At 53.9% G+C, this 57,671-nt stretch carries 34 protein-coding genes (2 of these 34 running past the window's edge); 13 read left to right on the forward strand and 21 right to left on the reverse strand.

Annotation, left to right across the window (positions count from 1 at the left end; all coding sequences use genetic code 11):
• The 3 genes from xseA to LOC67_RS17940 form a co-directional block, all read right to left on the reverse strand.
• On the reverse strand, positions 1–606 hold the start of the coding sequence (gene xseA, locus LOC67_RS17930) for an exodeoxyribonuclease VII large subunit (RefSeq protein ID WP_230264041.1). It extends 651 nt beyond the left edge of the window; only the first 606 of its 1,257 coding nucleotides appear in the window; the start codon lies at positions 604–606; its stop codon lies off the left edge, out of view.
• Between the two features lie 11 nt (positions 607–617).
• A complete protein-coding gene (gene dapF, locus LOC67_RS17935) occupies positions 618–1,466 on the reverse strand; it encodes a diaminopimelate epimerase (RefSeq protein WP_230264043.1) in 849 nt (282 codons plus the stop codon).
• A gap of 153 nt (positions 1,467–1,619) precedes the next feature.
• Positions 1,620–3,440 (reverse strand): ATP-binding protein, encoded by a 1,821-nt coding sequence (locus LOC67_RS17940; protein ID WP_230264044.1) that lies wholly within the window; start codon positions 3,438–3,440, stop codon positions 1,620–1,622.
• 415 nt (positions 3,441–3,855) lie between these two features.
• Between LOC67_RS17940 and LOC67_RS17945 the strand changes: the two genes are divergently transcribed.
• Positions 3,856–4,902 (forward strand): AAA family ATPase, encoded by a 1,047-nt coding sequence (locus LOC67_RS17945; protein ID WP_230264045.1) that lies wholly within the window; start codon positions 3,856–3,858, stop codon positions 4,900–4,902.
• A gap of 93 nt (positions 4,903–4,995) precedes the next feature.
• Here LOC67_RS17945 and LOC67_RS17950 read toward each other — a convergent pair whose 3' ends face one another.
• The gene (locus LOC67_RS17950) at positions 4,996–8,007 is read right to left on the reverse strand and encodes a DUF11 domain-containing protein (protein WP_230264046.1); all 3,012 of its coding nucleotides are present in this window, start codon (positions 8,005–8,007) and stop codon (positions 4,996–4,998) included.
• 424 nt (positions 8,008–8,431) lie between these two features.
• Here LOC67_RS17950 and LOC67_RS17955 point away from each other — a divergent pair, with 424 nt between their 5' ends.
• The 3 genes from LOC67_RS17955 to LOC67_RS17965 are packed head-to-tail and all read left to right on the forward strand — an operon-like array spanning position 8,432 to position 11,230.
• Positions 8,432–9,361 (forward strand): alpha/beta hydrolase, encoded by a 930-nt coding sequence (locus LOC67_RS17955; protein WP_230264047.1) that lies wholly within the window; start codon positions 8,432–8,434, stop codon positions 9,359–9,361.
• On the forward strand, positions 9,361–10,623 hold the full coding sequence (locus tag LOC67_RS17960) for a 3-dehydroquinate synthase (RefSeq protein WP_230264048.1): 1,263 nt from the start codon (positions 9,361–9,363) through the stop codon (positions 10,621–10,623). The genes LOC67_RS17955 and LOC67_RS17960 overlap by 1 nt, the downstream gene beginning before the upstream one ends.
• 43 nt (positions 10,624–10,666) lie before the next feature.
• A complete protein-coding gene (locus LOC67_RS17965; RefSeq protein WP_230264049.1) occupies positions 10,667–11,230 on the forward strand; it encodes a rhomboid family intramembrane serine protease in 564 nt (187 codons plus the stop codon).
• A 1,042-nt stretch (positions 11,231–12,272) separates the two neighbouring features.
• On the opposite strand, the gene groL is transcribed toward LOC67_RS17965, so the two are convergent.
• The gene (gene groL, locus LOC67_RS17970) at positions 12,273–13,889 is read right to left on the reverse strand and encodes a chaperonin GroEL (protein WP_230264051.1); all 1,617 of its coding nucleotides are present in this window, start codon (positions 13,887–13,889) and stop codon (positions 12,273–12,275) included.
• A 77-nt stretch (positions 13,890–13,966) separates the two neighbouring features.
• Positions 13,967–14,284: a co-chaperone GroES gene (groES, locus tag LOC67_RS17975; RefSeq protein ID WP_230264053.1), complete on the reverse strand. Its 318-nt coding sequence runs from the start codon at positions 14,282–14,284 to the stop codon at positions 13,967–13,969.
• A 731-nt stretch (positions 14,285–15,015) separates the two neighbouring features.
• Between groES and LOC67_RS17980 the strand changes: the two genes are divergently transcribed.
• Positions 15,016–15,705, forward strand: a complete 690-nt coding sequence (locus tag LOC67_RS17980) for a zinc metallopeptidase (protein WP_230264054.1) — start codon at positions 15,016–15,018, stop codon at positions 15,703–15,705.
• A 367-nt stretch (positions 15,706–16,072) separates the two neighbouring features.
• On the opposite strand, the gene LOC67_RS17985 is transcribed toward LOC67_RS17980, so the two are convergent.
• The 3 genes from LOC67_RS17985 to LOC67_RS17995 form a co-directional block, all read right to left on the reverse strand.
• A complete protein-coding gene (locus LOC67_RS17985) occupies positions 16,073–17,806 on the reverse strand; it encodes an arylsulfatase (protein ID WP_230264055.1) in 1,734 nt (577 codons plus the stop codon).
• Positions 17,807–17,918: 112 nt separating this feature from the next.
• Positions 17,919–19,409, reverse strand: coding sequence for a DUF389 domain-containing protein (locus LOC67_RS17990; RefSeq protein ID WP_230264056.1), 1,491 nt, complete (start codon positions 19,407–19,409; stop codon positions 17,919–17,921).
• Between the two features lie 191 nt (positions 19,410–19,600).
• Complete coding sequence (locus LOC67_RS17995; protein WP_230264057.1) at positions 19,601–20,755, reverse strand: hypothetical protein; 1,155 nt, start codon at positions 20,753–20,755, stop codon at positions 19,601–19,603.
• Positions 20,756–21,062: 307 nt separating this feature from the next.
• On the opposite strand from LOC67_RS17995, the gene LOC67_RS18000 reads away from it, so the two are divergent.
• Positions 21,063–24,302 carry a DUF1553 domain-containing protein gene (locus LOC67_RS18000; RefSeq protein WP_230264058.1) on the forward strand — a complete coding sequence of 1,080 codons (3,240 nt, stop codon included), beginning with the start codon at positions 21,063–21,065 and terminating at the stop codon, positions 24,300–24,302.
• Between the two features lie 71 nt (positions 24,303–24,373).
• Positions 24,374–25,855 (forward strand): DUF1501 domain-containing protein, encoded by a 1,482-nt coding sequence (locus LOC67_RS18005; RefSeq protein ID WP_230264059.1) that lies wholly within the window; start codon positions 24,374–24,376, stop codon positions 25,853–25,855.
• Between the two features lie 128 nt (positions 25,856–25,983).
• On the opposite strand, the gene uvrA is transcribed toward LOC67_RS18005, so the two are convergent.
• On the reverse strand, positions 25,984–32,379 hold the full coding sequence (gene uvrA, locus LOC67_RS18010; protein ID WP_230264061.1) for an excinuclease ABC subunit UvrA: 6,396 nt from the start codon (positions 32,377–32,379) through the stop codon (positions 25,984–25,986).
• Between the two features lie 187 nt (positions 32,380–32,566).
• Between uvrA and LOC67_RS27625 the strand changes: the two genes are divergently transcribed.
• The 4 genes from LOC67_RS27625 to LOC67_RS18030 all read left to right on the forward strand — a co-directional run bounded on the left by LOC67_RS27625 (position 32,567) and on the right by LOC67_RS18030 (position 36,555).
• Positions 32,567–33,937: a M48 family metalloprotease gene (locus LOC67_RS27625; RefSeq protein ID WP_230264063.1), complete on the forward strand. Its 1,371-nt coding sequence runs from the start codon at positions 32,567–32,569 to the stop codon at positions 33,935–33,937.
• Positions 33,938–34,282: 345 nt separating this feature from the next.
• Positions 34,283–34,735 carry a hypothetical protein gene (locus LOC67_RS18020; RefSeq protein ID WP_230264064.1) on the forward strand — a complete coding sequence of 151 codons (453 nt, stop codon included), beginning with the start codon at positions 34,283–34,285 and terminating at the stop codon, positions 34,733–34,735.
• 320 nt (positions 34,736–35,055) lie between these two features.
• The gene (locus LOC67_RS18025; RefSeq protein WP_230264065.1) at positions 35,056–35,673 is read left to right on the forward strand and encodes a protein-tyrosine-phosphatase; all 618 of its coding nucleotides are present in this window, start codon (positions 35,056–35,058) and stop codon (positions 35,671–35,673) included.
• A gap of 156 nt (positions 35,674–35,829) precedes the next feature.
• Positions 35,830–36,555 carry a hypothetical protein gene (locus LOC67_RS18030; RefSeq protein WP_230264066.1) on the forward strand — a complete coding sequence of 242 codons (726 nt, stop codon included), beginning with the start codon at positions 35,830–35,832 and terminating at the stop codon, positions 36,553–36,555.
• Positions 36,556–36,658: 103 nt separating this feature from the next.
• On the opposite strand, the gene LOC67_RS18035 is transcribed toward LOC67_RS18030, so the two are convergent.
• The 8 genes from LOC67_RS18035 to LOC67_RS18070 form a co-directional block, all read right to left on the reverse strand.
• A complete protein-coding gene (locus LOC67_RS18035) occupies positions 36,659–38,047 on the reverse strand; it encodes a multiheme c-type cytochrome (protein WP_230264067.1) in 1,389 nt (462 codons plus the stop codon).
• Between the two features lie 279 nt (positions 38,048–38,326).
• Positions 38,327–39,571 (reverse strand): DUF1559 domain-containing protein, encoded by a 1,245-nt coding sequence (locus LOC67_RS18040; protein WP_230264068.1) that lies wholly within the window; start codon positions 39,569–39,571, stop codon positions 38,327–38,329.
• A gap of 352 nt (positions 39,572–39,923) precedes the next feature.
• Complete coding sequence (locus LOC67_RS18045) at positions 39,924–41,168, reverse strand: DUF1559 domain-containing protein (protein ID WP_230264069.1); 1,245 nt, start codon at positions 41,166–41,168, stop codon at positions 39,924–39,926.
• A gap of 198 nt (positions 41,169–41,366) precedes the next feature.
• A complete protein-coding gene (locus LOC67_RS18050) occupies positions 41,367–43,292 on the reverse strand; it encodes a glycosyltransferase family 39 protein (protein ID WP_230264070.1) in 1,926 nt (641 codons plus the stop codon).
• A gap of 250 nt (positions 43,293–43,542) precedes the next feature.
• Positions 43,543–43,719, reverse strand: a complete 177-nt coding sequence (locus LOC67_RS18055) for a hypothetical protein (RefSeq protein WP_230264071.1) — start codon at positions 43,717–43,719, stop codon at positions 43,543–43,545.
• Positions 43,720–44,062: 343 nt separating this feature from the next.
• Positions 44,063–46,738: an ATP-dependent chaperone ClpB gene (gene clpB / locus LOC67_RS18060; protein WP_230264072.1), complete on the reverse strand. Its 2,676-nt coding sequence runs from the start codon at positions 46,736–46,738 to the stop codon at positions 44,063–44,065.
• Positions 46,739–46,922: 184 nt separating this feature from the next.
• Positions 46,923–48,857, reverse strand: coding sequence for a molecular chaperone DnaK (dnaK, locus tag LOC67_RS18065; RefSeq protein ID WP_230265076.1), 1,935 nt, complete (start codon positions 48,855–48,857; stop codon positions 46,923–46,925).
• Between the two features lie 560 nt (positions 48,858–49,417).
• The gene (locus LOC67_RS18070) at positions 49,418–51,067 is read right to left on the reverse strand and encodes a sulfatase (protein WP_230264073.1); all 1,650 of its coding nucleotides are present in this window, start codon (positions 51,065–51,067) and stop codon (positions 49,418–49,420) included.
• A 311-nt stretch (positions 51,068–51,378) separates the two neighbouring features.
• Between LOC67_RS18070 and asd the strand changes: the two genes are divergently transcribed.
• Entirely contained in the window at positions 51,379–52,272 is an 894-nt protein-coding gene (asd, locus tag LOC67_RS18075; RefSeq protein ID WP_230264074.1) for an archaetidylserine decarboxylase, read from the forward strand.
• A 695-nt stretch (positions 52,273–52,967) separates the two neighbouring features.
• Here asd and LOC67_RS18080 read toward each other — a convergent pair.
• Positions 52,968–53,369 (reverse strand): hypothetical protein, encoded by a 402-nt coding sequence (locus LOC67_RS18080; protein WP_230264075.1) that lies wholly within the window; start codon positions 53,367–53,369, stop codon positions 52,968–52,970.
• A 452-nt stretch (positions 53,370–53,821) separates the two neighbouring features.
• Here LOC67_RS18080 and LOC67_RS18085 point away from each other — a divergent pair, with 452 nt between their 5' ends.
• Entirely contained in the window at positions 53,822–55,009 is a 1,188-nt protein-coding gene (locus LOC67_RS18085) for an AGE family epimerase/isomerase (protein ID WP_230264076.1), read from the forward strand.
• 122 nt (positions 55,010–55,131) lie between these two features.
• Here LOC67_RS18085 and can read toward each other — a convergent pair whose 3' ends face one another.
• Positions 55,132–55,779 (reverse strand): carbonate dehydratase, encoded by a 648-nt coding sequence (gene can / locus LOC67_RS18090; RefSeq protein WP_230264077.1) that lies wholly within the window; start codon positions 55,777–55,779, stop codon positions 55,132–55,134.
• Positions 55,780–55,990: 211 nt separating this feature from the next.
• On the reverse strand, positions 55,991–57,671 hold the 3' portion of the coding sequence (locus tag LOC67_RS18095) for a redoxin domain-containing protein (protein WP_230264078.1). The gene runs 248 nt beyond the window's last position; 1,681 of the gene's 1,929 nt are visible here — the last part of the coding sequence; its start codon lies beyond the right edge, outside the window — the gene reads right to left on this strand; it ends in the stop codon at positions 55,991–55,993.

The following is a 57,671-nucleotide window of genomic DNA, read 5'->3' on the forward strand; positions in this document are numbered from 1 at the left end:
CCTGATCATTGCCGCGGCTTTCAAGCCGCGCTGGATCGTTTCCGCTGCACCGGGGCCTTGAACCTGCGCCGGGATCACAAAAATCTCGGCATCCAACATCCGACGTCGTGCCGAGACGAGGAAATCGTGGACGGCGGCGCCACTGGGGCTGGTGATCAACCCGATCCGTCGCGGGTGAGCCGGAAGTGGCTGTTTGCGTTCGAGCGAGAAAAGTCCTTCGTTGTTAAGCTTGACTTTAAGTTTCTCGAAAGCCGCTTGTAACGCACCGACACCTTGTGCCTCGACCTTGCGGACAACGATTTGGTAGGTACCACGAACGGTGTAGACCTCCAGCCCGCCGAAGCATAAAAGCGATTGGCCGTTTTCGATTTGAAAACGAAGCGTCGACGCCATGCTTCGCCACATGACCGCGCGAATTTGCGAGTCATCATCTTTCAGCGTGAAATAGATGTGACCGCTACGAGGTTTGGACACATCGGAAACTTCACCGGCGACCCACATCGGCGGGAAGGTTCCTTCGACCACCGCTTTCAAGTGGTGGTTCAGTTCGCTGACCGAGATCGCTTGGTTCGGTCCACTATCTTCAAATTCGGTGCGGTCGCTCAAAACTGTTTAGCTCAGCCGTTCCATTGACCGGAGAAGATTTCTGTCGCGGGCCCGGTCTTGATGACATGGCCAGACGTTTCGTCCCAACGCAATGTCAGGTCGCCACCGAGCAGGTGATTCAAAATCTGTCGTTCGGTTCGACCGGAAAGGACACCTGCAACACAGACGGCGGACGCCCCGGTACCGCAGGCCCAGGTTTCGCCGGATCCACGTTCCCAGGTTCGCTGTCGGACTTCGGTTGGCGAAATCACTTCGACGAATTCCACGTTGATCCGATTCGGAAAACGCGGATCGGTCTCGATTTTTGGTCCCAAGCCCAGCACCAACTCGTCAGTCGCCTCGGGAACAAAGATTACGCAGTGGGGATTTCCCATCGAGACACAGGTCACCTTAAATGTCTGACCGGCAAACTCGACTGGGACATCGATGACATGACCTTGTTCATCGCCGGAGATCGTTGTGGGAACTTTTGGCCCGACCAATTCGGGTGGTCCCATGTCGACGGTGACCTGCGATACCAGGCCATCATCGTCGGTTTCGCAGTCAAGTTTCAGAATGCCCGCACCGGTTTCGATGTTCAGCGATTTCGAGGAGTTGATTCCGTGGTCATAAATGAATTTGGCGACGCAGCGGATTGCATTGCCGCACATTTCGCTTTCACTACCGTCGGCATTGAACATCTGCATGCGAGCATCAGCGACCTCGCTTGGACGGATCAGCACCAGTCCGTCTCCGCCAACTCCGAAGTGGCGGTGAGAGATCTTTTGGGCAAGTTCGGGGAGGTTTTCCGGTACTGCCTGGGAAAAGCAGTCAATGTAAACGTAGTCGTTTCCGGCGCCATGCATCTTTGTAATGTTCATGCGCAACATGCTATGCAAAGGAACGTGGGCTTAAAAGATGCCGACGAGAAGCTGCCTGCAGATCAGGCCGCGAGATGATTGACACGCCGAGTGGTGCATTGGTTCGCTGCTGGAGCATTGATCGGCCGGTCAATGAACGCCACCTGCGACTATTTACGGCGTTTCAGCGGCGTCCTTTTCGGTGGCAGGCTGCTGCGTCGTCGGCAACGTCATTCGGAAGCAGCAGCCGGCACCGGTGGGGGAATCAACGATAGTCAAATCACCGCCGTGTTCTTTCAGGATTTTTGCGCTGACGGGTAGTCCCAGCCCCGTTCCTCGGGCACCTTTTTTAGACTCGAACAGCGAAAACACTTTTTGGCGATCGTCTTCCGCGATGCCGGGGCCGTTGTCGACGACATCGACGATCCAACCCAAGTTGGGGTCGTAGTTCGACATCACCGCGACTTTGCCTTGTAGCTCATCGTCGTCCGAGGGAGCGTCGGACTGTTTTTGTTGCTCTTTGACCGCATCGATCGCGTTGGTCACTAGATTCAAGATCGCTTGGTGCAGAGCATCAGGATCAAAGAAGGCTTCCGGCAACTCCTCGGCTAAGAACGTTTCCAGCAGGACATCGGATTCTTTGGCGCGAGTTTGCATCAGCTCGGCGACATCCTGGATCGTTTCGTTTAGGTCTGCTTCGACTTTTTGCGGCTCCCGTTCTTTTGAGAACGTCAGCATGTCGAGGACTAGATTCGAAATGCGATCTTGGTTCCGGTCGACGATCGTCCAGCCACGTTTAACGGCGTCCGTGTCCTCGTGCTTGAGACCGGATTCGATCAGAAAGCTTCCGCCACGAATGCCTTGCAAGATGTTTTTGACATGGTGTGAAAGCGTCGCGATCGCTTGTCCCATCGCGGCGAGACGTTCACTTTGTAGCAACGCGGAATAGTAAAAAGTATCTTCGATCGCCAGCGCCGCTTGATGCCCAATCGCGGTGATCAACCGCAGGTGTTCATCGGTAAAACGGTGTGTGGTCCCACGGCGGACGATCTGGCCGGGTGAAGTGTACGTGTCGATGTATAACGCACCGACAATGTCGTATCGTCCTTGCAGCGGAACACATAAGGCTTCACGAACGCCGCCTTGGACAATGGATGCGGCCGCGTCGAAACGCGCATCGTCACTGGCATCGCTTGTGCGGACGCCTTCGGCACGTTCCAAGACATAGTCTAAAATCGTGCTGCTGATGCTGATCGGGGCTTCGTGCTTCTGGCCACCATCGGTTTGACGATCGCAACGTGCCGCAGGTCGCAGCTCGCTCGTTTCTGCATCACGCAACATGATGCAGCCGCGGTCCGCATCAACCCAGTCAAAAACCAATTGCAGGATCCGATCGAGCAGCTCGTCCAAATCATCTGTACGTCCAACCGCCAGGGCGGTCAGGTACATGACTTCCAGCGAACGGTCCGTGTCGGTGAGCGTGCTGATGGAACCTTCGATCGGGTCATCCGATTTATCCGAAACGGCAGTTTCAAAGGGCGGGGAAGCTTCCGCGACAACATCGGACGCCGAGTCGCTTCGGAACGGGATCACGCCTGGACGCGAAGTCGGGCGAACAAAAGAGGACACGATTCGGCTGGCATCGGCAGCACCACCATGTCGAACAATGTCGACTCCATGTGCCGCTTCGACCGCAGTCGGTTGTCCGGTCCCGGTAAAGATCAATAACGTGCCGCCGATTTCGATTCGGTCGCCGCTTGCCAGCCTTTGCTCGCCAACGGTGTGCCCGTTGACCTGCGTGCCGTTGCTGCTGTTTAAATCGATCAGTGTGCAAACGCCGTTGGACTCGATGCGAATTTCCGCGTGGTTCCGCGAGGCCTCGCCATCAAGCAATTGCACATCGTTATGCGTGTCACGCCCGATGCGCACGACGGGCCCTGCAAGCACAAAATGCTTTCCCTGGTCACGACCTCGGACGACGTATAAAGATGCCATGCCTCAAAAGATAAACATCTGGGTAGCTTTGCTTAACCCCGCTTGCACAAATGCGAGGCAGATTGCGGCGAGGGAGAGAGGTTCGACACCAGTCTCGCTGCGTTGGGCCACAATTTACCGGAGAACATTTTAATGGGCCACAAGGTCAGGGGGGATCAGGTTGGCAGCCAGGAGTGGTTTGTATCAGCGACCACCATGATAGATCGAACGCAATCGCCCCGTTTGTCCGCTTGCCACATCGATTTGACCGCCCGCGATGAAGGTCTGCAAATAAGTCCTGCGAATGGCTTGAAAAGAGTTGTGAAGTTTCGTGGCGGCACATGCGCCAACGTTGGGCGGACAATTTACAATAGACCACCGTTGGCCAGATGCCCACGTATTTCCATCCGCTGTAAATCCGCTTTAGGAGAACCGAATGGTTCAGCCGCCACCGCTCGAACAAAACCCTTCGCAACCGGAACCCAATGACGCCGAACTGGCGTCCGAATTGGTCAAGTCTTGTAAAGCGATTCGGGACCAAGTCGCACGTGTGGTCGTCGGGCAAAACGAAGTTGTCGAGCAGTTGTTGATCGCGATTCTGTCGCGAGGCCATTGTCTACTCGAAGGCGTACCGGGTTTGGCAAAGACCCTGATGATCCGCACGCTAGCACAGTCGATGCATTTGGATTTTCATCGAATCCAGTTTACGCCTGACTTGATGCCCGGTGACATCACCGGCACGGACATCATCCAAGAAGACCCCGAAACTGGACGCCGAAAACTTCTTTTCGAGCGTGGACCGATCTTCACGCAAATGCTGTTGGCAGACGAAATCAACCGCACGCCACCAAAAACACAGGCGGCTCTGTTGGAAGCGATGCAGGAGCACGAAGTGACGGCCGGCGGAAAAACCTATTCGCTGACCGAGCCGTTCTTTGTGCTCGCGACGCAGAACCCGATCGAACAGGAAGGCACGTATCCCCTGCCCGAAGCACAGCGTGACCGCTTCCTTTTTCATGTCGTCGTGGACTATCCGACTCGGGACGAAGAAGCCGAGATCGTAGATCGAACCACGTCAACGTTTGATGCCGAAGTCAAGGCTGTGGTAACGGGAGAGCAGATCGTCGCGTTCCAGCGAACCGTTCGCCGCGTTCCCCTGCCCCCCCACGTCAAAGACTGGGTATTAGATGCCGTCCGCGCTGTCCGCCCATCTGATCCGCAGTGTGCTTCTTGGGCAAAAGACCTTGTCGAATGGGGGCCAGGCCCTCGGGCAAGCCAGCAACTTGTCTTGGCTGCCAAGTCGCGTGCGCTCATGCACGGACGCCCGCAGGTGACGATCGAAGACGTTCAAACATTAGCGTTGCCGGTTCTAAGACACCGCATCGTTCCGACATTTACGGCCGAAGCGGATGGTATTACCTGTGACGATTTGATCCGCAGGTTGATCAAAGATCTGTCGCCAAAGAAAGCTTCGGCTCTTTGAGTCAGTCAACAAAAAACGCCCGTCATTGAATCTGACGGGCGTTTCTTGAAGCTATTTAGCTAGCCGAGTAGCAGGCTTTAGCGTTTGCGAAGGCTATCGATCGGCGTAAACCATCGTGCTTTCTTCTTTGGCCACCTGAACGGCCGACTGATCGCTGGCAACGATCGCTTTGATCAGGTGACGTCCGGGGGCACCGCCTTTGACTTTGAGTTGGTAAACAACTTCGTCATTCGCTTTGAGCAACGCTCGCGGTGCGAATGTGATCACGCCGTTACCTTGGCTGGTGAAGTCACCCTGTTCGGCAATCTGCATTTGCGGCGGCAGCTGAACAGCGACGTTGACGTTGTTGTCGTCTCGCGATCCGGTGTTGGTCACGCGAATTTCGTACGTGGTGACTCCGCCGACTTCGATCGGATCCGCCGTGTCGGCGATCGAGAACGTCAGCTCGGCAAGCGAGTCGACGACGACTTGTGATTCGGCCACGGTTTGCTGTCCGAGGTCCGCACGAGCTTCGCTGCGTAGGACTCGGTTTCCTTCTTCGACCGGCAGCAATGTGACTTCGACTTTGCCCCATTCGCCAGCAGGAAGTTTTTCAAGTGACCAGAACACCGCGTGGCGTGCCGGGTCGTATTGGCCTTCGTAGTTCGTTTTGACAAACGTGAATCCACGATCCAGTTGCATGCTCAAGTCAACGTTGTCCGCGGGCGCGGTTCCAACATTGTCGATTCGCAATTCGTACGTCGCTTGGCGTTCCAAGTAACGTCGCGACGGACCCGCCAGCGACAGTTGCAAGTCTGGTGCGATGACGTTGACCGCGACCGTGTGTGTCGTCTCCAATCCGTCGTCGCCTTTGACGCGGATCGTGTTCTGAATCATGCCGGCTTTGACAGCCTTCATGCGAAGAATTTGTCGACGAACTTCACCCGGACGAAGCGCTCCGATCATGTTGTCGAGCTGCTTACCAGCTGGGTGGCTTAAACCTTCCGGTACGTCTTCTTGCAGCAGCACGCCGGTCGCTTCACCGCTACCTGGGTTGCTGACTTCGAGTTCAATTTCGAGCTGTTGTCCGATCAGTACTTCTTCAGGTGCACGTTGGATGACCTTCAGTTCCGGACGTGTGCTAACGGTGCGAACGCCTGCGGCCGCTTGGAACGCGACTCTCGCAACGCTACCGAGTTCACCTTCCTGTTGTGGAGTCAACTGAAGCGTAATCGTGCGTTCTTGTCCTGCTTCCAAATCACCGAGTTCCCAGTACAGCTCGGGCTGATATTTCGGGCTAGGTGTGGGTGTCGCATCGGTTAGGACGGTGCCCGTCGGAACTTGGTCAAACACTTGGACATTCAATGCTTTGGCATTTCCGACATTGCGGACCGTGATCACGAATGACGCTGGCTTACCAACTTTGACTTCCTGTGGGGCCCGTTTTTCAATGACGACCGACGGAGCTTGTGGTCCGTCCAGATTGCGCCCGCCAGGAGAGGCCATCGTCGCGCCGGAGACATTCTGCGCCATGTCCTGCTGACGTTTGAAGCCTGCGGGATGATAAACCGAACTGTTCGCTGGATTGGTCGACGGCAATGGCGGCAACGGTTGTGCGTTCGCATAGCCAGACGGCATTTCTGATGGCATCGAACTGCCACCAATCGTCGCCGTTTGCGGTGTGCTCATCCGCATATTGGGAGCATCGAAGCCATTCGATGCCGCATTGTTTTGCATCGGCATTCCCTGGCTTGGGGAGCCTTGCAATGAAGGGTTCTGTGGATTGATGTCACCCATGCCATAGGACATTGGTGATTGGCCCGCAGCGGCGCCGTTGTTTGGTTGCTCGGCTGAAAAGCCTTGTCCTGGGGAGCTTGGGTTCGGGTAACCTTGGGCCGGCAACGCAAAATCGGGTGTGGCTGTCGATCGTGGTGATGCCATCGCGTTGGCCGGTGGCATGTTACCAGCAGGGAGGCCTTCGGAAGGAATTTCGAATTGTCCCGCGGTTTGTGCGTATTCGACATCGCTACCATCGGTGCCGCCGACGATTTTCGGTGCCGATGCAAATCCGATCGTTGCAGACGAAGCATGGTTCTGCTGCGAATTCATCGCGGGGTTGAAGCCAGAGTCGCGATTGATACGAATTGTGCTTGCGGGGGCTTCGGCAAGGCGGATCGCTTGATTTTCGTTGCCGGGCAGGACCGGTGCCAGCATCGACGATGGTTGTGCCGAGGCCGCGTTCGCGGTATCAGCCAATCCAGGTGTTTCGATAGGTGCAAAGTCCGCTTCGTTGTGATACTCGGACCCGCCGTAGCCATTCATCGAGGCGGGGGAATCAAAGCCCTGATTTGAATCGTTTGGTATTCCGGTGTTGCTGATCGTTCCCGCGTATTTCGGGCTTCCTGCGAACGCAGTATCGGTGGCTGGTCCGCCGGAACGCAAGTCGTTGACTGGCTGTTGCGATGGATCGACGTTGGGAGCAGCTTGCGCGTTAGGCGTGTCAGCGATTTGAATCGAAGACATCCGTGCTTGGCCGAGCATGCCGACGGCAAAGCCTGGGCCTTGACCGGCATCGGCGGAAGCCGCATCACCTTCGTTGTCGTACTCCACTGGCGGAGCTTGCAAGCGCGCGTCTGCAAACTGTGGTGCAGGCGGTACGTTGCTTGAATCCATCGGTGGGACTTCATCAAACGAAGGTAGCTCCATCGTCGGTCCAGAAGACATCGATGGGGCTGACGCAGATGATGACGGCAGCTCGTTCGGCAATCCCATCACGCTCGATGGGCCGGCCGATTGAACCGTTTCGGTGTGCTGCACCAAGCGGACGGAGCGATCGTTTCCAGGATCCTGATCGTCAGCACTAAACGGTTTTAGCGCTGAAGCTTCATCCGGGTCCGCACTGACCAGTTGCTGTGAATCGGCGAAGTTATTGGAATCGGACTGATTTTCATCCGATGCGAGATCCGATAACCCAACCGGCATCACTGGTTTAGCTGGGGGGATGCTTTCTTCGGTCCACGCCGATTCTGTAGCCGCGAGTTTCTCTTTTTGCGATTGGGCAGCCATAATGGCTCCCGTCAAAATCGTCACTACACCTGCGGCGAGTCGAACGCCAAACGCTTTCATGGGTCACAATCCGTTGGTGAAAAAACCGTCCTGGTCCTTCTTGAAATGTTGGCTTAGCAAAAAGTCAGCTTAGATGGAAAGTGCGGTTGCTGGTCAACCGATCGCGTTTCCTGCAGGACTGCCGGTCGTGGGGCATGATTCTGGATCAATTACCGACTTCGAACTCGCGTTCTTCTGCCCATAACCAGCCGTGCAAGATCGTTGCAGCGAGGGAACTTTGGGGACGGGACCTCTGGGGCCGGGCAAGTGGTTGCTGATACAGATTGTTGGCGGTAGGGGAAAGTTGGAGCACAATGAGGGGTTGCAGTATTTGCAGAATACCCCGCTTGTGAGCTGCCATTCGTTTCGGTTCAGCGGGTTCCTTGCTATCATGTAGAGACCCTCCGCGGTTTTTGCCGCCCACTCCCTCCTCCTCCACAATCGCATGAAAGTCGCACCGTCATTCCGGTGGCCTCTGCCACAGTTGTTGCTTTTCCTTGCAGCTCTGGTTTCCCTTCCCCAAGTTGGCTTTTCGCAAGGGAATGAGCCTGAGAGATATGAGCACGGGCCGGATTCCCAAATCCGTGACTCGGTTCCCCATGGCAAGGTCACTCAGCACGTGTGGCTTGAAAGCAAAGTGTTTCCAGGAACCAAGCGTCGCTACAGCGTTTATGTCCCCCAGCAATATGACGGCAAAACACAAGCAGCATTGATGGTGTTCCAGGACGGTCACGCATTTGAAGGCAAAACTGGCGATTTTCGTTTGCCGGTCGTATTTGACAATTTGATCGCGAGTGGCGAGATGCCCGTGACGATCGCTGTGATGATCGACCCGGGATACCTCAGTGAGCTTCCGGAGACTCGCGGTTGGCGTCCTCGGCCTGAGAATCGGGCTGTCGAATACGATTCGATGAACGGTGATTACGCTGAATTTTTGTTGACCGAAATCTTGCCCGAAGTGGAAAAAGATTATGTCATCACAGACAACCCTGAACTTAGAGCCATTTGTGGGAACAGTTCGGGCGGGATTTGTGCTTTTTCAGTCGCTTGGCATCGTCCCGATCAATTTCGCAAGGTGCTCAGCCACATCGGCAGCTTTGTTAATATCCGGGGTGGTCACAACTACCCTGCCCTGATCCGCAAAACTGAAGCAAAGCCTCTGCGAGTCTTTTTGCAGGATGGCGAAAATGATTTGGATAATCAGCACGGAAATTGGCCGCTTGCCAACAAACAGATGGCAAAAGCCCTTGAGTTCGCTGGCTACGACTACAAACTGGTATTCGGCACCGGAGCTCACAACGGAAATCATGGTGGTGCGATCTTCCCCGATTCGCTGCGTTGGTTGTGGCGGGGATGGCAGGAACAGAAGCCCTAATGATACGACAAAACGATTTGGCCAGAACAGATTCAGAACTCGATTCGCCGCGGCTTCCCAGTGACTCGGTGGCTGGTGGCGAACGCGCGATTCCATCTGCCGTCGATGACGCATTGAACGAGGATGTCTCCTTCTCGGTTCCGTTCGTCCATCGTGTTAGAACGACGTTGGAACTTTCCGGTGACGACTTCGACGTCCTTTTGGATGTGCTGTCGCCAGGTGGAGCGGGGCCGGCGAAGGTCTTGTTGATTGCCGAACGCGCCGTCGCGACCTCGAGCGATCATGTTCAGGAGATCGCCGATCGCTTGGACGGAAGTCCCGAAGTCAGCTTGGTCGAACACGCGATGCTCCTCGAGGGTGGTGAAGCGATCAAGAACGGTTCCGACGGTGTCGAGGCGGTGCTTTCCAGGATCAACGACCATGATCTTGATCGCCGTAGCTATGTCATTGCCATTGGCGGCGGCGCCTTTTTGGATGCGGTCGGCTATGCGACTGCGATCGCTCATCGTGGCATTCGGCTGGTCAGGATCCCGACCACCACATTGGCCCAAGGTGACAGTGGTGTCGGTGTTAAAAACGCCATCAATTATTTTGGCAAGAAGAACTGGGTCGGAACCTTTAGTGTCCCCTGGGCGGTCATCAATGACGCCGCGCTGCTTGAATCGCTATCCGATCGAGACTTCTACAGCGGTTTCAGTGAATCGGTCAAAGTTTCGTTGCTAAAGAGTCGCCAAGAATTCGACTGGCTATGTGAAAACGCAGAAGGAATTCGTGGTCGCGATATGGATATCGCCACGCGAGCGATCGCGGTCAGTTGCCGCTTGCACCTTCGACACATTACCGAAGGTGGCGACCCGTTTGAGATGCTCGAAGCACGTCCGTTGGATTTCGGACATTGGTCGGCGCATAAGCTGGAACCGATCACGAATTACGAAATTCGTCACGGGGAAGCTGTCGGGATCGGTGTCGCAATCGACTGTTTCTACTCGCACCTCAAGCTTGGGTTTCCGCTCGGTGACGTGCGACGAACCTGTCGTTGTTTGTCGGCGATGGGGTTACCGCTTTGGCATGACTCGTTGTCGCCTCTGGATCGCTTGTTGGGAGGTCTCGAGGAGTTCCGTCAACATCTTGGCGGACGATTGACGATTACGATGTTGCGTGGCGTTGGAGATAGCGTCAACGTTCACGAAATTGATACTACGGCGATGGCAAAGGCGATCGAGATGCTGCGTCAGGAAGTTGACGCATTGTCTGTTCGATGATCGGCCTGCCGATTGGTGGATAACTCGAGCCATCGAATCAGGGATGCAAGACGAACATCGCAACGCGTATTTGATCGGCGTTCTCTTATTGGCGATGTGGCTGATTCGAATCGTGGACGCAACGATTCCCTACGATCTGAATGTTTGGGGATTGGTCCCGCGCACGCCTTCGGGGCTGCTTGGGATTTTGACGATGCCGCTACTGCATGGAGGAATGGTTCATTTATTCCGCAACACAATCTCGCTGGCATTGTTGCTGTTCATCGTCAGTTGGACTCGTCGCAACCCGTGGCCCGTCATTGGGATGACGGCATTGTTTGGCGGTAGTTTGTTGTGGATGCTTGGTCGTCACGCGACGCACGTCGGTGCGAGCGGATTGGTGTTTGGATTGATTGGCCTGCTGATTACCAGCGGATTTTTGCACAAGCGATTGGTCTCCGTTGCGGTCGCGATCGTTGTCGGCATCCTCTTCGGCGGCACATTGTTATGGGGAGTTTTGCCACTCGGTAACGGTGTGTCGTGGGATGGTCATCTCACTGGGTTGCTAGGTGGCATCGCCGCCGCATTCGCCGAGCATCGATTGGAGCAGCGAAAGGGAAAGAGGTGAAGAGAGTGCGGAGGGGCGTCACGGATACAAAGAGAGAGAGACGTCACGGCGGAGCGTGACGGGTACAAAAGGAGTACCCATCACGCTCCGCCGTGATGCCAGCAACCGATTCGTTAACCCGGACGCCGGTAATGCGCAAACCGGTTTAATTTCAAATTCGCCCGACTCGGATTGTTTTCGATATAAGTTCGCAAATACTCGAACTGCTGCGGACTACGAACCAAGTGATCAAAACCATCTTGTTGCCAAAACCGCCCTCGAGTCACACATCTTCGATTGATCAGGCGAGCGGTGTAGTGCTTCCACGATTCGCATTGTGAAATGCATTGAATATTCATCTTTCATTGCAACCAATAAGTGAACGTGATTCGGCATGATCACAAAGTTACTCAAGATGTATCGCTTCTCATCAAAGTGTAAAAGGCTCTCGCGAACATCCTGTGTGTTCTCCTCCGCCGCCAGTCGACATTGGCCGCAACAGCGATCGAGATTCTCATGCCAGCGACGTGAAAACGTTCGATGGAATTCGCGTTGCGTCTGACGACTCAGACGCTTGAGCTGCGTCTGCCAATCACACTTACGCCAATCAATTCCGTGGTTCATCAACCATGAGGCTCTCTCTTCCTGGAAATGATGAATCGTTTCCGCCGGCAGGGAATCATGTGTTCGAAAGGTGATAAAACAGACGACGCCTGGTTGACTCCAATGCGGCAATTTTCGATCAACAATCGAGACCGGCTGGTCGGGGTCAAAGCAATGCAGTTCGTCCATTGGAATGGCTGCCGCTGATAGTCAATTTCTGAAGAGATTTTTGATGAGGACAGCGAGCTTAACGGATGTAAGCTAAGAGTGCCAAAACATCTTCGGTGAAAGTTGAATTGAGCAAGCTAGCAATGAGACTCGCGTCACGACGGAGCGTGACGGGTACAAAAAGAGTACCCATCACGCTCCGCCGTGATGTTTGGCAGCTGACAAATAAAAAAACGCCCGGAACAGTTTTGCTCCGGGCGTCTTTGATTTTGTTGGATGACGAAATGTAGTCTTAGTACATGTCGTGATCGCCGCCGTGTCCTTTGGCACCATCTTTTGGCTTTTCAGCGATCAATGCGTCGCTGGTTAGCAATAGAGTTGCGACGCTGGCTGCGTTTCCAAGAGCGGTACGGGTAACCTTGGTCGGGTCGATGACGCCGGCTTTGACAAGGTCTTCGTATGTGTCGGTCAACGCGTTGTAACCACCGTTGCCTTTCATCGCAGCGACTTTCTCGCAGACGATACCACCGTCTTGACCGGCGTTGGTCGAGATCATGTGCAACGGAGCGCGGCAGGCGCGAAGGACGATGTTGTAGCCAACCTTTTGGTCGTCGCTTAGGTCGTCCGAAGGCTTGACGCTAGCGCTAGCTCGCAGCAGCGCGACACCACCACCAGGAAGGATGCCTTCTTCGACAGCGGCACGGGTTGCGTGAAGGGCGTCTTCGACGCGAGCCTTCTTTTCCTTCATCTCGCTTTCGGTCGCGGCGCCAACGTTAACTTTGGCAACACCACCGGCCAACTTTGCCAAACGCTCTTCCAGCTTTTCGCGATCGTAATCGCTGGTGCTGTTTTCGATTTCGCGGCGGATTTGGTCGATACGAGCTTTGATGTCGCTGCTCTTGCCGGCACCTTCGATGACGGTCGTGTTGTCTTTGTCGACGATGACCTTCTTGGCGCGGCCCAATTGTGGCAGGTCAACGCTTTCCAGTTTGATGCCCAAAGCATCGAAGATCGCTTGGCCACCGGTCAGAATCGCGATGTCTTCCATCATGGCTTTACGGCGATCGCCGTAGCCAGGTGCTTTAACAGCGCAGATGTTGAACGTGCCACGCAGGCGGTTGATCACGAGGGTCGCGAGTGCTTCACCATCGACGTCTTCGGCGATGATCAACAAAGGCTTGCCTTGTTGGACAACCTTTTCCAGCATCGGAACCATGTCCTTGATGCTGCTGATTTTCTTTTCGAAGACCAGGATGTAAGCGTCTTCAAGAACGCATTCCATGCTGGTGCTGTCGGTGACGAAGTAAGGCGACAGGTAGCCGCGATCGAACTGCATCCCTTCGACCCACTCTTGTTCGGTCTGCAGGCTCTTGCCTTCGTCGACAGTGATCACACCGTCTTTGCCGACCTTGCTCATCGCGTCAGCCAACAGTTCACCGATTTCGCGGTCGTTGTTGCTGGCGATGGTCGCGACGTCAGCCATTGCCGACTTGTCTTTGACCTTGGTGGCCATCGAGTGCAGTTTGGCGGTGATGTCGCTAACGGCGCTTTCGATCCCTTCTTTCATTTGGATCGGGTTCACACCAGCGACAACTGCCTTAAGGCCTTCGTTGAAGATTGCTTCGGCCATGACGGTTGCGGTCGTGGTACCGTCACCAGCAACGTCGCTGGTTTTGCTGGCCACTTCGCGAACCATCCGAGCACCCATGTTTTCATAGGGGTCTTCAAGATCGACTTCTTTCGCAACGGTGACACCGTCTTTGGTAACCGTTGGGCTGCCAAAGCTCTTTTGAAGGATGACGTTGCGGCCTTTTGGGCCCAGGGTAACTTTGACAGTTCGAGCCAATTTGGAAACACCGCGGCGAATCGCTTCGCGTGCTTCCTGGTCAAATGCAATGATTTTTGCCATGGAATATTAGCTTGATAGGTTGTTTGAGGGATTGTTCGTTTTGGTTGTCCGTCGGGCGTCAACGCCGACAGGCGTGACTACTCGACGACTGCCAAAACGTCGTCTTCACGCATCAGCAAGTACTCGGCACCGTCAACTTCAACGGTTTCGCCTGCGTAGCTGCTGAATAGGACGTTGTCGCCTTCTGACAGTTGGCTTTCGCTACGGCTACCATCGTCCAATAGCTTTCCAGTGCCAACGGCGACAACCGTTCCGCGGGCTGGCTTTTCTTTTGCGGAATCAGGCAGAACGATGCCGCCAGCGGTTGTCGATTCGCTCTCCTCTCGCTGGACCACAATGCGTTCGCCAATCGGTTGAAGACGAACGGATGCCTTTTTCTTGGTGGCAGTCGCCATGGTTGCGGATACCTTCTGTAAAGTGCGGGGAATGTGACTGACAGTGTCTTATGTTTCACTGCGACAGATGATCTGCCGTATCGGAAACGCTGTCTTTGGGGGGCTAATCGCTTGGCTCCGTACCGGGCAGGTCCCGATCGGGCTGGACCGCGATTTTCCGCTCCCTGTGCCTTGGCAGCAACCCTACAGTGGAGGCGCCAAGATGACAGTTCGATTCATCAGCGGTGCGGGAGAGCAAACGCTGTGCCAGTTCAGTGTGCCTGGTCGCGATTGAGATCTCTGGAATAGCCGACGAGCCGGTGATTTGCGGTGTTTTTGGAAATCCCAGGCCTTTTGGAATTCGGTGTGCCATTTATCACAATCGATAGCTGACACACCGTGGCAGCCATGCGGGACGTGCGACTCGGAAGGCAACTTCGGGGGGAACGGCCCGCTCGACAAAATGGCAGGGCATTCACCAGCATCGTTACGACCGGCCAATCGGAGTCCATGGGGCTGTCCGCTCACCGGCTCAGCCCACCCGCTTTGACGACCAGCGGGCCACCGCGCTGCGAAGGCGGGTTGGAAGTGCGAAGGCGGGCTGGAAGTTCGTGTTTACAAATGGCGGCAAACGCCTGTTGTTTTGGTCCAAAGATTGCACTCGCTGATGCGAATAACGTCGTCTGCCTTCTCTGACACGTTTGCTTAACTACAAACATCAACGATCCAATTCCATCTAGTGATCAACGAAGATGATCTACGACCCACTCTATTTTCTGTTTGCCATACCACCACTGCTGCTGGCAATGTTTGCTCAGTGGCGAGTCAAATCGACGTTCCAATCGATGTCGCAGGTTCCCGCTCGGATGACAGGCGCCCAAGCAGCGCGAGAGATGCTTGATGCGGCGGGTTTGCAACAAGTCGGTATCGAACGTGTCTCCGGACATTTAAGCGACCACTACGATCCGCGGAGCAAAGTGCTGCGACTGAGTGATAGCGTTTATGGTCAGCGTTCAATGGCTGCCGTCGGTGTGGCCTGCCACGAAGCAGGACACGCATTTCAAGACGCAAAAAACTATGCACCTCTGACCATTCGCAACGCTGCGGTTCCGGCTGCAAACTTCGGCAGTAGCATCGGGGTAACGTTGGCGTCGATTGGGCTTCTGCTTTCTGCGGTCCCGCTTGGGCGAATTTTGTTGCTCGCAGGGATCGTGTTGTTCGGATGCGTCGTGTTCTTTCAGCTCGTTAACTTGCCGGTGGAGTTTGATGCCAGTAACCGTGCGCGACGTCACATGGTGGAGGACAACATTATCTCCGCCAATGAAGAACGCTATGTTGCCAAAGTGCTAAACGCGGCCGCGCTCACCTATGTGGCTGGGACACTGCAGGCCGTCATGACACTGCTTTACTTTGTGCTCCGTTTTATGGGCGACAGACGTTAGTGCTTCGTTCCATACGAAAATACGGGTTCGGGTCATCAGCCGATGAGCGTTAGCACCGGTTATTGCACTGAAACCGTGGCTAACGCCACACGGCTAATCAAATGAGAATACGAGTTCGGGTCATCAGCCGACGGGCGTTAGCACCGGTTATTGCACTGAAACCGTGGCTAACGCCATACGGCTAATCAAATGAGAATACGGGTTCGGGGCATCAGCCGACGGGCGTTAGCCCCGGTTATTGCATTGAAACCGTGGCTAACGCCATACGGCTAATCCTAAAATCGAGCTTGAACAAAGCGTTAGTTGCCTTTAAGGCGACTGTGGAAATCACAGCCGCCTTTTCTGTTGCCGGTACGATCATCAATCGCTACTTGGGATTCTTTGGGTTCAGCGGCAACACGTTTGCTCGTTCGGCATACGCTTGCCACTTCTCTGAAAGTTGCTTAGCGATTTCAGGGTGCTGATCGGAAAGGTCTTTTTGCTCGCTGCGATCCTGGGCGATGTTGTACAGTTCCCATTGTCCCTTGGCACCTTTGGCAACCAGCTTCCAATCGCCTGATCGTATGGCTCGGTTGCCTTCGTGTTCCCAGTAGATAGCGTCGCGTTTGATGGTGTCGCCCTTGAACGTTGGAACCAAGCTTTTGCCTTCCATTGGCTTGATGGATTGGCCATCGTGTGCGGTCGCTGGGTAGTCGGCACCTGACAGTTCGACAGCCGTGGCCATTAGGTCAACCAAGTGACCGGGAGTCCTTTCCAATTCACCGTGACGTTTCAATCCGTCGGGCCAATGCACGATCAGTGGCGTCGAGATTCCGCCTTCGTGGGTGAAGTGCTTGAACTGACGAAACGGCGTATTTGAAACCGTCGCCCACGCTTTGCCGTAGCCGATATAGGTGTCAGGCGGTCCAGCCATGACGCCTTTACCTGTGCGTACCGGATAGCCGTCACGAGTCTGCTTGGGTTGCATGTCTGGTTGCAGAAATGAATCGGCAAGTGGAGAAAGGCTGGGTGAGTCGGCTCGTGGCGTACCGTTTCCGCCACGTCCGTAGTTTTCTGCGCAGCCACCGTTGTCTTGAAAGAAACAGATGACGGTGTTTTCAAACTGGCCGGTCTCTTTGAGCGATTCAACGATGCGGCCGATGCCTTGATCCATCGAGTCGATCATCGCGGCGTAGACTTCCATATTGCGTTTGTCCCATTCCCAAAACTCCGTTTGTTTCGCATTTTCCTCAATCGGAAACAGCTCCGTTGAATCGGGGGTGATCAGGCCAAGCTCGATCATTTTTTGGTAGCGGGCTTTTCGAATTGCGTCATAGCCTTCGTCATATTTGCCTTCGTATTTCTCGATGTCTTTTTCCAGGGCATGCATTGGCCAGTGAGCCGCAGTAAAGCTGACGTACATAAAGAACGGGGCTTCGCCGTGATCGAAATGGTGTTCACGGATAAAGCGAGACGCGTGATCGGAAATCGCATCGGTGTAGTAGTACTGTCCGTTGGGAAAGTCGTCTTTGCCGTATTCTGGATCGCTATACGGAGAGATGAATTCGTTGTCTCGGGTCAAAGTGTTGGGATCGTAAAAGCTTCCCGCGCCGTGGATGGTTCCGTAGAAGCGATCAAAGCCTCGTTGTAACGGCCAGTTGTGCTTATCCGATTGGGTCAGTGGTCGCGTTGTTTTGGTGACGTGCCATTTGCCACTGATATATGTTCGATACCCGGCCGGTTTCAGGACTTCGGCGATGGTGACGCAATTGCGGTTCAGGTCGCCCCGATAGCCGTCGTGCCCACGATCGTTCATCATGTGGCCGATACCGGCTTGGTGCGGATAGAGCCCCGTCAAAAGGCTCGCGCGAGTCGGGCAGCAACGCGCGGTATTGTAAAACTGTGTAAAACGGATTCCGTTGGATGCCAGTCCGTCGATCACCGGTGTGTTGATCTCGCTTCCATAGCAACCGATGTCAGAGAATCCCATGTCATCCGACATGATCCAAATAATGTTCGGTCGTTCGGCAGCATGGGCATTGGTGCAGCCGAGTAGAAAGCTGCCGCCGAGTAAAAACAGGAAGCAGCACAGCTTGGCTGCGTTATTATTGAGTTGTCTCATCGGTATCTGTTGGTCGATCGGATTGGGCTATCAAGGCAAATCCACGTGGGTTGCCATGATAACCATTCGCTTCGGTCGAGACGTTTTCCAAAGCGATAAAACGCCAGAACGTCTATTGGACGATTTGGCTGGGGAGTTTCGCTTGCAGCACAGCTACGAGCGCAAGCATGATGATCAAGATCAACGCAACGACGACGCGCGCTTCCCAGCGGTCTTTTCGTCGGTTGTCGCTTGTCGATCGGACGCGCATCCCTCGGATCCATAAGACAAATGAGGAACCGATCATGATGGTCAGGACATTGATCGAACTGACAATAAGCGGGCCGATGATCGGACGACCTTGGCTGACTGGTTGCCAAATTCCGAAAACAAGCTGCAAGCCTGCAGTCGAAATCGGTGGAACGAGAGCCGCAGCGATCGCCGCACCGGCAAGTGCGGAAGACAGATGGCTACGCGTTCTTGCGTAGGCGGCCGCCATTCCGCCGACTAACCCAACGCAAAAGTCGATGGGTGACGGATTGCATCGAGCCCACATTTCGGTCGCACGCGAAGGCGAAAGGTCCGGCCTGTCAAAGAGCAAGACTAGCCCGCCGAACAACATGCTTGCCGCGATCGCACCGACGAATCCAAGCCCGATCGCACAAAAGGCCGTGCGAAATAATGGTCGATTGCCCAATGTGATTGCCTGCCCCGCTCCCAGAATGGGCGTCATCAAAGGGGCGATCAACATGGCACCGATAATGACAGCGGCACTATTCTGTAATAGACCAAAGGCCGCTAGCACACTTGCGGCGCTAATCAGTCCCAAGAATTCAAAGCTCGGCTTCGAGCCGCTTTCGATGTCTTCCTGTAAGGCGATTCGTTCCGAACGTGTCAGTGGCGGAGTGATGGAATCTGTCCAGCGGCGAAAACGGGTGACCAAGCTTGGCACCATTGATTCGCCTTCGCGGACCAGCAGCACGGAGGTTCCGAAATCGTGATCGAGCAGTCTTAAGCCGGAGCGATAAATGATGTTCTCCTTTTCGACCGAATCGACATAGAGAATCAGCAGTGTTTCCGGGTGGCTACTTTCGTCCTCGAAAGAGTTTCGTACGACATCAAGCCGCTGGCCGAAGTCCATCTCTGCCGGTGGTGTTGTGTGCAAAGCCCAGCTTGACGGATGCATTCCGAGCAATCGCATGCTGACGCGATTCGTTTCGCGATGCCCGATTTCAAAGCCACCGACGACATGTGACTCGTCCGTCGGAGGACTCGCCGCAGGACACAACCAGGCCACCGGAAAGGTTGACGTTTCGAAGAGCTTTTTTTGCCAGTCTTCATGCTGGTCGGCATGCAGGAGAATGATGACTCGCGAACCGGCTTCGACGCAAATCTTCAATACCTCATCAACAGACTCAGCCGCCGACAGGACTTTTGTGCTGCCCTGATTCTGGCGTTTGAATTTCTCTTCAAGGATCGACTGAGCGTGTCGACGTAGGATCTCGGTGTTTTCGCCGACCACGATGGGTTGGATTGGTGCGTCGAGAGACTCGGCAAAGACGGTTCCCCATTCCGATGCGATTCGGACATGTTCCTCTGAATGAATCAGAATCGTGACGCTCATAAATCGGCTCTCGCATCCTGCATTGGATCATCGTTGAAGGCTGGCAAATCGGTTGAACAGTCTACCAGTGCACGCTTCTTTCCCCAATGCACCAACCTTGTCTTCTAACGTAGTGGATCTTGTCAAAGATCCTTGTCATGGATCCACCAAATTGCATCGCGAACTGCGATAGCTGACCGAAGGAGTTGCCCCTATTCAGATCCATCCGTTGATTGGCTTGGCGAAATCAATACCCGATGGTTTTCCGAATCGGAAACAAAGAATCGGTCGATGCCTTTTCCATCAGTCAGTACCGCAGTGCCATGGGGGCGTTTCATTTTTCCTCCAACATGAAGCGTCCGGATGACGTTGTTATTTAAATCGACATATCGCATCGCGTGGTTCTCGGTATCAACAATGAGCAGGTTTCCTTGGGAGTCAACACCGATGCCTTTGGGGCCGCGGAAGGTCGCGTGCAGCGGGTTTGCACCGTCGCCATCGTGGCCTTGCTTTCCGGTTCCTGCGATACGGTGGATTGTGTTCGCGCTGCGGTCGATTCTCCAAACGCTATTGCCTTCACGGAGCACCAGCCAGATCGATTGATCATCAATCGCAAGTGATCGCGGGCCGAAAAGAGAAACTTGATCGATCGCCGCGCCTTCTTGAGGAAGCTTTTTCTTTCCGTCGCCGCTGATGGTGTTGACGAGTCCTTTGTCTAGATCGATACGGCGAAGTCGATGGTTGCGAGTGTCAGCAACGAGGACTGTATCGTCGCCTGCTAGGACGATGCTATGTGGTTGATCGAAAGTCGCTTTTGCCGCGGGCCCATCGTCTCCTGAGAAGCCTGCGACGCCTGTCCCGCCGACCGTCGTGATCTGACCGGACTTCGCATCGATGCGTCGAACGCAGTGGTTGAAGGTATCGGCGACAAACAAATTTCCGTGACTATCCGCACGAATCTCATGCGGCTTTCGAAACGTTGCTTCGATCGCCGGACCTCCATCCCCGCTATAGCCTGCTTCGCCTGTACCCGCGAACCTAACGATGGAGCTTCCGTCGCGTGTGCATTTCCAGATCGAATGATCATCGACCGTGCTGAAGAAGATCGCATCCGGTGTGACTTCGATCCCGTAGACATTTCGAAGTGCAATTTCTTTTGGAGGTGAAGGTTTGTCTGCCGAAGGTGAGTCTGCTCGCCCCGTCCCTGCAAAACTGTTCCACGCGATTGAATCTTGGTCGATCAATTGTTTGATGTGGTCGTCACTATCGCACGTCGAGGTCCACGCGATTGCCAGTAGGACGCAAAGGCAATGAATCCGAACCGGGAGGTGATAGAACCGACGCGGAATTGTGAGTCGGGAGGGCATGACGATTTAGACCAAAAGAGGGGCCGGCGGGTGGTGTTCCGGACATCATTCATCAGGCCCGGATTTGTGTGATCAGTCTAACAAGTTTGGGGGTGTCGGATGGTTTTCTGGGCCAGTTGATATCGAACTCAAGATAGAGTTGAATTAAACTACCCGTACTCACACTGGGTAAGCGTCTGGAGGCCACGTTTAGCCTGCCTGACACTTCGTTTCGCAATGAAATATCCCACCGACCTGCGATCCTTTCCCACCGAAACAGTACCGATTGCTTGATTGCGATTGGCTAACTCGATTCAAAGGATTTTCGATGAGACATTTCGTGTGTCGTCGCATGCGCTCTGCAGCGATGTTCGCCAGCGTTGGCGCGCTCTCTTTCGCTGCTTCATTTTTTCCCGCCAAATGTTCGGCGGATGAGTCCGACCGGGTTGATTACAACCGCGATGTTCGGCCGATTTTGGCAGACTATTGTTTCGCCTGTCATGGGGCTGATGATCATTCGCGCGAAGCCGGCTTGCGTTTAGACGAAGCCGAAAGTGCGTTCGATTCAGCCGCCGTTGTTCCCGGCAGCCCCGAAGAAAGCGAGATGATCGCACGGATCGAAACAGACGATCCGGATTTGATCATGCCTCCGCCACAGACCAAAAAGACAATCAGCGAAGAGCAGAAACAAGTGCTCGTTCGCTGGATCAAACAAGGTGCGGAGTATCAGAAACACTGGGCATTTGTGCCGCCTCAGGTCACCGAGCCCAAAGAAACAGCCAATCCGAATTGGCGTAAGAATGAAATCGATGACTATGTGTACTCGGCACTTAAGGATGCCGGTTTGACTCCGGTGGGCGAAGCCAAACCGAGTGTCCTTTTCCGACGATTGCATCTCGATATCACCGGATTGCCTCCGTCACCAGAAGATCGGACCGCGTTCGAAAAAGACTACGCCGATCGCGGGGATGAAGCTTACAGCGAATGGATCGATCGCTTGATGAGTCGTCCTTCGTGGGGGGAGCACCGCGGCCGATACTGGCTTGATGCCGCACGATATGGCGACACACACGGATTGCACTTTGACAACTATCGCGAAATGTGGCCTTATCGTGATTGGGTCATCCGAGCATTCAACGAGAACCAGCCTTTTGATCAGTTTGTTGTTGAACAAATTGCCGGTGATCTGCTTGAAAATCCGACCGAATCCCAATTGGTCGCGACCGGCTTTCAGCGTTGCAATATCACCACCAACGAAGGTGGCACGATCGATGAAGAGAACCTCGCGTTATACGCAGCCGATCGAGTTCAAACATTCGGTTGGGTGTTTCTCGGGCTGACAACTAACTGTGCACAGTGTCACGATCACAAGTTTGATCCGATCACCATGCAAGATTACTACTCGCTTGCAGCGTTCTTTCGAAACACCACCCAGGGACCGAAAGACGGCAACCGAAAAGAGGGTGTTGGGCCTATCTTGTATTTGCCAAATGACGACGATCGTCCGCGTTGGGATGCGTTGCCCGGTGAAATCGCAACGGCGACTCAGACTCGCGATCAGCATCGCCAAGAAACCCTCACCAAGATTGCCGGTTGGATTGAATCCGTCACGCCTTCGGATTTGCAGTCCAAGTTGCCTAGCGAAAAGCTTGCGTTTCATGTGCCATTGTCTGAAGGCCAAGGCAACGATATCGCTTTATATGGCGAAGTCGACGCAACAGTCCACGCGCGACAAAATCTCGTTTGGGAAAAGAACGGCAACCGACCGGCCGCACCTGTCATTCAAAAAGACGGTTCGATCTCGCTGGGCTCGTTTGGCAAGGTCGAGGCGAACGAAGCATTCACGCTATCGGCATGGATTCGAGTTCCTAAAGACGGTGGTGCCGGCATCATTGGCAAAATGAATCCGCCGAATGCCTATCGCGGTTGGGATTTGTACCGCCAAGGCAACGGGTTGGCCGTGCACCTGATCGATAGCTGGCCAGAGAACGCGATCAAGGCAACCACAACGGGTGACGTATTGCGTCCCGGAAAGTGGCAGCACGTCTCATTCACCTATGATGGGTCGAAAAAATATGGCGGCATCAAGCTGTATGTTGACGGTCGTGCGGTATCGCTCCGGCCGGAGATGAACACATTGAAGCCCGATGCGTCGATCTTGACCGATGTGCCATTTCAAATCGGTTCAAGGTATGCAGATCCGAGCATGGAAGGATTGTCGGTTTCCGAAGTTCGTCTCTATCGCAGAGCACTATCAGAACAAGAAGTCACCGTTTTGGCGAAATTGGATTCAGTCCTCGACTTGATCGCTCATCACCAAGCGGCCAGAACCGATGAAGCCGACAACTACATGCTTAAAGACGGTGATCGAAAACTTGTTGAAAGCTATTACTTTGATGTCCTAGACAAAGACTACGGTCAATTGGCAGCCAAGGTTGATCAGTTGAATGCGGAGAAAGCGGCGATCGAGTCTCGCAGCCCGATCACGCATATCCAGCAGGAAAAAGACACACCTGCGATGGCCAATATCATGATCCGTGGTCAATACGACCAACTCGGAGATGAAGTCGGCGCTGCAACACCAAAATCGCTTCACCCGATGCGTGAAGGTGAGCCAAATAACCGACTGGGCTTGGCACATTGGCTGGTCGATCCGGCAAATTCGCTAACCACACGAGTCACCGTCAACCGGTTTTGGCAACAGGTGTTTGGCCAAGGCCTGGTCGTCACCAGTGAAGACTTTGGTATGACCGGCGCACCGCCATCGAACCAGCCGTTGCTGGATTACTTGGCAGTCGATTTCATGCAGAACGGCTGGGACGTCAAACGGTTCTACAAGCGAATCTTTGAAAGCGCGACGTATCGGCAAGCGGCGCTCACAACCGAAGACAGTCTTGCTGCGGACCCGAGCAACGCGCTGATTTCACGAGGGCCCAAATTTCGCATGGATGCCGAAATGGTGCGTGACGCCGCCTTGGCAAGTTCACGTCTATTGTCGACGAAGATGTTTGGCCCCGGTGTGAAGCCTTACCAGCCAATCGATATCTGGAGCATTGTCGGGTTACCCGAAAGCAATACGCGTGCTTACGTCGAAGACAAAGGTGCGGGGCTCTACCGCCGAACCGTTTACAGTTTCTGGAAACGGATGGCGCCACCACCAAACATGGAAGCCTTCAATGCACCGAGCCGCGAGTTTTGTGTGGTTCGCCGCGAACGAACCAACACTCCGCTGCAAGCACTGGTCACGTTGAATGATCCGCAGTTCGTCGAAGCCGCACGCCAACTGGCGCAAAACTCGATCGCGCATGACCCCAAGGATGATGATCAAGCGATTCGCTTCGCAACCAGTTTGGTGCTCTGCCGCGATATTTCCGATGACGAGCTAGGCATCTTGCGAGACAGCTTGGCGGAGTACACCAAGTATTACGAAGGTCATCCCGATGACGCTTCAAAGCTGACCGGTGTGGGAGAAACCCCAACCGATTCGAATCTACCATCGACAAAGCTGGCCGCATGGACGTTGCTTTGCAACCAGATCATGAATCTGGACGAGGTGCTTTGTAAGTAGCCTCAATCGCAGCCAACGTTCACGACAGCTTTAAACTCACGACAAATCAACATTCAATACTGAGTCTCACGATGGATCTTAATCACCCTGCTTTCTTGACCCGCCGAAAATTCTTTACCACCGGCGGCAGCCTCTTAGGCGGTGCGGCCATGATGTCGCTGATGGGGAACGCCTTCGACAACCCTTCCGCGATGGCTTCTGAATCGGGCGTGCCTTCCGGCGGTGGGCATCCCGGTGCTGTGCCCACGCACTTTCCGCCGACGGCTAAACGAGTGATCTATTTGCACATGGTCGGTGGGCCGTCGCAGATGGATTTGTTTGACTACAAGCCTCAAATGAAAGACTGGTACGACAAAGATCTGCCAGAATCGATTCGCAACGGTCAGCGTCTGACCACGATGACCAGCGGGCAATCTCGTTTTCCGATTTCGCCCTCGAAGTACAAGTTCACGCAAGCTGGCGAATGTGGCATGTGGCTCAATCAAGAGTTGCTACCCAACCTTGCCAAAAAGGCGGACGAGATTTGCTGGATGCGTTCGCTGAATACCGAAGCGATCAACCACGAGCCGGCAATCGCGGCGATGCAGACAGGCAATCAAGTTGCCGGTCGTCCTTGTCTCGGGTCATGGGCTTCGTACGGCTTGGGTTCGATGAATGAAAACTTGCCGGCATTCGTCGTGTTGGTTGCGATCCCTAGCAACCGTGAACAAGAGCAGGCGATTTCCGCACGGCTATGGCATTCTGGATATCTGCCTGGTGAACATGCCGGTGTCTCGTTCCGAAGTTCCGGCGATCCGATTCTCTATATCAACAACCCGCCCGGGGTTCCCGATCAACTGCGTAAGCGATCGATTGAACAGTTGAATGAAATGAATCGTTTGAATCTGGAGCGATACCACGATCCCGATACCGCAACGCGGATTCGCCAATATGAAATGGCGTATCGGATGCAAGCGAGTGTTCCTGAATTGACCGATATCGCCAGTGAATCGCAGCATACGTTTGAGCTGTATGGTGAAGCGGCGAAAAAACCTGGGACGTTTGCCAACTCCGTCTTGATGGCTCGTCGTCTTGCCGAGCGTGGCGTACGATTCATTCAGGTCTATCACAACAATTGGGATCACCATGGAAACCTTGCAGGACGGATGCCAAGTCAGTGTAAAGACGTGGACCAACCATGCTATGCGTTGTTGGAAGATCTGAAACAACGAGGGATGTTGGAAGACACCTTGGTAATCTGGGGTGGCGAATTCGGACGGACCATCTATACCCAAGGTCGTCTATCCAGAGACAACTATGGGCGTGACCATCACCCACGTTGTTTCAGCATGTGGATGGCGGGTGGTGGTGCCAAAGGCGGAACGATTTACGGCGAAACCGACGAGTTTAGCTACAACATCGTCAAAGATCCGATCCACATTCGTGACTTCCACGCGACGGTTCTACATCTGTTGGGATTTGATCACGAGCGATTCACGTACCGCTATCAAGGTTTGGATCAAAAGCTAACCGGGGTGGAACCGGCCCATGTGATCAAGCCCTTGATCGCGTAAGGCGAGCAAGCTGCTTCAACCATTTGCACAGCGTTGTCGGCATCAACGCTGTCAAAGGAACTGTCGCCGCGAAAGACGAAGCATCAACCATGCGACTGGAATGTGGTTAGCAAAAGCACCTCAGCAATCTACTGAAGTGCTTTCTTGAGGAAGCGTTTCAATGCAGGTTTGGCAGCTTGTCCGAGACGATTGATCGAAAGCGTCGTTTCGTCATCGTCGCCCTGCACCGATATGTTGACTTCGGCTAGTTCCGCGACCTCCGATTTGGCGATCGAATCGCGCGACACGATCTTCACCGCATCCAGTTCACGAGTCTTGATCGACAGGCGGACTTTTCCGTCATCGCCGACGACATCAACACGGTTTGATGCGGCCATTTTTAGGCTATCCTCGCCCGCGATCTTTTCGATTTGGGTGAAAAGTCGATCAGGAAGGTTCAATGGCCATTCAGGTTTCTCGTTGTTTTCAAAGCCTTTGTGCATCGAGTGCCATTTTCGGCCAAGCACTTTCCAGATGTCGTCTGACTTTGCCGAAAGCTGACGCGAAACGCTTTTCGTTTTAGACTTCGGTTTGGGGGCTGATGCTTCAACGTCAATGCGAGTCTCCGCTGGTACTTGCGGTGGTTGCTTGCTTTGGACGGTTGCACTGGCCGAGGAGTTTGACTGCGAAAGAGCTTCGGCAAGGAATGGTGCTGTGACAGAAACATTCTTCCGCTTCTTGCCTTCACCAGTCGCTGCAAGCTGTTCTGGGGTGCCTTGGAAAACAATCTGTCCGCCTGAAACACCCGCACCGGGCCCCATGTCGATGATCCAGTCAGCGCACTTGATGACATCCAAGTTATGTTCAATCACCACGCATGTGTTGCCCAAGTCCACGAGGCGTTGCATGACGTCAAGTAGTTTGGCGATATCGTCGAAGTGTAGACCGGTGGTCGGTTCGTCGAGGAGATAAAGGGTTTGGCCGGTTCCCGGGCGAGACAGTTCCGAAGCCAGCTTGACTCGCTGAGCTTCACCACCGGAAAGCGTCGGCGCGGATTGGCCGATCGTGACATAATCGAGCCCGACATCGCATAGCGTTTGCAAAATGCGAACGATCCGCGGTTCTGACGCGAACAGCTCGACGGCTTCGCCACAGGACATCTCAAGCACGTCGGCGATCGATTGGCCATGGTATTTGATTTCCAGGACATCGTCGTTGTAGCGCCGCGAATCACACTCTTCGCAAGGCACCCAAACGTCCGGCAGAAAGTGCATTTCGATCCGGCGTTGGCCGCTGCCTTCGCAAGATTCGCACCTTCCCCCGGACACATTGAAACTGAATGTTCGTGCCGTAAAGCGACGTTCGGCTGCTTCGGGAATGGAGGCAAACAGATTGCGAATTAGGTCGAATACGCCGGTGTACGTCGCCGGGTTGCTGCTTGGCGTATTACCGATAGGTGATTGATCGACACGAATGATTTTGTCGATATGCCGCATGCCTTCGATGCGATCGAAACGCCCCGGTTTTTCACGAGCACGGTGCAGACGTTTTGCCAAAATCGGGTACAGCGTTCCTTCGATCAGTGTGCTTTTCCCGCTTCCGCTCGGACCGGTGACCGCTGTCATCACTCCCAGCGGGACTTTCAGATCGACGTCGTGTAGATTGTGCTCGGACGCGCCGTAGAGCGATAGGAAGTTCACCATCGGCTGGCCCGCATCGGTGTAAACCGGTCGGCGAGACTTCGGTACGGTGATGTGCTTGGTTCCTTGAATGTATCCACCGGTCACGGACTGTTCAGCCGGATGCAGATCGGTAGGCGCACCGGACGCGACGATCCGCCCGCCATGCCGTCCGGCTCTGGGACCGAAGTCGCACAGGTAGTCACTACCGGCAATCACATCTCGATCGTGTTCAACAACTAACAAGGTGTTACCCAAATCACGCAGCCGGTGAAGTGCCGAAAGCAATCGTAGGTTGTCTCGCGGGTGCAAGCCAATCGTCGGTTCATCCAGCACGTACAACACACCACACAGTCCGCTGCCCAGTTGTGCCGCCAAGCGAATTCGCTGCGCTTCACCGCCTGATAGTGTTGCTGCGCCTCGGTGTAGTGTGAGGTAGTCGAGCCCGACATCCAACAAGAAGCGAACACGTGATGTCACTTCACGGAGCAACTCACCGGCGATTTTCTTTTCACGCTTGTCAAGTTTCCAGGTTTTGATTTCCTGTTCCAAGCGTTCCAGGGGCATCTGAACCAAATCGGCCATTGTCAGATCGCGAAAACGGCAGGCCGCCGCTTCTTCGCGTAGACGTGAACCGTGACAAGAGCTGCAGTCAATTTCGTCGACGAACTGCTCCAGTTTTCCGCGCAGGCCGGGCGTCAGTCGCGAAGCTTCTTCGAGCGCCGGGTAAAAGCCTTTGAATTGGAAACGGAACAGGCGCTCATTCGAATCCGATTCCGGTTTGGCATCACGGTGATTCACTTCGATCCAGCGAGGACCCAATCCGTGAAAAAGGATTCGTCGATGTGTCGCAGTCAGCTCATCGTACGGGAGATCGATCGGGATTCCGGTTTGCCGCGAAAGGGCTCGCAATAGCCAAAGCGACACATCCTCTTCGACATTGGGCCAAAGGTGCGCGACACCTTTGCGAAGTGATTTGCGAGGCGAATCCAACAACGCCGCGGGGTTGGTCCCACGCTGCTTCCCCAAGCCTTCGCATTGCTGGCACCAGCCAACGGAACTGTTAAACGAAAAATGGTGGGGCGTTAATGTCGGGAACGATCGTCCACATGTGCCACAGACCAAGTGTTGACTGTGGGTGATCGTTTCCCAGTATTTCTCTTCACGATCCGAGTCCGCGATGGCAACCGAGACGACGCCGATTCCTAGCGAAAGCGATTGTTCAATGCTGTCGCTGATTCGCGATCGTTCGTCCGGATTGATGACGATTCGATCGACCACTACTTCGACACTTTGCTTCCGCCGAGGATCAAGTGCCGGCGCGTCTTCAAGGTCGACGGTTTGGCCATCGATTCGAACTCGGGCAAAGCCTTGGCTACGCAGCGACTGCCAAGTGTCTTTGGACGCTTCCCCGGCGACGACTTCGATCGGCGAAAGCAACAGTGCACGCGTTCCTTCGGGCATGGCGAGTACCTTTTCGGTAATCTCGTCGGGAGTTTGCGTGCCAACTTCGATTTCGCAATCGGGGCAATACCGTGTTCCCAGTCTCGCCATCAAGATGCGTAGGTAGTCATAAACCTCGGTGACAGTCCCGACGGTACTTCGCGGCGAATGACCGAGGTTCTTTTGTTCCAACGCGACCGCTGGGGACAGTCCGTCGATACGTTCGACTTTAGGCTTTTGAACCTGTCCGATGAATTGCCGGGCATACGACGAAAGTGACTCGACGTATCGACGTTGGCCTTCGGCATAGATCGTGTCCATCGCCATCGAACTTTTGCCACTTCCGCTTGGGCCACAGAACACCGTCATGGCGTCGCGAGGGATCTCCACGTCGACCGATTTCAAATTGTGCTGATCGGCAGCTTTGACGACCAAGTGGGTTTTTGCTTGATCGTTCGGAGGGGCCAAGTCGACGTGTGTGCGGTTGTCGGCGACCTTGGCTTTCTTCTTCGAGCGGCGCACCTGCATCACGTTTGCCAACGCGGCACCGGTATGGCTTTCGGCGCACTTTGCGATGTCGGTCGGACGCCCCGCTGCGATAATCGTTCCACCGCCGGCGCCGCCTTCGGGGCCAAGATCGATGACGTAGTCCGCTGTCTTGATCACGTCCAGGTTGTGCTCGACGATCACAACGGTGTTGCCTCGATCGGCCAGTCCGTGGATGACTTTGAGCAGCAGTTCGATGTCGGCGAAGTGCAAACCGGTCGTCGGTTCGTCCAAGACGTAAAGGGTTCGCCCGGTTTCTTTCTTGCTTAGCTCACGTGACAGTTTGATTCGCTGGGCTTCGCCACCAGACAGCGTCGGTGATGGCTGTCCAAGCTTTAGGTATTCCAGGCCAACGTCCACCAGCGTCTGAAGCTTTTCGGCGATTTTTGGGACGTTCTTAAATAGCTTCAACGCTTGCGAGATATCCATTTCAAGGACGTCTGCAATCGATGCGCCTTTGAATTCGACTGACAGGGTTTCGCGGTTGTATCGCCGTCCGGCACAGACGGGGCAAGTGACCCAAATGTCGGCGAGGAAATCCATTTCCAGCTTGGAGGCGCCGTTGCCATCACATGCCGCACAGCGTCCGCCATCAACGTTGAAGCTGAATCGGCTTGCCGTGTAGCCACGTGTTTTCGCTTCGGGAAGTTTCGCATACAGGTTGCGAATCTCGTCGAAGACTTTGACGTACGTCGCAGGATTGCTACGCGGGGTTCTGCCGATCGGTGATTGGTCGATTGCGATCGTCTTGTCGAGATGCTCTAAGCCGCTGATCGATTCATGGTCACCGACTTCGCTTTCGGCACCATTAAGTGCGTTGCGAAGTGCGGGTTCTAAAATGCCGCCGATCAGCGAGCTTTTTCCGCTTCCGGAGACACCGGTCACACAAGTGACTGTTTGTAGCGGAATCGTCGCATCGACGTTCCTTAGGTTATGGAACGTGGCCCCATGAATGGTGAGCTGTTGTTCGTGATCGATGTCGCGAAGCTGTTGCGGGATCGCGATAGTTTTTTCGCCGGAAAGGTATTTACCGGTTTCGCTGCGTGGCTTTTCACCCAGTTCGTCGGCAGAACCGATGCCGACGATCTTGCCACCACGGACACCCGGACCGGGGCCAAAATCGACGATCCGATCCGAAGCCCGCATAGTGTCTTCGTCGTGCTCGACAACGATCAAGGTATTGCCGGCGTCCCGCAATCGCACCAAGGTTTCGATCAGCCGATCGTTGTCTCGCGCATGAAGTCCGATCGATGGTTCGTCGAGAATGTACAGTACGCCGACAAGCCCGCTGCCGATTTGGCCAGCCAAACGAATTCGCTGTGATTCGCCACCCGAAAGCGTCGGCGCGGTTCTTGAAAGGGTCAGGTAGTTCAGCCCGACACCCAAGAGGAATCCGATCCGTGTTCGGATTTCTTTTAAGGCTTCCGACGCGATCTTTGCATCCGTTTCGGAGAGTTCCAAATCGACAAAGAATTCGTGCAACCGGTCGATGGAAAGGTCACACAGTTCGGGCAACGAGAAACTTTGTTGGTCACCAAACGACACGCTTTTGGTTGTGATCGTGGTTGCCGCGGCTTGTCGATTTAGGCGTTGACCGTGGCAATCAACGCAGTCGATCGTGTCCATGAACTTTTCAAGATGCCGCAATTGCATCTTGTTGTTCGTCGTTCGGTATCGATCGAGCAGTTCGGGAATAAATCCATCGAAAGAGCCAGAGTACTTTCGACTCCGTTTACCGCCTCGCCAAGTAAGTTCGTAAGTCGAGTCGCTTCCCCACAACCACAGTTTGCGAGCCTCTGCAGAAAGGTCTTGCCATTTCGTTTGCAACATCGAGCCGGATTCAAGCTCCAGCATCTTGTCCATCGCATCAGCAAAACCTTTGTAGATGTGGCGACGGTAACGACCGATGTCGCCCCACTTGCCTAGCAGCGAAATCGCACCATTGCGAATCGATTTCTTTTCGTCAGGAATGATCCGATCGGGAATGAATGTGTAAAGGTGACCAAGTCCGTCGCAGGCTTGGCACATGCCCTGAGGGTTGTTGAACGAAAACAGCTGTGGTGATGGCGGACGAAAACTCTCGCCGCAGGACGGGCATGAATACCGGGACGAGTAGAGAATGTCTTGTCGCGGATGTTCAGCCGATTCGGCATTTATTTCCGATAGTGAAACGATGACGGAGGCATCGCCCAATCGCAACGTTTGGACAACGGCCTCTTGGATGCGACCGCGATCACGAAAGTCAGCGCCGATGCGGTCGACGACAACTTCAACATCGTGTCGACGGGTTCGATCCAAAGGTGGAGGGTCAGCCAAGCGAATCGTTTCGCCGTCGACACGAGCCCTCGTGAATCCTTGTTTGCGGAGGTCTTCAAACAAGTCCTTGAACTCACCCTTCTGTGCGCGGACCAAAGGGGCCATGATCCAGACGTCACACTCTGGATCACAATCTAGGATCCGAGAGGTAATCGCGTCTGCGGGCTGAGCCGTAATGGGGACTTGGCAATTGGGACAATTCGGGGTGCCGACGCGTGCAAACAGGACGCGCAGAAAGTCGTAGATTTCGGTGATCGTCCCGACCGTACTGCGTGGGTTGGTTCCGGTGGACTTTTGGGCGATCGAGATCGAGGGGCTCAAGCCGCTGACCAGATCGACATCCGGTTTAGGCATCTGCCCCATAAACTGCCGCGCATAGTTGGACAGCGATTCGACGTAGCGACGCTGCCCTTCGGCGTACAGGGTGTCGAAAGCGAGAGACGATTTTCCGCTACCGGAAACTCCTGAGAAACAGATGAGCTCGCCACGTGGCAGCGTCAGATTGACATCACGAAGGTTGTGTTCGCGGGCACCCTTGACCTTGATTTCGGTCGTCGACATTCGGTCTGTATCAGCGATTGTGGTATACGGCAGTCCTTTTGCCCCAGTTTACCGATCCGGCCAGGAAAGGGTCAGCCCACACGGCAGGCGGGGATGTGGCTAATCGGCCCGGCGACCTTTGCTCAGGCGGGGGAGACGGGCGAATTTGGGTTGCTACGGATGTTCGCCGTACAATCCGACCCCTGCGGTGGGGATTGTCGGTTTCTCATTCATTTCTGGCCGCCGTTTTGCAAGCCTTGAAATATTTTGGCGACTGACTCGCCATCACGATTTACGACCGAAGTCGCGTTTCCCTTCGCCAAGATTCTTTACTGCTGTGCAGCTGTACTATTTCCTCGCCGTCGTCATCACACTTAGTTTTGGTGCACTTCCGGCGGCATCACAGGATGTCGACAAGGCTGTGATGTTCTCCGCCGCCGTGATTGGGATCTGGTGGGCGATGTGCTTGATGTCGGTTCGAATGGTGATCAATCTGATCAAGGCTGGGGAGATAAACGAAGACACCGCGTATGATTGGTTTGATCGACAGACCGCATGTTTGCGTTGGTTCTCGCTTGCGATCATCGCGTTGTGTCTTGGCGGTTTTGGTCTTGGACGCAGCGTCGACGAAATCCCGCTTGTGTCATCATCGGTGACCCTGCAGGCCCTTTATTTACTGACGCCGACGGTGTTGGTGATTAGCGGGTTGTGGGTTGCCGAGCATCGATTTGCTCAGCGTTTGGGTTTAACCACACCTGGCATGGCTGCCACTTTTCGTTGGATCCTATTGATGGTGCGTGCGACCATCGCATGGATTGTGGTTCCGATCCTAGCCATGCTGGTGCTTGTTGACATCGCGACCTTGTTCCCCGTCAGTGACGCTGCCCGCGGTTGGGGCTTGGCCATAACGATGATTGCTTTGGCGGTTTTCGGGATGCCCTTTGTGATCAAGCGAGCTTTTCCAAAAACGGCGATCGATCAAGAAACCTCGGAATGGATCGGAGCGATCTTGTGTGAAACGGGGATGTCGAATTGCAAGTTGGTCGTCTGGAACACGAAAGGCCGATCTTACAACGCGATGATGGCCGGATTCTTTGGTCGGTTCCAAGTCCTGTTTTTGACAGATCGTCTGGTGCGTGATTTGAACCGGGCTCAATTGGCGATGGTGATTCTGCATGAGGTCGCTCACGCTCGGCGTAAGCATGCGTTGATCCGCGTCATCGCGCTCGCCCCGGCATGGGCAGCTGGGTTGTCGATGCAGGCGATGATTCAATTCCTGATGCCTGCGAGTGCCTTGGTGGCTTGGGGGCCAATTATTGGCAACGCGCTCAGTCTGGTTGCCACCATGCTGATCATCCGGCAGGTCAGTTACTTTTGTGAACATGATGCCGATGCGGTCGCTTGCCAACTCGCCGTACCGGTTTCTAAATGCGTCAGTGATGTCCCTTCATCTGTTGACCAGGCCGGTCGAAGTCTGTCATCGGCGCTTGTTCGGGTGACCGAGGGAGCCGAGTGTGCCCGTCGTCCCAGTTGGCTTCACCCTGGCATTACCCAGCGGATCGAAGCGGTCCTTGCGTAGGCCTTTTAGGGCTTCGGTGAAAGCCGAACTCGAACGGAAGCATCGGCATTCTGTTGGTCGCCGGGCTTCAATTGCCGAGCAGATCCCCGGAGATCGATTCCCAGGGAAGGCCTTTTCGCCGGAATTTGCCTCCGAACGAATTCACCTCCGAATGTTGTCGCCTCCGCACTTTGGTTGTCTGCTGGCGTTTGGCACTGGCCGATTGCCTATACTGTAGGGATGCCCGTCTGCAGTAGCCCTGCCTGCAGCGGTATTTGTAAACGGCGACAATGTACGTTCAGGCAATGAAAGTTACGTCGATTGCCGTTGTCCCTCCAAAAACATGTCCCCACCCAAGGAATCGAGATGAGAAAGGTTTTAGCCTCGGCGTTCGCAGTACTTGTCATCGCTGTTGCGACCACCGTGACCGCAGACGTCAGCTTGGATGGAGTGAAGTGCGTTGTTGCCCCCCGTCCAGCAAACCCAGAAAAGTCGGTCGATTACAAAGAAGGAAAGGTTTTCTTTTGCTGTGGTAACTGCGAAGCCAAGTTTGCCAAAGACAGCAAGCCTTTCACCCTGAAAGCCAATCAGCAATTGGTTTCGACGAAGCAGTATGAGCAGAAAGCTTGTCCGCTAAGCGGCGGCGACATCGACGAATCGACAGCGGTTAAAGTCGAAGGAACCAAGGTCGCATTCTGCTGCAACAATTGCAAAGGCAAGGTTGAGAGCGCCAAAGACGGTGAAGCCAAAATGAAGTTGGTTTTCAGCGACAAGGCATTCAAGAATGGCTTCGCCAAAGTAAAAGCCGAAAAAGAATAGTCTGCGTTCCGCAGCGATCTGTTAAGATCTTGTGAGGCTCGGTCTGCGAAGTCAACGCAAGTAAGAGTGCACGGAAAGGTCCGATGAGAGGACGCCCTCGTTGGTCTCTATGCGGACTTTTATGTGTGACTCTCGACCGGACTCGGATACAGGATTTGTGACGCCCTGGGTTAACTCAGGGCGTTTTTTTGATGACCATCTAATTAGGTTTGGCGATGATGCGTTTGTTCGTCCACTGCAGGTTTGCTTTGATGTTGCTCGCTCTATCGCTGCCGACCTCGTTAGGAGTCAACGCTTCTGCAGCAGAATTGATCGAGCCGGTGAGACCTTTCGTGGAAAAAGTTGAGACGTCTTTAGATGACCTCTCGAAATCGCGAAAACAGTTTTTGCAATCGATCGCCAACGACGTCGCCAAACGAATTGAGTCTGAAGGCAAGGCGGAGCTGAACTTCATTTGCACTCATAACTCACGTCGAAGTCACCTTGCTCAAGTCTGGTTTCAGACAGCCGCGGTTTACTATCAGGTTCCCCAAATCGTGACATATTCAGGTGGGACTGAGGCAACCGCCTGCAACATTAGGACGGTGCAGGCACTTCGTCGAGCTGGGCTTTCGATTGTCGCAACGTCGCAGCAGTCCAATCCGATCTATCTCGTTCAGTGTGCCGAAGACATGGCTCCGATGCGAGCATTTTCGAAGGTCTACCACAGCGAAGGAAACCCGCAAAAGGGCTTTATCGCGATGATGTGCTGTTCCGATGCGGACGAGGCCTGCCCTGTTGTGTTGGGCAGTGACGCTCGGTACCCGCTGCACTATGAAGATCCCAAAGTCGCTGACAACACCGATCAAGAAACATCTCGCTACGATGAACGCTCGCTGGAAATCGCTCGCGAGATGTTCTTCATCGTCCGTCAGGCAGCTGAACAGGTGAAACGCTAAGTCGGCGTGCGCAAGAAACCGCTCGCGATCCTGGTCGACTGGCCCTACAATTAGTAGGGCGCAATGCTGCAACACGTCGCTGAAGATGGCAGCAATCATCGGTGGCCGAGAAGTTCACTCGAAACAAATGCCTGTGGGGATCGAGCGATGCCGGTATTGAAACGAGCCAGTTTGATTGGACGCTTAAGGTGGCAAAGTCTTCGTTGCCAGGCCTTCATCGTTGGCTTTGGGATTTTCGGAGGACTGGTCGCAGCGGAAGCTCACGGGCAGATGATCCAGTCGACAACTCCGATGACTCGGTTTGGGACTGGTTTCAATGAATCGTTTGGGCTGAACTGGAGTCTGCGCGGGCCGAACTTTTTCGCGCAGTCACCTGGCTTGGCGACGTCACCCTTTGGCAATCCAGACCCAAATGCAGGACTAAGAACTGGAGCAAGCTTCTCTAGCGGAGGCCTTCGCGGTTCAATTGGCTTAAGTTTGTCACAGGGGAGTTCGTCGCAAATCAGTTCAACCGTTCCGTCGATCACAACGATGAATGGGTATCCAGGGTCGATCCAATCGCAAACCCTTCGTCCATTCGTCACCGGCATCAATCCGGTTGTTGCTGGCGGAGGCTATGGGCAGCCTGTACATGACAATGTCGCGGCTCAGGCGGCATCGATTTATCAGAATGCTCAGAACCAGTACCTGCAATCCCGCGTTGCTGCCAACCTGCAATCGAAACAGCGGTCTGCCGAAGAAGCTTTACGACGCGGTATCGAAGCCGAAGAGTCGGGGAACCTTCGCAAGGCACGCGCGAACTACCGAAAAGCCTTGGCGTCCGATCAAGGCCCATTGCGGATGCAGATCATGGCTAGGCTGCAACGATTCCAATCACGCTGATAGGGGCGTATTCGCTGCCGAAGATCATGGTGTCGACCTTATGACACGTCGCTAGAACTCGCGATCGTGTTGTCCAGCTAAGAGTCTCTTTGGTCAGGCAAGCTTACTGCTGACGCGATTTCAAAAACTCATCGGTCGCTTGTTTGTCGACACGGATAAAGTGGTCGCGAAGCGGGGGGAACACGTCGCCTTCGATACTTTGCAGTCGCAGCTTCTTGGTCGCACGTCTGGGCATGTGGCAATCAACGCAATTCTCGGACAGGCGAATCCCATCGGGAGCATCGAATTGGCAATCGCTCTCGTCTTGGTGGCAGGTCATGCAGCGTTCCGAAAATAGCTTGGCATCACCGCGTTCATTATGGTGCGGATCATGACAATCGATGCACGACATCTCTGTCTCGATAAAGCAACGGCTCTGCGAAAGACGCATCTGCTGGTTGCTGGTGTGGACGCTGTTCTTGGCGTTTTCTTCTTCGTCGAGCGGCTGGTAGTGATCGTCAAGCTGATCTCCCGGTCGAAAGCTAAGGCCGGCAGATTTTAGTTGTCGCGAGCCACCGTGGCATTGACCACAAATTTGCATTGAGAGTTCACGTTCAAGGCTGCCGGGATTGACGATCGATTCCCCAGTCGTTGCGTTTGGAGACGATTGGTGGAACGCGACGTGTTCCGCAGCCGGGCCGTGGCACCGTTCACAGGTAACACCATAGATAACGTCTTCCGGAGTGTAGTGATTCGGCGGCGCCCGAAAATCAAAATAGGTCATATGACAATCGAGGCAACGCTCTGGAACTGGGCGAGCGTACGCGGCATCGCCGTCAATGTATCCAGGACTGTTGATCCATTGATTGCCGTCAGTGATGTGGGTGATGTTGTGCTGATAGAGACCATCACCATGCCAGTACAGATAGGTTTGAGCCATCTTGGAGGATCCGACGATGATCTGCATTGGGACTTCAAACGTCCAGTTGTGAAAATGAACTCGCTGCAGGAATTCGTTGTCACGATTTACCATTTCGAATCGAAGGTTGGGATCGCTCGATTGAACGGTGTTGCTTCCAGGGCTGAATGAGCCGTCGATGGTGTCTGCAGTGACGGGACGCGTTGTCAGCGCATGAGCCGTTTGAACAAAGGTTTGATAGATCTCCGCGTGGCATTCTTTGCACTGTTGAGGGCCAACGAATCCGGGGTTGGTGTTCTTGTTGGCACGATGGGCGCTGACCTTTGGTGATTCTCCTGGCTTAAACGGGATCTCTACGCCGCCACCATCTTCATGTTTGCCGACAAACCAAATGTTATCGGTAGGAATCTTGGCAACAACCAAATCGGCCGGCGGAGCTGTTGAGGGGTTCTGCTGGCTCGGCACATCGAATGTTCGAGCTTTGCGAATCTGTTGAAATTGATCGTCGGCCTGCTTGGCCTGGTAGGCGTTAAAGCCAACCCAAGCCAAGAACGCGAGTAGGGGCAGAATCAGCAGCAATCGCTTTGAATTCAATGAATCAATCCCAGCGTGATAAGAAGCAAGGGGCCCCAATAAACAATCGAATCAATGCGTTCGTTTTGGAATGATCGAAACGTTGGTGGGAACCGACTCATTCTATTGAATTCATTCGGCTAAGGATTTCAAGTGACTCAATAAATCTGGGTTTGGTTCGACGGATGCGACTGAAGCGTGCTTGCTTGAAACAAAAAAAGCGGCGTTGCCTGAGGACAACGCCGCTATCGATTTTCAAGTTTTACTACACGGCGTTAAACCGCGGAGCAGCCAATCGGCTTACTGGAAGCTCTCTTGGACCGTTTCACCAACGTCCCGGGTTCCCATGGCTCCCCAGACACCGTACGGGCTTTCGCTACCGCCCAGCGGCCAAGGTCCGCGAGTTTGAACCGGAGCTTGGTTCTGGTCACCGGTGTCGATACTGTCCGTGATGAACTGAACCGAACCGTCACCCATCATGATGTGACAACCGCCTTTGTGATTACTACCGACGGTAAAGAACCCTTCGGAGTTATCGTTGCTGCGGGTACATGTCACACCGTTGGGACCGATGATCGTCTGGAACGCTGTGTAGTTCAGACGGTAGTCAGCCCAGCGGAGGCCACGTTTTTGATCGGTTCCGCCCAAACTGACTGTCGAAAGCCATTTCTTGGGGTTCTCTGGATCAATTCCGGCATCGGTGGTGCAAGAAACTGGTGCAACCGCAGAACCGCCACTGAAGTTGTACGACAGCTTTGCGTTCGAAGTGTTGACGTGCCGTTGCGCGGCATCGGTAAGGATTTCACCTGCAGCGACAGTTCGCGTCAAACCATCCAAAACGTCACGGAACGAGGTTGGGTTACGTGCCCAGAAGAAACCACGGTTCGCAGCTTGTGAACGTTCAACCAGCCAGTTGTAGTTCGTTGGGCCTTTGCCAAAGAAGTCCGAGTTGGTTGGGTTGTTCTGGTTACTGATGTAACCGCCTTCGTTGCGACCACCGTTGTTGACCGTGTTCGAAGCGTCACCATAGCAGACGGCGTAGTTAATACGTCCGTAGCCAGGTGGGCTTGAACGAGGGTCACTGGGGCAACGATACGTTGGGATTTCAGTCGCCCAGGGTACGTAATTACCAACCCAGGGAGTTGGCCCCATCGCTGGCCAACTTCCGTTTGGTGGTGTACCACCGTTGACGGTTTCGACCGATGGGTTGCTGATGTGATCCCAAAGGCCTTGCTGCTCCATGTACGGCAAAATGCCTACGGCATAGCTAAGGAACCAGCGGTTACTTCGGTTAGAGACATCCTGGTTATTGATCGCACGTGAGGTGCCAGTACCAGCAATCGGCAATTGCTTGAACGCTGAATGATAATTGTGAAGCGCCAAGCCGATTTGCTTGAAGTTATTACTGCACGACATTCGTCGAGCGGCTTCGCGTGCCGCTTGGACGGCCGGCAATAATAAGCCGACCAAGATACCAATAATGGCGATGACAACGAGCAACTCAACAAGAGTGAAACCCTGTCGAGTGCGTTTGCATTCTTTCATTGAAAAGCCTCCGAAACAAAAACAAAATTTAATGCCGACCCAAAAACACAAGGCGTTGGGAATCAGACTTAGCGGTATGCCGTCATCCACTGCCGGGGATGAGTATAAAGGCAGTCGAGGGGGACGTGCGCGCACTAATGGCAACCAGTGGTCAGAAAGGGCACTTTAGACAAGTTGTATTTGATATTTTGTCTCGGAAATGATGTATTTTCCAGTCCTGTCGGGTGGTGGGTTCCGGTTTGGCTCGACAAAAAAAGAAAGGCGGTGCCGCACGAAACGGCACCGCCTAGCTGTAAATTCGGTTTCAAATATTGTCCTCGGATCAGCAACATCGCTGATCCAGGACGCTTAATCACTGAAAGTTTTCGTCAATCACTTCGCCAGTGTCACGCGTTCCCAGTGCACCCCAGATACCGTAGGGGCTTGGGCTGCCGCCGAGCAACCAAGGTCCGCGAGTTTGAACGGGAGCTTGGCTTTGGTCGCCAGAATCGATGCTGTCGGTGATGAACTGGATTGAACCGTCACCCATCAGAATATGGCAACCACCTTTGTGGTTACTACCGGCGGTGAAGAAGCCTTCCGAGTTATCGTTCGAACGTGTCGCGGTCGGACCGTTTGGCGGAATGATGGTTTGGAATGCTGTGTAGTTCAGTCGGTAGTCAGCCCAGCGTAGACCACGTTTTTGGTCAGTGCCGCTAAGCGTTGTTGTTTGCAACCAACGCTTGGGGTTCTCTGGATCGATATCCGCTGAGGTCGTTACTTGGATCGGTGCGACCGCGTTGCCTCCACCGTAATCGAACGACAGTTGGGCGTTCGAAGTGTTGATGTGACGTTGTGACGCATCGGTCAAAATTTCACCAGCAGCGATCGTGTTGGCCAGGCCATCAAGGACATCGCGGAAAGCGGTTTTACGGCGTGCCCAGAAGAAGCCTCGGTTAGCGGCTTGAGAACGTTCAACCAACCAGTTGAAGTCCGTTGGGCCTCTGCCAAAGAAGTCCGAGTTCGTTGGGTTGTTTTGGTTGCTGATATAGCCGCCTTCGTTACGCCCGCCGTTGTTGACCGTGTTGGACGCATCGCCATAGCACACGGCGTAGTTGATTCGGCCAAGACCCGGAGGGCTTGATTGTGGATCACTTGGGCAACGGTACGTTGGGATCTCGGTCGCCCATGGTTTGTAGTTTGAAACCCAAGGGCATGGTCCCATCGCTGGCCACTGGCCGTTGGGAGGGTTTCCACCGGTAACGGTTTCGACAGATGGGTTGCTGATCTTGTCCCAAAGACCTTGTTGTTCCATGTAGGGCAAAATGCCGACGGCATAGCTCAGGAACCAACGATTGCTTCGGTTGGAAACATCCTGGTTATTGATTGCACGTGATGTCCCACCGCCAGCAAGTGGCAATTGCTTAAACGCAGAATGGTAGTTGTGGATTGCCAATCCGATCTGCTTGAAATTGTTGCTGCAGGACATACGACGTGCAGCTTCGCGTGCGGCTTGAACGGCCGGCAACAGCAACCCAACAAGGATGCCAATAATTGCGATAACAACCAGCAACTCGACCAAGGTGAAACCCTTGCGAGCGCGAACGCGTTCTTTCATTCAATACTCTCCGCTAAGAAGCGACTAAGAAGACAAAGCCCTATAAAGAACTAAAGCATCGGCACACCCTAGCAGGTGGCCTATTGGAAAGGTGAGCAAGTTCAGCAGGCGGGAAAGGAGGCGGGGGGCGGGACTTCGAATTGTTGGTTAACCCTTGAGTTAAATTCCGACAGCGAAGTATTCCGGCGTCAGAAAATACTACGGGTTTGGATTACCGCTAGAGTAAGAGTTTGAAGTTTTGAGAAATTTGTCCAACTGATTAATCTTTGCCATTAACCCGGTGTCTTGGGGCGAAAGTTTTGACGCAGCTGTGTAGTGCTTGCGGGCGTTTTCGTACTCCCCTCTTTGCTCATAAAGCTGCCCCAGTTGGAGTTCGACTTCAAGGAAAGAGAAGTCCAATTCGCGCGCTTTTAAAAGCGACTGCAATGCGGCTTCGTTGTCTCCGGCAAGTAACTGTGCGCCGGCTAAGTTGTAGAGTCCGGTAGCGGTTTCGCCTCGCATTTCGATCGAGCGTTTCATCCAAAGCATGCTCGCATCAATGTTGCCTTGTCTTCCATAGGCAACGCCTGTGTTCATGTAAGCGCTGGCGGTCAATTCGCGGACGTTGTGAACCGGAAGGAAAGCTACAACGAGGCATGAAACGAGTACTGTTCCTGCCACAATACTGCGTCGAGGCGTGTTGATTGCCAACTTGAAATTCGCCAATGCGTAGGCAGCAAATGGGATCGATAGCGTCGCTACTGGCAATCGATACCGGCCCAGGATAAAGAACATTGCTACCGCGACAGCCATTGTCAGCGCGAGCATTGGGAATAGCCAAAACCTGGACCACCCTGACGACATTAAAAGCATTCCGACGGCGGCTAGGGGAAAGATCAATCCAAAGCCACTGACATACCAAAGCAGGTTTAATGGCACCGACCAAAATCGATGAACAGCCGGGCTTTCTACATCAGGCACTTCATAATTGTTAAAGGTCATGAGGATCTTTCGTCCCAGCAGCGCGACCCAGCGGCCCGGTTGTTCATAGATGTCTGCCAGTGAACGGGTCATCCAGAACTTCGATACCTCACGAGCGCTTAAGGCTCGACCAGTTTCGTATTCGGCGATCGCTTGTGCATCGGCACGTTCAAATTCGGGTGACTCATGCCCTGGAACCAATGGCTGGTAGACTCCCGTCGCGCCGATCCCATTGCCGATATAAAAGTTTGGGCCGGACTGGAATGTGGTGGGAGACCATTCGCCGCCCAATGACGCGTTTCTAGCGGCAACGGGAAATAGGACCAGGAACAACCCCAAGCCATACCCGCCGATCAATTTGGGCCAGGACTCGGTAGTCGCTTTTCTAAAGATCCAGCCGATCCAGATCGGGATCAGTGGTATCCAGAGCAGCGCGTTTTCACGTGTCAGGCACAGTAGGCCAAGCACAACTCCGATGCCGACCGCAATGACGATCTTGTTGTTTCGAAAACTGGTTCGGCTATCTTGTCGCTTGCGCGGTTGCTGACTCTGCAAGACGGTCAGCAAGTAAAACAAAGCCGCAATTAAAAACATCGATAGCGATGCTTTTTGAATGATCCCGTCGTAGTAGATCGCCGGGGCATAGAGGGCCGCTAAAACTGCCGCAATCACACCGGTTTTTGGATCGAAAAGTCGCTTGGCTCCCGCGCCGATAAATCCACAGGCCATTGCGCCCAGGAAGGCTTGAACCAACCGAATGAACAAGATGCTTGGACCTGCAAACAGCATCAGCACGGCCAAGAAATAGGGGTACAACGGCGCCTGATAAAAGGTCTCGTTTCCGTACCACTGACCAGCAGAGATTCGCACCGCCCAATTGAGATAGCCCAGCGAATCGCCAAGTGGCTCCTGCACCGTTGGCAAACTGGACGTTTGGAACGTGTGCCAACAGCGCAAAAGAAAACCTGCAATCACAATCAATGCCATTGCAGGTCGATACCATCGCGGGACAACGTCCGCGATTGTTTCAGAGGTTGGTGGTGCGACTTCCAGGGCGAGCGATTCTGAAGAGGTTTCTGAAGTCGCGGCTTGAGCGGAAGTGCTGCTTGGTTGACTGGTTCCCGAGCGAGTTGACTTTCTAGTTTTGCGTGTCCGTTTGGGCATTGGCTAACATCGGTGTCGGTCTAGCAAAGCCTGCGATCGATCCATGCCCTGGCATCACTGCCCAGGCATCACTGTAAGGGCTTCCCTGCCCCGTTCGGCAACCATCTTCAAACAGGCTGTTGGTTTATCGATTTCTATCGGGAAGGTGGTCACCCTCGATTATCGCAATTTTCAGTTTTGCGATGCTCCTGGGTTTCCTCCAGCTCCGCCGACCAACAGCCCGCCAATCAACAGTCTGCAAATTGGCGAATTACTTTTCGATCGGACCGCCCGATTCCATTTCTTCTTCGTAGGATTCCAGGTCTTCTGTAGTCTGGGGAGTTTCTTGTTCAACGACGGTTGGCGATCCGCTGCCGCAACCGGCGATGCTGAAACATGGAACGATTGCGAACATGACCAATGCAAAAATCTTTACTTTGGAGACCACTTTTTTTCTCTCTTGTTCAAGTAAGTCGCTTTAGGAGTCGACCCTGTCGCCGACCCGACTGCTATCACGTTAACAAGCACGACTACCGTTGAACAGATGTGGGGTGCCGTTTTGTCCCCCTGTGGCTGGACGGTATCGGAATCAAGTTCCCTCCATCCGACATCGTTCCTCGTTAGGAAACATGGGCCGTTGTGCTTTAAATCGGGCGGAAGAACCGAGAGTCACCATTCGTCGATCGATTTTAAATAGGCTTCGATGGGACTTGCGCGAAGAACGAAAAAAGCCCCCGGTCGCAATTTGCGTTCGGGGGCTCGTCTTGCATCGTCTTGGAGCGGTGGCTTGCCTAGACCAATGTCTCCTGCAAGCGATCTTCGTTTCGGAAGGTGAAATCCATCGCATCGTGATCGACCACGACTGTGCTACCTTCGGCGAAGGTGCTCTTTAGCAATGCCGTAGCCAATTTGTTTTGGATCTCACGCTGGATCACGCGTTTCAGCGGCCGAGCACCGTACGTCGGGTCGTAGCCAACCTTGGCGATTTCATCGATAGCCGCTTCGGTCACCTTCAAGTGCAAACCGTTGTCACGTAGTCGATCGGCAAGATGGTTTAACTGCAACGTTACGATCCTACGGATCTCAGCTTGATCAAGCGGTTTGAAAATCACGGTGTCATCGATACGGTTCAAAAATTCGGGCAGGAAGCGTGTTCGCAGGGCCTCTTGAACAGCCTCGTGCATTTCGTCCTCCGTCCCGTTTTCTGCAGCGATCCGTTGGATCTCTTGGCTACCGGCGTTGCTGGTCATCACGATTACTGAGTTGGAAAAGTTGACTGTTCGGCCCTGGCCATCGGTCAACCGTCCATCATCAAGAACTTGCAACAGGATGTTAAAGACATCTGGGTGAGCCTTCTCGATCTCATCAAGTAGAACCACCGTGTATGGGCGTCGTCGAACAGCTTCGGTCAGTTTGCCACCTTCCTCATAGCCAACGTATCCGGGAGGCGCACCGATCATTCGCGCAACGCTATGGCGTTCCATGAATTCACTCATGTCGATACGGACCATCGCGTTCTCGTCATCAAACATGATTTCGGCGAGTGCCTTACACAGTTCGGTTTTACCCACACCGGTCGGGCCGAGGAACAGAAATGATCCGATCGGTCGGTTCGGGTCCGAAAGGCCACTTCGGCTGCGACGCACCGCATCGCTGACCGCACGGACGGCTTCGTCTTGACCGACGACACGTTGGTGTAGCCGCTCTTCCATGACGAGCAGTTTTGCACGCTCGGTTTCCATCATGCGACTGACCGGGACGCCGGTCCACATCGAAACGACTTCGGCAATTTCGTCCGCGGTGACTTCTCGACGCAGCAAGCGCCGTTGGCTTTCGGATTTATCTGCGTCGGATTCAGCCGTCGCGTCGCGACGCTCGATTTCCTCCAGTTTGGATTCCAATTCCTTTTGGCGGGATTGAACTTCCAGCATCTCGCGGTAAATCGCTTCGGGGTTCTCACCCCGCAATTGCGTTTGTTTGGCTTCGGCATCAAGCGTGGCAAAGCGGTGAGCCAATGTTTCGGCCTCTTGGCGAATCGATTGCACGCCTTCGAGTCCGATCTTCTCGCTCTCCCATTGCTCCCGCAAGTCGGCCAGCTCTTTACTAAGCTGATCCATTTCGGACTGCATTTCGTCCCGACTGGCGACGATCGATGGATCATCTTGGTCTTCGTCTTCAAGTTGTCGCTGCGCCAATTCCAATTGCCGTAGCCGTCGCTGCAGACGATCGATGGGTTCGGGAACACTTTCCTTTTCCATTGCCAATCGGCTGGTCGCTTCGTCAACGAGGTCGATCGCTTTGTCAGGTAGGAACCGATCGGTGATGTAGCGATTGGCCAAAGTCGCTGCCGCAACCAAAGCGCTATCGGTGATTCGGACGCCGTGGTGCGATTCGTATCGAGGCTTCAAGCCACGAAGGATCGCAACGGTATCATCCACGGTGGGTTCTTCGACGAAGACAGGTTGGAAACGACGTTCCAATGCCGCGTCTTTCTCGATGTGTTGACGGTATTCATCAAGCGTCGTCGCACCGACACAACGCAGTGCGCCGCGAGCGAGTTCGGGTTTTAGCAAGTTGGCCGCATCGGGCGAGCCTTCAGCCTTTCCGGCACCGACGACCAAGTGAAGTTCGTCGATAAAAAGGATCACACGACCGTCAGAGTCTTTGACTTCGCGGAGAACCGCTTTGAGGCGTTCTTCGAAATCGCCCCGGAATTTTGCTCCTGCGACCAACGCACCCATATCGAGCGCGATGACACGTTTGTTTTTCAAGCTATTGGGCACATCGGCTTCGAAGATGCGCAGCGCGAGTCCTTCGGCGATTGCCGTTTTACCAACGCCCGGTTGTCCGATCAGAACCGGATTGTTCTTCGTCCGTCTTGAAAGCACCTGAATGACGCGGCGGATTTCATTGTCACGTCCGATAACCGGATCAAGTTTGCCTTGAGCGGCAAGCTCGGTCAGGTCGACGCCGTACTTTTGAAGCGCTTGATACGTGTCTTCGGCATTTTGGTCTGTCACTCGTGCGCTGCCTCGTATTTCGCTTGCGGCTTTGAGTACGTCATCGGAATCGACACCGCAGAGCGACAAGACGCTTTGTGCTTTGGTCTTCGCCTTGGCGAGTCCCAGGAGTAGGTGTTCGGTAGCGACGAATTCGTCTTTGAGTGATTCCGCCGCGTTGGCGGCTTCATTGAGAGCCAGTTGAAGTTCGCTAGAGATCCCCGGTTGGCGGCCGCCGGTGACCTTGGTCATCTTTTCCAGCTCGCTATCGGTCAATTCGTGAAGCTGTTTCAGGTCGACCTTCATCTTTTCCATGAGGGCACCGGTAATCCCGTCAGTTTCATCCAGCATCGCGCCAAGCAAGTGTAGCGATGTGATGTCAGGGTTGCCGTTGGCAGCGGCGCGGCCTTGCGCCTCGGCGATCAGACCTTGTGCTTTAGTTGTCAGTTTGTCGAATCGGAATGTCATCTCGGTTGCTCCTGCGTTTGGCCGCCTGCGGGGATTGCTCCTTCGGTGGTCGTTAAAAAAATTAGCTGCTTCTAGGTTCCGTGTTTGCGTAAAAAAAGACGGGCGACGTGTCACCCGTCCAATGGTCCGTCCGACAGCACAGTTGCTGCCGAACGGGCAATCGTGTCAGACGATTTTCGCGTCGTTAGCTTTTCACTTCGAAGTCGGCGTCGATAGCGTCGTCATCGTCGTTGTCGGCGGCCGCGGCTCCTGCCGCTGCACCCGCATCGTCACCTTGGCCTTCGCCTGTCGTCTTGTCGAAGAGGACTTTGCTAAACGCTTTGGCTGCCGTTTCCAATTCTTCGGTCGCCTGTTTGATCGCGCTGACGTCGTCGGTTTCTGCTGCCGCTTTGACCTTCTCGATCGCCTTGTTCAAAGGCTCTTTGTCGGCATCGGAAAGCTTGTCGGCATGATCGGCCATCTCTTTTTCGAGCTGGTGAACTTGCTGGTTAGCCTTGTTGCGGGCTTCGGCAAGTTCGAACTGACGCTTGTCTTCTTCGGCGTTGGCTTCGGCATCACGACGCATGTTTTCGATGTCGTCTTCGCTAAGCGCTCCGGCCTCTTTGATTTCGACGGATGCTTCCTTTCCGCTTTTCAGCTCTTTGGCCGAAACGCTCAGGATACCGTTTTGGTCGATATCAAATTTCACTTCGATTTGTGGGACCCCACGAGGTTGTGGCGGGATGCCTTGCAAGTCGAATTCGCCCAACAGTCGGTTGTGTGCCGCCATCTTGCGTTCCCCTTGGAACACTCGAACGGTGACCGCGGTTTGGTTATCCGCAGCCGTGCTGAAGACGTTTTTCTTTTCGACGGGTACGGTCGTGTTACGTTCAACCAAGGCTGTCATCACACCGCCTTCGGTTTCGATCCCGAGGGTCAGCGGGGTGACGTCCAGTAGCAGTACGTCGGTACGATCGCCGGCCAAAACACTACCTTGGATCGCGGCACCGACCGCAACAACTTCGTCAGGGTTGACGCCTTGGTGTGGGTCTTTGCCGAAGATCTTTTTGACAACTTCGCGAACCTTGGGAACACGTGTGCTACCTCCGACGAGGACGATCTCGTCGATTTCGCTTGGCGAGTAACCGGCTTGTTCGAGTGCGTCCATCACTGGGCGACGGCACCGTTCGACAAGTGAGTCGATCAGTTCTTCGAACTTGCTGCGTGTGATCTTCATCGTCAGGTGCTTTGGACCGCTCTGGTCCATCGTGATGAAGGGCAAGTTGATATCGGTCTCTGGCAGTGTTGACAGTTCCTTCTTGGCCTTTTCACAGGCTTCTTGAAGACGCTGCAGTGCCATCGGGTCGTTGCGCAGGTCGATCGCGTTTTCTTTCTTGAACTCGCTAGCGACGTAGTTGATCAACGCTTCGTCAAAGTCGTCACCACCGAGGTGTGTATCACCAGAGGTGCTGATCACTTGGAAGACGCGACTTTCGTTCTCTTCGTCACCACTGTCAGCGACTTCCAGAACCGAAACGTCAAACGTACCACCACCGAGGTCGAAGACGATGATCTTTTCGTCCTTCTTCTTGTCCAATCCGTATGCCAAAGCGGCCGCGGTTGGTTCGTTGATGATCCGTGCGACTTCGAGGCCAGCAATTTGACCTGCGTCCTTGGTCGCCTGACGCTGAGCGTCGTTAAAGTATGCCGGAACGGTGATGACAGCCTTGTTGACTTTGTGTCCCAGGTAAGACTCCGCCGATTCCTTCAGTTTGCGAAGGACTTTGGCCGAAATTTCCTGTGGGGTGTGTTCATCGTCACCAACTTGGATCTTGACGTATTCGTTGGCGGCGCCGCTGACGCCGTAAGGAACCATCTTTTCTTCCGACTCAACTTCGTTGTGTCGACGTCCCATGAAACGTTTCGCTGAGTAAACGGTTCGTTGGGGGTTGGTCACCGCTTGACGTCGTGCAGGTTCGCCGACGATCGTTTCTTTCTTGTCGGTGAATGCGACGACACTAGGGGTCAGTCGGTTGCCTTCCGCGTTGGGAATTACTTTCGGCTCGCTACCTTCCATGATCGCGACCACGCTGTTGGTCGTTCCGAGGTCGATGCCGATAATCTTTTCGCCTTGAGCCATTGGAATTTCTTCTCCGTGAACTTTTGGTACTCGGTTTTCGATTGACGCCATCGACTCGATGTGAGTTCGATTTACTGGTTGCTTACGCTGGCGTTCACTATTGATTTCGGCGTTCGGTCAGGTCCACCGCTGGCCTGTCGATTTCGCCGTCTGTTCAGTCGATGCATCGGTAAAGCAAGGTGCGTGCCAATTGGGTTTTTGCTGACAAGAAAGTTTGCTCGGTCACCTCGGCTGCCAACAAATAAACGCGTCCCACACGGACAAAAAGCATGAATTCGCAAATCGATCACGCGAATTTGCTTTTCTGGCAGTCACCGAAAAAGAGTGAAAACGACCTCCAAATGCCCGGTGCCAGATTGACAGATCTGGAGAAATGTGACGCCGGGGCTAAGTTTTCACTGCTCTAGCGGCACAAGTGTGTGGGGGTGGGCCGCCAAACACATTCCGCGAGGGAATTACCAGTGGCGTTGCCAGGTAATTCGTATGGGACGAGCGATTCGCCGCGTCTGTTCTTCCACAGCGGAACCACTTCTGCAAAAGGAAAATCGATCGGCGTGGTATCACCGCGTCGAAAATTTGGCAGATGCTTCGAGCACCTTTTCGAAATCAAAGTACTGGGCCGGGGAAATGCCCAGTTGCTTTGCCAAGCTTTCGTACTGTTGCCACATTTTTTGGTTGACCAAACTGCTTTTCGATTCCCATGGCACGGCTGCGTCCAGAAGCGTCCCGAAAACTTGATAGTCGTTGTAGGCCACCGCATTCGATTTGAGATGTGCCAATTGGGATTGGTACCGATGACGCAGTGTCTGTAGCGTTTGCTGTTCTTGGGGATCATCAATCACGTTGACCAGTTCCATCGGGTCGTCGGCCAAGTTGAATAATTCTTCACTCGGCTGCATCTTCTCACCACAGCACCAATAGATGTATTTGTGAGTTTGCGTCACGACAGACATCGAGAACGTTGTTGGCGCTCCCCACATTTGAAACAGTGGAACGCTGTCTCGTTGAGGAAGGCTAGGTTCTTGAACGACCGGTGTGGTGAAAGTTGGAACCAGGCTGACTCCGTCGATTTGATCAGGGATCGGTTGTCCCGCCAGTTCGAGAATTGTCGGTGCGATATCGACGGTCGCGGTCAGTTGATCACATGTGGTTCCACTATTTGAAGGCTTATTGGTTGATTGGCGAGGGTCATAAATGATCAAGGGAACTTTGGAACCTTCTTCGTAGGGAAGCACTTTGCCGCCCATGCCGTGCGACCCACAAAAGAAGCCGTTGTCGCTGGTCAAGATGATGATTGTGTTCTCGGCAGCGCCGTGTTTTTGAAGTGCTTGGCGAATCATACCGATCGCATAGTCAACCCCATGAATAAGCTGATGGTAGTCTCGCATCGTCGATTGGTATCGAGCAGGATCGAAGCCCATGTCTCGAAAGAACGTCAGTGATTGACGACCCAGTCTCGCTTGCATTGCGAGGTGTTTGCCGGCCTCACGTCCATAATTGCCCGGCAACGTGAACGTGGCATCTTTGTAGATGTCGTCAAAAAATGGGTCTGGAGTGAATGGACGGTGTGGAGCTTTGAAGAACAGTGTTAAGCAAAACGGTCGTTCATCGGATTGGCTTTCTGCGATGAAGTCGTCCGCGTAAGCACCGTAGGCACGAGTCGAATGGGGATAGCGATCGGCGTACTTAGCCAAATACTTGTTCTTCGCCGTTTGGTAATTGGTCTGGCCAGTTCCGCCCGCCCAGGAATCAAACTGATCGACCGGCAATGAGTTGTAAGAACCTTCGGAGGCATTGGCTCGGTCACTGACTGCGAATCCGAATTTGCCACCGAATCCGGTTCGATAGCCTGCCGTTCGAAGCAGCACCGGATAGGAGGACTGGAATGTCTCAGAACGCATTGGTCCATGACCAAAATTGCATCCGGTTTTGTATTCGTACATTCCCGTCATCACCGATGCTCGGCTGCCCATGCAGATCGATGTCGAGTTGTAGTGCCTACGAAATAGAATGCCTTCGGTAGCGAGCGCATCCATGTTCGGCGTATGCACGTCCGGTGTGCCCGTCGCTCCCAGCGACCGAAAGCATTGGTCGTCGGTGTAAAGCAGGATGATGTTGGGCCGACCCGCAGCAGTCGCGTTTCGAAATGTGCCCGCAACGTTGGCCCACAGTGAAACGAGGGCGAAGGCAATTAGGTGAGATCGTTGCATCGAATTCCTCGTTTGTCTGCCGACCAATTCGATCTAGTCGACGAAGAAAGGCGTCCAGGTTCAAACATGCTACCCGCTGGCACTCACGTTTTGTTGTTGCCAGGCGGTTGAGCAGCTAATAGACGCGATAATTGTTCTGACGAGGTATCGACGAAGGTGTAGGCGATCCATTCCGATCGGTTTTCGATGCGGACCATCGATCAAGCAGAGGGCTTTCGCTACGATACCTTCGCAGTCGCGGACCAAAAGTTCCGCCGGCCATGGATCAGTCCCCCCACATTTACTCTGTTGGTTCTTCGACCACCGCTCGCATGGAAGACATTGTTTATTTTGATCGCTATTCCAAGCAATTCTGCACGGAGTTGGTGTATGGCGATCAGGCGTTGCGTTGGACCTATGGAACCCTCACCGGACGATTGGCTTTGGCGACAGTCGTTCGTCGTGCGTTCTTTTCGAAGTGGTACGGTTGGCGAATGGATCAGCCCAATACTAAAGAACGCATCGCGCCCTTCATCAAGAAATACGGCTTGGATGCCAGTGAGTTTCAGAAGTCACCGGAACAGTTCCACCACTTCAATGACTTCTTCGTCAGGCAACTGCGCCCCGAAGCTCGCCCTATTGATACGGCCCCCGACGGAATTGTCTTTCCAGCGGATGGACGACATCTCTGTGTTCCGGATCTGTCTCAAGCGAGTGGCTTGTTTGTCAAAGGCCAAATGTTTGACTTGGCGTCGTTACTGGATGATGAAACCCTGTCGCAAAGGTATCAGCAAGGCAGTTTGTTGCTCTCTCGTTTATGCCCGACGGATTATCACCGTTTCCATTTTCCTTGCGACGGAACTGTGGGGGCGACTCAATTGATCAATGGCCCGCTGTATTCAGTCAATCCGATCGCATTGCGAAAGAATATTCAGATCCTTGCGACGAACAAACGAACTGTTACAGAGCTGAAAACAAAAGCGTTCGGAACGGTTTTATTGTTGGAGATCGGCGCGACATGTGTTGGCAGTATCCGCCAAACTTATCAAGCCAACAGCGATGTCAGTAAAGGTGACGAGAAAGGATACTTTCGCTTTGGTGGGTCTTCGACGATCACCATCTTTGAACCTGGGCGAATTCGGTTTGACGATGACTTGGTTGAGCAGTCCGCGAACCAGTGCGAACTTTACGCAAAGATGGGCGACCATGCGGGCACTCTTACATAGCGCGGTCGCGGCTCAGTCAAGTCATCGAAGCTGAGCCGTTTTGGCGCTAGCCACGGTTTCTGGACTTCCGAAGGCTCCACCGATCGCAGTGCATCACACAACCGCCGCTAGCGCGTTTGCGGCTCAGTCAAGTCATCAACCTGAGCCGTCTTGGCGCTAGCCACCGTTTCTGGAATTCCGAAAACTCCAGCAATCGCAGTGCATCACACAACCGCCGCTAGCGCGGTCGCGGCTCAGTCAAGTCACCGACGCTGAACCGTTTTGGCGTTTGCCACGGTTTCTGGGCTTCCGAAAACTTCACCGATCACAGTGCATCCCACAACCGCCGCTAGCGCGTTTGCGGCTCAGTCAAGTCATCTACCCTGAGCCGTGTTGGCGCTAGCCACGGTTTCTGGACTTCCGAAGGCTCCACCGATCGCAGTGCATCACACAACCGCCGCTAGCGCGGTCGCGGCTCAGCCAAGTCATCGAAGCTGAGCCGTTTTGTCTCTAGCCACGGTTTCTGGACTTCCGAAAACTTCACCAATCGCAGTGCATCACACAACCGCCGCTAGCAGCCTGTTGATTCTTATTGTCGCCCTTCACTCGGTGAAAGATGCGTTCCTTCCCGCCAGTATTGCGTCGTCCAAGGCGACCTTTGTGAGAGATCGAACCTGAAGATCACCAGCGAAGTTCGGTAGCGAATCGTCAGTGGACTATCCGCTGCTATGCTGCCGGTGCCAAATCAGCGTCACAAGCCAAAATGAAAACACTAACGTAGGTGTATCAATTTCATGATCGATTACTTGGATGGTTGATCGGCGAGTGAAGATGTGGTCAGGGACGATTTTCGCAACCGGAGTTCCGTCCACGCCGTTTAGATCAAACGCCATGCTGGTAAAACCGTGGGCTTGAAGTATCAATCGTCCTTGCGGCGCATCGATTTCGAATGTTCGCGTAAAAGCGGACGTCTTTGTTGCTTCTATCAGTTCTTGTCCGTCATCATCAAGCGTCCAACGGCCACCAAGCATGCCGTGTTTTCGGATCGAGAATTCGTATTCACCAATCAGGATACTGCCCTTTTCGAAGAACTGGCCGAGTTTCGTCTCGATCGGCATGGATTCGCCATCGATGCGGAAATCCCATGAGCAAATGCTTTTGGGGAGACATCGCAGTTGAGTGGACGTGATAGATTGGCTGGAGAGTGACATCAGATGAATCAGAGACTTTTGGCGGATCAGGGTGCAACCCTATTGGCTCGATAGTTTTGTCGTCGAGGCGCTGGCAATCGGAAAGCTGGCCATCGGAACGCTGCCCACTTTCAATTCCGTACGTGAGACTTTTGGTTCAAGTCAAACTTGGCCATGCAAGACGCTGCGGATAGTGCGACATTCCTGTCGGTTCACAGTCAATGATGTCAGAAGGGCGACAACGCGGTTCATTGATGATCGCGAATAGGTGATCGTTTACCCGTGAATGCGGTGGAATAAACGGTCAGCACGGTCGAGTGCTGTGGTGCGGGCGTATAATTTCGCTCCTGCGAAGCTAAGTGCGACACGATGAGAGTGCCATGAATTTCGATGGCGATAAACGCAACGCGTTGATCACCGCGTACCGAGTTGGGCTTTTCGAAAATACGCTACCGTTCTGGATCTCGCATGCTGTCGATGAAGAGCATGGCGGATTCATGATGTCTCTCGATCGTGATGGAACGGTAATCGACACGGACAAGTCCGTCTGGCAACAGGGGCGGTTCACCTGGTTGCTTGGCAAGCTTTACAACACCGTTCATCAGCATGAGCGATGGCTGCAGTTGGCGATCCATGGTGCCAACTTTCTTGAGCGACATTGCTTCGACCCGGACGACGGTCGGATGTGGTTTCACGTTACACGAGATGGAAGGCCGATACGAAAGCGACGCTATGCATTTTCGGAGAGCTTTGCCGCGATCGCATTCGGCGAATTGGCGAAAGCGACTGGCGAGCAACGCTATGCCGAAAAGGCAGTGTCGTGTTTCGAGCGTTTCATGCGGCATCACATTCGGCCACGGAAAGTCGAGCCAAAGTTTGCGGCAACGCGACCTACCAAAAGTCTCTCTTTCCCGATGATCTCAATCGTCTCTGCAAGGGAGCTAAAAGACTCGATCGGCTATGGTGATGCAGACGTCTGGATCGAACGCGGTATCGACGAAATCTCAACTCATTTTCTAAAGGCGGAAGTCCGCTGCGTGATGGAGACCGTCGGAAAGAATGGTGACATCATTGATCACTTCGACGGTCGACTTTTAAACCCGGGGCATGCGATCGAAGCTGCCTGGTTCATTATGCGAGAAGGCGATCTAAGAAAGGACCAACGACTGGTCGAAACAGGTTGCCGGATGTTGGACTGGATGTGGCAACGCGGTTGGGACAAATCCTACGGAGGGATTCTGTACCACGTTGACGTCAACGGATTACCGGTGCAAGAGTACTGGCATGACATGAAATTTTGGTGGCCACAATGCGAAGCGATCATCGCGACATTGATGGCTTATCAATTAACGGGCGATCCAAAGTACGCGACGTGGCATCAGCAAGCTCATGATTGGTTTCACGAGCACTTTGCGGATCCCGAATCCGGTGAGTACTTTGGCTATCTGCACCGCGATGGTCGACTGAGCTCAAGAATGAAAGGGAATATGTGGAAAGGTCCATTCCATATTCCTCGAATGCAACTGATGTGTTGGCAGATGTTGCAATCCGAGGGTGCGTCTAGCTGATGGCTCGCTAAAGAATTCTACGCTAACCATGCCAACTGCGATCGATTGATCGTGTCGCAGTTGGCTTCTTGAAAGAGTTGCTTTGTCTTTTGACAGGCTGCGTGCGATTTAAGCGGGCAGTGCTAAGCGATATCTTGGTTGACCGCAACTCGATAAGCGTGGGCGATCTCGTTTGGTTCTGAAATCGTGACGTTCAAGTCTTTGATCAGTCCGTCGCCGATGTCGTAAATCCAACCGTGAACGGCAAGATCCTGACCCCGTTCCCAAGCCTCTTGGACCACTGTCGAATGGCAGACGTTGTAAGCTTGTTCAACGACGTTCAGTTCGCATAAGCGGTCGATCTTGGCGTTTTCGTCGTCGATCCCTTGAAGTACAGCATCATGCTTTTGGCGTACGTCGCGGATGTGACGCAACCAGTTGTCAATCAAACCGACATGGTGGTTTTGACTGGCTGCTTTGACGCCGCCGCAGCTGTAGTGTCCGCAAACGATGATGTGTTTGATCTTCAACACGCTGACGGCAAATTCAATCACGCTTTGGCAATTGAAGTCGCTATGAACAACGACGTTCGCGATGTTGCGGTGGACGAAAACATCACCCGGACGCAGGCCTAGAATTTGGTTGGCGGGGACTCGGCTATCGGCGCATCCGATCCATAGCAATTCAGGGCTCTGGCCTTGGGCGAGCTTTTCGAAAAAGTCAGGGTCGCTTTCGTTAACATTATCGACCCACTTACGATTGTTCTCGATCAGTTGTGGCAAAAGTCGCATGTTGAATTCGGTAGCACAGTCAGGTGAATCGGGCGGAAATTTTCTTATGGGCAAACATGCCGAATCGCAATGTAACCGATCGTCTTTCGATGCGTTAGCCGCCCCCCAACTGGTCTCTGTGGGCTGTGTCAAACAACCTGCTGATATCGTTAGGGATGTCTGCTGACCATCAATGGGATTCGCTAGTCCCCGCAGTAGCCAAGATCTTGTATCAGCGAGCTTCTGTTTCGGCTGTCTTTGGGACTGATTCCTCAGCCGGGCCAACTTCGGTATTTCCCAGCTTGTAGCTATCCGGGTCGTAATCCGATTGGGGCACTAGGCTTAGAAAAGCAATGCACATCTCATCGGTTGTTTTCTCACCCCAGCCTACCGGTCGCGGCGGGTGGTTCGGGTTGTTGGGGTTTGAATCTGAATTGTCGAATGTCGCTTCGACGCTGACGATTGTTCCAGCGGGCAGTTTTTGAAGCCTGTTGTATCGATACATCGTTTGCCAGTTGAAGTCCCAGTCATCAATGCGGATCAAGGGTAAGTCTTCGCCGCTTGGAAGCGTTGCGTTGACCGACATGGTTTCGCCGAGCAGGTGCATATGTGGCGTGATACCGAAAAGGTACGAATCGCGATGGATACGGCATTGCGCGTTGACTTGGTGTCGTTTCTCTCCGGGCGGAATGACAAATCGGTGATTGATCGCCAGTTGCATCTGCGTCGGAACTGGCTGTTCGGCTTTCGAAAAGTAAAGCCCAAACTGAGTTTGATCCTGTTCTTCAAATCCGGTTCGGTAGTAATGAACCTGGACGACGATATCGCATTTCTTGGGTAACCAACGACCAGTCCCTTCGGGCGTTTGGATCGGTTGCATTCCTGGTGCCCAGCCGCCCAGCATGGAAGCGGCATCAAAACCGACGTCGCCGAACCGTGTGTAACCTGGGCCTGGATCTTCCGCATCCAGTTCACGAGCACGACCACTCGTATCAACGTAGACGATGACGTGATGGACCGTGTTGCGGTTGCCCGGTTGGACATCGATGGCTTGAACAAAGCGGTCTTTGTCTGCTTCGTATGGAATGATGAAGTGCCGGTAATCGTCTTCGCCTTCGGGACCGATGGTGTAGGGCTCCGGCATTTCTAAAACTAGATCCGGTTGCCCGATCTCCCATTTGTCATTGTATTTGGGGGTGGGAGGGATCTCGCTGGCTTCACCCATTGGTGATCCCTGTTCAACCCACCGCGAGATTAGATCGATTTCGTCATCGCTAAGGCTGATGTCGTTGCTGAAGTGTCCGACGGATTGCGACGCCTTCCATGGGGGCATCACTCGCGATTTAGTGTAGGCAGCGATTTCAGTTTTCCAGCGAACGGCGTCTTCGTAGGTGCGAAGTGCAAACGGTGCGATCTGACCGTCTCGGTGGCAGCTCTGGCAACGGTCTTGGATGATCCTCGCGATCTGCCCGGAGTAGGTGACGATATCGTCCTCCGTGGTTTTGTCGACGTGAATGCTACAGCCCATCGATGGTGTCGAAGCCAAGGTGATTGCGTCGCCCGGGACGAGTTGCTGCAAAGCATCCCGCAAGTAATTCTTGGAAACCCGATCCTCGTAGCGATTGTCATCAATCGCGCCTCGATAACGCAGCCTGCATTGGCGATCAACGACGAATACCTGCGGCGTCATCGTGGCGCCGAATCGGTCTGCCAAGTAGCCGTTGATATCACGGATGCATGGGAACGAGTACTTCGCACGTTGTGCGTATTCTTTGATTGCCGCATCGGTTTCATCGCTATTGGCAAAGACGACAAACAGTTGCACGCCCGAGTTGGCGAATTCGTCTTGTATTCTGGACAGCCGTGTGCTGTAGCGTTTCGCAAGTGGACAAACAGTCGACGAGAAAACGAAG

Origin of the sequence: Stieleria sp. JC731 (genome assembly GCF_020966635.1) — a bacterium.
GTDB lineage: Bacteria > Planctomycetota > Planctomycetia > Pirellulales > Pirellulaceae > Stieleria.

Bases quoted from the DNA above. Each gene is read 5' to 3' on its own strand.
- dapF (WP_230264043.1), bottom strand. From the start codon at position 1,466: ATGAACATTACAAAGATGCATGGCGCCGGAAACGACTACGTTTACATT.
- LOC67_RS17940 (WP_230264044.1), bottom strand. From the start codon at position 3,440: ATGGCATCTTTATACGTCGTCCGAGGTCGTGACCAGGGAAAGCATTTT.
- LOC67_RS17945 (WP_230264045.1), top strand. From the start codon at position 3,856: ATGGTTCAGCCGCCACCGCTCGAACAAAACCCTTCGCAACCGGAACCC.
- LOC67_RS17950 (WP_230264046.1), bottom strand. From the start codon at position 8,007: ATGAAAGCGTTTGGCGTTCGACTCGCCGCAGGTGTAGTGACGATTTTG.
- LOC67_RS17955 (WP_230264047.1), top strand. From the start codon at position 8,432: ATGAAAGTCGCACCGTCATTCCGGTGGCCTCTGCCACAGTTGTTGCTT.
- LOC67_RS17960 (WP_230264048.1), top strand. From the start codon at position 9,361: ATGATACGACAAAACGATTTGGCCAGAACAGATTCAGAACTCGATTCG.
- LOC67_RS17965 (WP_230264049.1), top strand. From the start codon at position 10,667: ATGCAAGACGAACATCGCAACGCGTATTTGATCGGCGTTCTCTTATTG.
- groL (WP_230264051.1), bottom strand. From the start codon at position 13,889: ATGGCAAAAATCATTGCATTTGACCAGGAAGCACGCGAAGCGATTCGC.
- groES (WP_230264053.1), bottom strand. From the start codon at position 14,284: ATGGCGACTGCCACCAAGAAAAAGGCATCCGTTCGTCTTCAACCGATT.
- LOC67_RS17980 (WP_230264054.1), top strand. From the start codon at position 15,016: ATGATCTACGACCCACTCTATTTTCTGTTTGCCATACCACCACTGCTG.
- LOC67_RS17985 (WP_230264055.1), bottom strand. From the start codon at position 17,806: ATGAGACAACTCAATAATAACGCAGCCAAGCTGTGCTGCTTCCTGTTT.
- LOC67_RS17990 (WP_230264056.1), bottom strand. From the start codon at position 19,409: ATGAGCGTCACGATTCTGATTCATTCAGAGGAACATGTCCGAATCGCA.
- LOC67_RS17995 (WP_230264057.1), bottom strand. From the start codon at position 20,755: ATGCCCTCCCGACTCACAATTCCGCGTCGGTTCTATCACCTCCCGGTT.
- LOC67_RS18000 (WP_230264058.1), top strand. From the start codon at position 21,063: ATGAGACATTTCGTGTGTCGTCGCATGCGCTCTGCAGCGATGTTCGCC.
- LOC67_RS18005 (WP_230264059.1), top strand. From the start codon at position 24,374: ATGGATCTTAATCACCCTGCTTTCTTGACCCGCCGAAAATTCTTTACC.
- uvrA (WP_230264061.1), bottom strand. From the start codon at position 32,379: ATGTCGACGACCGAAATCAAGGTCAAGGGTGCCCGCGAACACAACCTT.
- LOC67_RS18020 (WP_230264064.1), top strand. From the start codon at position 34,283: ATGAGAAAGGTTTTAGCCTCGGCGTTCGCAGTACTTGTCATCGCTGTT.
- LOC67_RS18040 (WP_230264068.1), bottom strand. From the start codon at position 39,571: ATGAAAGAATGCAAACGCACTCGACAGGGTTTCACTCTTGTTGAGTTG.
- LOC67_RS18045 (WP_230264069.1), bottom strand. From the start codon at position 41,168: ATGAAAGAACGCGTTCGCGCTCGCAAGGGTTTCACCTTGGTCGAGTTG.
- LOC67_RS18050 (WP_230264070.1), bottom strand. From the start codon at position 43,292: ATGCCCAAACGGACACGCAAAACTAGAAAGTCAACTCGCTCGGGAACC.
- clpB (WP_230264072.1), bottom strand. From the start codon at position 46,738: ATGACATTCCGATTCGACAAACTGACAACTAAAGCACAAGGTCTGATC.
- dnaK (WP_230265076.1), bottom strand. From the start codon at position 48,857: ATGGCTCAAGGCGAAAAGATTATCGGCATCGACCTCGGAACGACCAAC.
- LOC67_RS18070 (WP_230264073.1), bottom strand. From the start codon at position 51,067: ATGCAACGATCTCACCTAATTGCCTTCGCCCTCGTTTCACTGTGGGCC.
- asd (WP_230264074.1), top strand. From the start codon at position 51,379: ATGGAAGACATTGTTTATTTTGATCGCTATTCCAAGCAATTCTGCACG.
- LOC67_RS18080 (WP_230264075.1), bottom strand. From the start codon at position 53,369: ATGCCGATCGAGACGAAACTCGGCCAGTTCTTCGAAAAGGGCAGTATC.
- LOC67_RS18085 (WP_230264076.1), top strand. From the start codon at position 53,822: ATGAATTTCGATGGCGATAAACGCAACGCGTTGATCACCGCGTACCGA.
- can (WP_230264077.1), bottom strand. From the start codon at position 55,779: ATGCGACTTTTGCCACAACTGATCGAGAACAATCGTAAGTGGGTCGAT.